Origin of the sequence: Mycobacterium heidelbergense (assembly GCF_010730745.1) — a bacterium.
GTDB lineage: Bacteria > Actinomycetota > Actinomycetes > Mycobacteriales > Mycobacteriaceae > Mycobacterium > Mycobacterium heidelbergense.
The window spans coordinates 2340757-2397863 of the sequence record NZ_AP022615.1; the positions used below are offsets into that span (position 1 = coordinate 2340757).

A 57107-nucleotide genomic window follows, 5' to 3' on the forward strand; every position below is an offset into this window, starting at 1 on the left:
GATGCGGCGGCTCGGCCCGGCGGCCGTGCCCGGAATTCGGCCCTTGCGCAACGACATTGCGACCGTGATCCCGAGCGCCAGGACCAGCGCCAGCACGGCGAAACGCCGGGCGACCGACCCGTCGGGGCTGGCCATGAATAGTCGCTCGTAGCGGAGGTGTTCGTCGAACCAACTCAGGCTGGGCCCGACGGCGCGCTTGAGCGCGGTGGCCTGGGCCTCGCCGGCCAGCGTCTGGTCGCGGAAGATCAGGATGGCGGTGACGGTGACGGCGGCCAGCAGGGGGGCCACCAGTGGCAGCGCACCAAACCGTGTGGATCTGCGGTGCAGGATGGTGCGCAGCGGCCCGATCGCGACCAGCAGTGCACCGATCGAGGCGATCCCCGTCGGCCCGGAGAACAGGGTCAGCGCGCCGACGATGCAGGCGACCGCCACCGGCAGCAGCCGGCTGGTGGCCACCGCCCGTTCCACCGAACACCAGGTCAGCAGGATGCCCAGCGCGATGATGGGCTCGGGTCGCAGGCCGTTGTCCAGCGGCAACCAGACGGCCAGGAACATGCCCGCCGCGGTCCACGCCGCCGCGCGGCTCTTCTTGACGGCGTGACCCAGGCGCGGCATGACTTCGCGGCTGATCACCCACCAGCAGGTCAGCGCCATGGCCAGGGTGGGCAACCGCATCCAGACGCTGGCGGTGCTGACGTGGGCCCACAACGCCAGCAGGTCGTAGTACCAGCCGAACGGCGCCTCGGGCGTGCCGAACCAGCGGTAGTAGTTGGCCATGTAGCCGGCGTGCTCGGACACCCGGGCCATGGTCAGGATGTAGCCGTCGTCGGAGGTGTTGGCGCCGACGAAATGCCACCACACCAGCACGCCGATGACGAGGGCGTCCAGGCCGCCGATCGACCACCAACGCGACGGCAGGAACCGGCGGTGCCGGGTGCCGTCGGCGGTGTCGAGAAAATGAAGGGCGACTAACGCAACGATGGTCAGCGCGACCCCGAGGATCATCGCGGCCAGCTTCAGGGGCGTGGGGCTGGTGCTGTAGCGGGTGTCGATGGTCGCCGAAAAGGTCAGCCCCGGCGGCGCCGGCCCGGTCAGATCCGTGAACACGCCGACGATCTGGGGCCGGAAGTCGTAGCCGCTTTTCTCGCCGCGCAGCGGCGCGCCGGGGTGCTCGGCGTTGGGTCCCTCTGTCAGACCGACGAATTCGGCGGTGACCCGGTCGGCGTGCGCGGTGAACGTCAACCGCTGACACGCCGGGCTGAGCGCCTCGCTCAGCGGGGCGGTGACCACCGCGACGTTGCGCACCACCAACACCAGATAGTCATTGGCGCGCTGGATGAGCAGCCCGCGGTCGACGGCCTTGGGGGCCTGCTTGGGCACCGTCGACAACAGCACCGTCTTGCCGGCGTTCTGCGGTCCGGCCAGCCCGGCGGCGGCCTGACATGGCACGGAGACGTTCAGGTCGGTGGCCACGTAGCCGATCAACGGCGCCTCGACGCTGTTGAACGTGCCGTTCTGCGGCCAGTTCAGTTGGGCGGTGGTCTGGTTGACCGGCAGCACCGGCGTGACGATCGCCAGCAGCGCCCCGAGGAGGCCGGCGACGGTGGCAACCAACCGGGCGATCCGGTGGTTACCTCCCGCGTCGTCCACGGGGGTAGATGGTAGTTCTTCGGCCAAGTCAGCCGAGGTTTCGGTGGCCATCAGCCGCTTGCCGCCGGCTTGCGGATGGCCAGCACGAAGGGGCCGATGGTGTCGACGACGAAACGCGGGTCGGCGAACAGGGCTGCGGGCACATCGACGGTGTACCGGCGGACGTTGGGCTGGTTCGGGTACACGTCCTCGGCCAACCGCAGGGTGTAGTTGCCGTTCGCGCCGCGGCGCATGAGGAACACCGTCGGCGGCGGCCAGGGCGAGGTGTCCAGCGCGTGAATGAGTTCGTCGGGGGTCTTGAGCTTGGACCACTTCTCGATCTGGGCGGCCCGCAGGTCGAACTGCGCCAGCGGGTTGGCGTAGTGCGACGTCAGGCCCTGAAATCCCCAGTAGGGGTAGTAGGACAGGAAGCTGTAGTCGGCGGTCAGCACGACGGTCTGGTCGCGCGGCTTGCCGGTGGTCTTGAGGATGGCGGCGTCGATGTCGGGGTAGAACTTCTCGGAGCTGGGTGGCCGGCGGTCGCCGCGCTGGCCGTGGCCGTCGGTGTCGGTGTAGGCGATGGTCAGATCCGGCCGCAGCACGTCGGGGATGTCCTGGCTGAACGCGATCGCGGCGGCCAGGCCGATGGCGCCGGCCACTGGGACTACGGCGCGGCCGCGTGGGGCGAGGGCCGCGACCAGCTCCACGAAGCCGAACGCCCCCGCGGCGACCAGCAGCACGCTCAGCGTGGGCTGCAGCCGGAACGACAGCAGCGTGACCCGCGCCAGCGTGGCCAGCATCGACAACAGCGACCACAGATACACGGCCAACACCCCGATGGCCAGGCCGCCCGCCCGCACCGACGACCGGGCGCGCACCACCAGCCACAGCGTGCCCAGCATGCACACCGCGCCCAGCAGCGAGAACTGGAGCATCGGGAAGGTCAGCTCGGCGCCATCGGCCGGGAGGTAGTGCGCGGCGCTGCCGCTATTGCTGACCGGGCTGCTGGCCGCGCGCACCAAGAACGGCAGCCACGTCGTCGCCGCGATGGCCGCCGCGATGACGGCGATCACGGCCAGCCGGCGCAGCGGGTCGAGCGCGGTTTTAAAGCCGCTTCGCCGCCAGCGCGCCGCAGCCAGTCCGAGCCCCATCAGCGCGACCGTGAACGCGCTGAACCCGAACAGCAGCGTGTACCAGGTGGCCGTCCAGCCAAGGAATATGCCAGCCCCGACCACCGCGCCCCAGCCCCCCGCCGCCGCGCCGCCACCCGCCGCGTCGCCTTCGGCCGCGCCGACACCTTCTGCCGCCGCGCCGAGCGTCACGCCAGCGTGGCCCTCGGCGTCGGCCGCCACGCTGGCGTGACGCTCGGGGGCCGCCGACGAGCCGGCCCGCAGGCCCGACCACGTCAGCACCAGCACCGGCGGCAACAACACCGTGATCATCGCGGCGTAGGGCTCCGGCGAGCCGTAGGCCAGCGTCACCGCGGCGGTGGCGGTGGTGACGATCAGCGCGTACTCGAAGCGGATCATCCGCCACCACAGCACCAGCGCGACGGCCACCGCGATGGTGATCGACGTGATCGCCCACGGCTTGTACATCTCCCAGGCCGGCGTGCCCGTCAGCGCAGCGACGCGACCGCCGATCCAGAACCAGCCCGGCGGGTAGAACGTCGGCAGCCCGAGGTAGGTCATGTCGTGCAGGGCGGGGCTGTCGGCGAGCCGCGTCAGGTACTCGGTGCGGAACTGCTGGTCAACGGAGATGCCGAACAGGTACAGCTTGGTGGCGCCCAGCGGCATGCCCAGCGTGACCACGGTGAATGCGGACACGAACGCCAGCCCGCCCAGCCGGGCCAGAATCCGGTACCGGCGCCACAGCCAGCCGACGGCGACCAGCCCGGCCAGGCAGCCGACCTGACCGACGGTGGTCAGCGCGTGCAGCTGGTTGGACGACGGAAAGGCCGGCCACTGCACGCCGGCGATGGCGATCAGCGACACCACGGCGATGACGACGGCGACGACCGCCGCCACGGCCATCTGGCCCAGCGTGGCCAGTGCGTTGCGCATGCTCAGATTGGCAGCTTGCGGAAGATGCTCCGCGGGATGTGTCGCAACACCATCATCACATAGCGGAATGCTGCTGGCGCCCAAACCAATTCCTTACCTTTTGCGGACGCGGTCACCGCGAGGTTGGCGACGTACTCCTTGTCGACGGTGAGCGGGGCTTCCTTGATGTGTGCGCTCATCCGGGTGCGCACCTGTCCGGGCCGGATCACCAGGACGCGAACCCCATACTCGCGCAACGCCTCCGACAAGCCCAGGTAGAAGCCGTCCAGGCCGGCCTTGGTGGAGCCGTAGACGAAGTTGGATCGCCGCACCCGCTCACCGGCCACCGTGCTCATCGCGATGATCTGGCCGAAGCCCTGGGCGCGCATCTTCTCACCCAGCAGCACGCCCACGGAAACCGCTGCGGTGTAGTTGATTTCGGCAATCTGCACGGCCTTGCGCTGGTTTTGCCACAGTTCTTCGGCGTCCCCGAGCAGACCGAACGCGACGATGGCCACGTCGACGTCGCCGTCGGCGAAAGCCCGGTCGATCATCTTGGGGTGGATGGTGGTGTCGGTGGCTTCGAAGTCGATCAGCTCCACCGACCGTGCCCCGGCGGCCTTCATCTGTGCCACCGCGTCGTCGCGGCCCGGGTCGTCGGGCATGGCGGCCAACAGGATTCGCGCGTGCGCGTTTTGCAGGTAGCGTCCGCAGATGGCGAGCCCGATCTCGGAGGTGCCTCCGAGCAGCAGGATGGTCTGCGGATTCCCCACGGCGTCAAGCACCATCTACAGCAGCTCCAAGCGTCGGGCCATGTCGGAGGTGAACACCCGCAGGGGATCGACCTTGCGGCGCAAGGCGATCCACTCGTCGATGCGCGGATACATGGCGTGGAAGTTTTCGGCGCTCACCCGCGAATCCTTTGCGGTATAGACCCGGCCGCCGAATTCCAGCACCCGGCGGTCGAGCTCGTTGAGGAACTCGTTGAGTCCCGGCTTGATGGGAAAGTCGACGCACACGTTCCAGCCCGGAATCGGGAAGCTCAACGGCGCCCGGTTGCCCGGGCCGAACAGCTTGAACACGTTGAGAAACGAGTAGTGCCCGGACTTCTGGATGTCGCGGATGATGCCCTTGAACTCCTCGACGGCGGTCGTCGGCACGACGAATTGGTATTGCCCGAAGCCGGCCGGGCCGTAGGCGCGGTTCCACTCACCGAACATGTCCAACGGGTGGTAGAACTGCGTCAGGTTCTGGACCTTGCCGCGATAGGTCCCGGACTTGCGGTACCACAGTTCGCCGATCGGCATGAAGGTGTACTTGCTCATCAGCCCGTTCGGGAAGATGTCGGGCACCGTGAAGAACTGCGGCGCATCGAATTTCAACGGGTGGCGTTGCAGCTTCTTCGGCAGCTGATCCAGCTTGGCCAGCGAGCCCCGCGAAATCGCGGCGCGGCCCAGCTTCGGTGGCGCGCTGATCGCGTCGAACCAGGCGCTCGAGTAGGTATAGGCGGCTTCGCTGCCGTCGCTGTGAAACGCGATGGTCTCGTCGAGCCCGGCGGTCACGTCGCCGTCGGCGATGAAATACGCCGTCTCCGTGGGCGTCATCTCGACGGTGGCCCTCATGATGATCCCGGTCAGGCCGTTGCCTCCGACCGTGGCCCAGAACAGCTCGGAGTCGGCACCGGTGGGAGTGAGATGGCGGATCTGCCCGTCGGCGGTCAACAGGTCCATCGACCGCACATGGTTGCCGAAGCTCCCCGCGCTGTGGTGATTCTTGCCATGAATGTCGCAGGCGATCGCGCCGCCGATCGTGACCTGCCGAGTTCCCGGCAGCACCGGCACCCACAACCCGAACGGCAGCGCCGCCTTCATCAGCTGGTCGAGGTTGACGCCGGCGTCCACGTCGGCGAGCTTGGTGTCGGCGTCGATGGAGTGGATGGTGTGGAGCCGGGTCATGTCGATCACCAGGCCGCCGCCGTTTTGCGCGTTGTCGCCGTAAGACCGGCCCAGCCCGCGCGCGATCACGCCCCGGCCCCCGGCGTCGGCGACCCGCGCCACCGCCTTCGCGATCACCTCGGGATCGGGGGTACGCAGCAGCTGCGCCACGGACGGCGCGGTGCGGCCGAAGCCCGTCAGCCGGGTGGGGGTGGTCGGAAATTCGGTGCTCAACATCGTCAAAGAGGGTACCGCTTGCGTGCGTCGGCTCAACGGATGCGGAAGATTACCGCCCGCTGCACGACGAAGTTGATCACCGTCGCCGTGCCCTGCGCGATCACGAACGCGACGGGTATCGCCCACCCCCGGTAGTGCAAAAGCGCGAGGCAGAGGTGGTTGAGGCCGACCTGCACGGCGAACGTGATGCCGTAGAGGACCATGACCCCGACGAACCGGGCGGTGCTGGGTGCCGCCTGGAACGTCCACCGGCGGTTGATCAGGTAGGCGGTGATGGTGCCGACGACGAAGCTCGTCGCCTTGGACAGGTCGACCTGTAGGCCCACGACTTTGTAGAGGAGCAAGTAGAGGCCGAAGTCGACCACCGCCGACATACCGCCGGTGACGACGAAACGCCACACCTGCGTCGTCAGACTCAGCTGTGGGCGCGGTGGCGCGGCTGGAGGCATGGATGAGTTATTTGGGCAGCTTGACCGCGATCAGCTCGACCTGGTTCTCGCCCTGCGGCGTCGAGTAGGTGACCGTGTCTCCCGCTTTGTGCCCGGCCAGGGCCTGGCCCAACGGGCTGCGCGCGGTCAACGTCTCGGCCTCGCGGCCGACGGGAGTCTCTTCGACGATGGAGATCACGTGCATCGTGACGACCTCGCCGTCGGGGAACCGCAGCGTCACCTCGGTGCCGCCGGGCAACGTTTCCCCGTTGTCCGAGGGTGAAGGCCCGCTCCGCAGTCGCCGGTCCAGCTCGTTGATCCGGTCGGCGAGGATGACGAGCTCGTCCGCGCGTTGGATCGCCTCGGCCGCATCACCGTGGTCGCCGACCATGCCGCGGTCGTTTTTCACCTCGGCCTCGAGGCGATCGCGCCGCTGTTTCAGCCGGTCCAGCTCAGCGGCGAGGTTCTGCCGCGCCGCGTCCGCCGCCGATTGGGCTTTTTTTCTCACGTCTGCCGACCCGATTTCTCTCTGCCGTCGCTGACCTGTAGCGCTACAGTGTTGCACCACCACCGGGCAGCCGCCACCCTACGCGGCGTGCACTGCCCGTTGTTGTTGCACACGTGCATACCCACAAGTGCTCCGGATTTATTCCCGGTGATCACCGAGGCGCCGGCATCGTGCGCCGGAACGGGTTGGCCTGCGCGCTGGCGCGTTGGTGTGAGCCGATGGCTTTGAATGTGCACCCACGGCGTTGGTTGTGAACGTAGGGCGGCATCTGTGGCGATATTTCCGCCCGGGATTCACACCAAAAGCCCAGGATTCACGCCCAAAGCCCAGGTCGGAGCCGCCCGTTTACACCCAGTAGGGGACCCGGGCGCGGTATTGCCGCATCGCGAAGGCCGCCATCACCCAGCCGATGACCGTGAGCGCCAGGACCACCGCCCAGTGCCGCAGCTCCTGATGCGACCCGAGCAGCGGGGCGCGAACGATGTCGAGATAGTGCAGCAGCGGGTTGAGTTCGATGATGCTCGACCAGCGCCCGGCGCCCTGCTGCCGCAACGTGTCGTCGTTCCAGATGATCGGCGTCATGAAGAACAGCAACTGCACCACCGAAAACAGCAGCGGGCCGATGTCGCGGTAACGGGTCGCCAGGATGCCGAAACACAGTGACACCCATATGCAATTGAGGACGATCAACGCCAGCGCCGGAATCACCGAGAGGTCGGCCCACGACCATGGCTTGGGGTAGATGATCGCGATGACGACGTAGATGACGATGTTGTGCGCGAACAGGATCATCTGGCGCCACACCAGCCGGTAGACGTGCACGGAGAGCGGCGTCGGCAATTGCTTGATCAGCCCCTCGTTGGCCACGAACACGTCGGCGCCCTCGAGAATGGCGGCGTTGATCAGGTTCCAGACGATCAGGCCGAGCGTGACGTAGGGCAGGTGCTCCGATAGCTCGAGGTGAAACAGCTTCGAGTACAGGCCGCCCATGGCGACGGCCGTGGTGCCGGTCGCGATGGTGATCCAGAACGGCCCCAGCACCGAGCGGCGGTAGCGCTGCTTGATGTCCTGCCAGCCCAGGTGCAGCCACAGCTCGTGGCGTCGGAAGCCGTCGGCCAGATCGCCCCTGGCGCGGGTAAAAGTCCGCGACTGCGCCGCCGCGTCGACAAACGTCATGTGCGCCGCTCCTCCTCATCGCTCCGCTCTGCATCGTCGCCGGCGCGCGTCATCAAGCTCCTCCTGGCTTCCCGAATCGCTCGCGACGCCCCAGGCGGCGCAACCGGATCCACTCCAACAGTCCCCTGGGATCGCGGCGCGTGACCAGGAAGAACCAGCCGAACCGCACCCACTCCTGCAACAGGAGCCTGCGCAGGCCCGGCTGCGACAACACGTAGCCGCGGTTGCGATAGGTGAAGAACCGCTTGGTCGGGTCGTCGGGATACTGGGTGTGCATGCGGCCGCCGAGAATGGGCTTGAACTCGGCGGATCCGCAGGGATGCAGGTAGACCGCGTCCAAACAGGTTCCGAACGGCAGGCCGGACCGCACCAGCCGGCGGTGCATCTCCACCTCGTCGCCGCGGACGAACAGCCGAAGGTCGGGGACACCGATCGACTCCAGCGTCGACGCCCGGAACAGCGCGCCGTTGAACAGCGACGCTATCCCGCGCAGCAGGTCCTGCCCCGCTTCGGTGCGCAATTCGCTTGCGCGCCTGCGCCATACGAGGCCGCGCCGCAACGGGAACGCCAGCCGCTCCGGGTCGTCCATGTTGCACACCATCGGCGATACCTCGGCCAGGCCGTGCCGCGCGGCGCAGTCCAGTAGCGTCGCCAGCACCTGCGAGTCCCGCGGGCGCCCGTCGTCGTCGGCCAGCCACACCCAGTCGGCGCCTTGCGCCAGCGCGTGCAGCATGCCGAGCGCGAAACCGCCCGCGCCACCGAGGTTTCGGCGCGACCCCAAGTAAGTCGTCGAAATGGGCTGGCCCGCAACCAAATCCCGGACCCGGCCGTCGTCGGGCCCGGGAGAAGCCCCGTTGTCGACCACGATCAGATGGTCGGGCAACCGGGTTTGGGTGCTGAGCACATCCAGCGACTTGGCCAGCTCGTCGGGGCGCCGGTGGGTGACCACGACGGCGAAGACGGTTTCAGTCATCCCCGGATGCTCTTTGCGCCAGCGACCGTTCGGTTGCCGTCTCGGCCAGCACCTCGTGCACGTGCCGGGCCGCGTCCTCACCCTCGTAGGCGCGGACCACGTCTTCGATGCCGCCGGTCATCCGGATGACTCCGTGCTCGATCCACATCGCGGTCTTGCACAGCCGCGCCAGGAATTCGTTGGAATGGCTGGCGAACACCAGGATTCCGGAGCGCTCCACCAGGCCCTGCAGCCGGGACTGGGCCTTCTTCAGGAAGTCGGCGTCCACCGCTCCGATGCCCTCGTCGAGCAGCAGGATCTCGGGGTCGATGCTGGTGACCACGCCCATCGCCAGCCGGACCCGCATGCCGGTGGAGTAGGTGCGCAGCGGCATCGACAGGTAGTCACCCAGCTCGGTGAACTCGGCGATCTCGTCGACCTTGGACAGCATCTGCTTGCGGGTCTGCCCGAGGAACAGCCCGCGGATGATGATGTTCTCGTAGCCGGAGATCTCGGGGTCCATGCCGACACCCAGATCGAAGACCGGCGCGACCCGGCCGGTGACCTTCGCCCAGCCGCGGGTGGGTTCGTAGATGCCCGAAAGGAGCCGCAGCAGAGTCGATTTCCCGGCCCCGTTGTGGCCGACCAGACCGACCCGATCACCCAGCTCGAGCGTCATGGTGATGTCGCGCAACGCCTCGATGACGACGACGTTGGCGTTGTTGCGACCGATGGTCCCGCCCGCCTTGCCGAGGAACGTCTTCTTCAAGGAGCGCGATTTGGCGTCGAAGATGGGAAATTCCACCCACGCGTCGCGCGTCTCGATGTGAGGACCTGAACCGGGCATCGTCGGCAACGGGTGTCCGCTTAGAGGTATTGCCCGGTGCCCGAGCCCGGCCCGTGGGCCGGCCGACTGACCCCCGGGGGCAGCGCGCTGTGGCGCATCTGCTCCAGCTGCGCCCGCGCGGCCATCTGCTGAGCGAACAGGGCGGTCTGGATGCCGTGGAATAGCCCCTCCAGCCAGCCGACCAGTTGTGCCTGGGCGATGCGCAATTCGGCGTCCGACGGCACGGAGTTCTCGTTGAACGGCAGGGTGAGGCGGTCGAGCTCCTCACGCAATTCCGGCGCCAGGCCGTCTTCGAGCTCCCGGATGCTGGTGGCGTGGATCTCGCGCAGCCGGTTGCGGCTGGCCTCGTCCAGGGGCGCGGCGCGCACTTCCTCAAGCAGTTGCTTGATCATGGTGCCGATCCGCATCACCTTGGCGGGCTGCTCGACCAGGTCGGTCAGCGAGCGCCCGTCGGAATCATCGCCCTCGTCCGCGTCGCGGAGCGCCATGATCCGCGGATCGATGCCGCCGATGACCTCCACGCCATCGGCGTCCGGGCCGTCATTGCCGTTACTCAATCCATTCACCATCCTCTTGCGCGTCTACCTGGGGTGGGTCGCCGGGGCACGTCCGCGCCATTCATAAATTTTGGCCCCACCGTTGTCGTAGATCAGCGCCCACGACGTTGATTTCTCCAGCGACACTAGTCCGTCGGGTACCGCGAACCCTCTCACCGTGGGGGTGCTGGTGAGGATGTACCGGATATTGAGCGCCCTGATCGCCTCGACCACCTTTGGATCGGATTCGCCTTTCCGCGCGGAGGTCCAGAAGATGTAGCGGTAGTAGCCCGGGCCGGTCTGCTGCGGAAAGTCGTAGTGGGTCCACAACGGGTGCAGGTCGGCGACGGCATACATCCACGCGGTGCCGTCGGTGTTGGCATTGCCGATCACGGTGTCGCGGGCGCCCGGCAGGGTGGCCAGGTAGGCCATGGCCAGCAGGTCTCGCTGGTCGATCATCACCGAGTCGTATTTGTCGCCGAACAGGACTAGGTGCCGGTAGAAGTAATGCCGGGCAGTCAGCACGGTGGCCACCACCAGCAGGACCGTCGTGGTCGCGATCCAGACGGGGCCCGGCTGGGGGTATTCCCCCGCACGCGGGAGGTGCCCCCGCCCGCTTGCGGGGGACCGGGTGAACCGGTCGGTGGCGCGCCGGGCGCCGGCCACGACGATCATGACGATCGCGAACAGTGCGATGCCGGCCATCGGCTCCAGCAGCAGCGCGATGGCGGCCGAGATCCGGCGCGGGTCTTTGTAGAAGAATTCGCCGAATCCTCCGGCCAGTGCGCCGATTGGGCCACCCAGCGGATTCCCGGCGTCAACGTCGACGACGACCAGCAGCAGCCAGACGACGAGCGGCCACCAGATCTTTTTGACCAGAAAAATGGCCCCGCCGACGGCCGCCACCGCGATCAGCCCGTATTGGACTGGAAAGTCGTTGAGATGGCGGGAGTGCTGAAAAATGGCGTCGAAGACTCCCCGCTCCTTGCTGAGGTGGGTCAGAAAAGAATGTCCGGCGATGATGTCTTCCTGCTGCTGGACGCTGATGAACTGCGGCAACAGGATCAGACCGGCGACCGTCACCACGCCGGCCAGTGCCAGAAAATCGGCGAGCCTGCCGCGCGCCGGATGCCACCACGCGTCCATGAGCCACCAGGCCAACAGGAACAAGAGAACGATGACTCCGCCGGTGATGTGCACCGACATGACGCCCACCAACGCCAGCACGGCCACCGGAATGCGGTCGCGGTGCCGCACCGTCGAGGCGATCAGCACAAACGTCGGGATCGCGACCCCGTAGCCGGCCATGTTGGGCATCGCGGCGACCCCGAACTCGACATAGGGGACCGCGGTGAACGACGCCGAGAGCGCGGCCGCGGTGGCCGCCGCCCCCGCGGCGCGCCATTGGGTGCTGAGGGGGCGCACCAGGAACCAGGTGAGGGTGGCCGCGCTGGACGGGAACAGCCAGACCGCTACGGCCACCGAATTCAACGTGTAGCCGGTGGTCGGTGCCGCGCCGGTGAGCTGACAGAACACCGCCGTCAGGGCGTGGAACACCGACGGGTAGTAGAGCAGCTGGTGGGTCTCGACGTTGCGCAGCTCGCCCATGTGGGTGGACGACGCCTGGCCGGTGTCGAGGATGTAGCGCACCTCGTTGGCGTGCCAGACCGCGTCCCAGGTGCTGGGGATGGACTGCCAATGCGTGAGGCCGCGGTAGCCGGCCCACATGATCAGCAGCGCGCCCAACAGCACACCGGCCGCCACCGTGATCGCCGGCCAGCGACCGATCTCTCGGGTCTCGGTCTCGGTGTCGCGGTAGCGGGCGAGCGCCAGCTGCAAACCCGTCGCCACCACGCACACCGCCGCCAGCGCGGCCAGCGCCGTCCAACCGTTCCAAGGGATTCCGAGCGCACCAAACGGAATGATCGCCAGCGCCACCACGCCGTATGTCAGCGCCGGGCCAACCGCGATAGCGACCGGCCACGTTAGCTGAGTGATGCGTGCGACGATCGTCCCGGGCGTGATCAGTAAGAACAGCGCGATCAGCGTTCCGATCCAGAGGCCCACTGGACTAGTATGGCTGGCCGGGTGACCTGGCTCGCCAAGCCTCCGTCCGGCTGGAACGCTCATGGGGCACCCGCTACCGTCACAATTTTCGCGGAATTGCGGAAGCCTTAAGGTGGCTGGCATGGCTTTCGATGTCGCCCGGGTGCGCGGACTGCATCCGTCGCTGGGTGACGGGTGGGTGCACTTCGACGCGCCGGCCGGCATGCTGATCCCCGATTCCGTTGCGACCACCGTGTCGACCGCGTTCCGCAGGTCCGGCGTCAGCACCGTGGGGGCGCACCCGTCGGCGCGGCGCAGCGCGGCCGTGCTCGACGCGGCGCGCGCGGCGGTGGCGGACCTGTTCAACGCCGACCCGGCGGGCGTCGTGCTGGGCGCCGATCGCGCCATCCTGTTGTCGTCGCTGGCCGAGGCGTCGTCCTCGCGGGCCGGCCTGGGCTACGAGGTGGTCGTCAGCCGCCTCGACGACGAGGCCAACATCGCGCCGTGGCTGCGGGCGGCGCACCGCTACGGCGCCAAGGTGAAGTGGGCCGAGGTCGACATCGAGACCGGTGAGCTGCCGACGTGGCAGTGGGAGAGCCTGATCGGGAAGTCGACCCGGCTGGTTGCCGTCGCGTCCGCGTCGGCGACGCTGGGCACGGTCACCGACCTGCGGGCGGCGACCAAGCTGGTGCACGACGTCGGCGGGTTGGTGGTGGTCGACCATTCGGCGGCCGCGCCGTACCGATTGCTCGACGTCAAAGACACCGACGCCGACGTGGTGGCGGTGAACGCTCTCGCGTGGGGCGGTCCGCCGATCGGGGCGATGGTGTTTCGCGATCCGGGGCTGATCAACACGTTCGGCTCCATCTCGACCGACCCCAACGCCGCCGGCCCGGCGCGGCTGGAGGTTGGGGCGCATCAGTTCGGCCTGCTGGCCGGCATGGTCGCCAGCGTCGAGTACCTCGCGTCGCTCGACGAGTCCGCGCACGGCACCCGACGCGAGCGCCTGTCGGTGTCGATGCAGTCCGCCACCTCGTACCTGAACCGGGTCTTCGACTACCTGATGGTGTCGTTGCGGTCGCTGCCGCTGGTGATGGTGATCGGCCGCCCGGAGGCGCGCATACCGGTGGTCAGCTTCGCCCTGCACGAGGTGCCCGCGGAGCGCGTGGTGCAGCGTCTGGCGGACAACGGAATCCTGGCGATCTCCAACGACCGCTCACGGGCGCTCGACGTACTGGGCGTCAACGACGTGGGCGGCGCCGTCACCGTCGGGCTGGCGCATTACTCGACGACCGCCGAGGTCGACCAGCTGGTCCGCGCGCTGGCCTCGCTGGGCTGACCGTCACGCCCGCGGGCCGGCCACCGTCAGCACGATCTTTCCGGTCACCTTCCCCGCCACCAGTTGCCGGTGCGAGTCACCGGCCTGCTCGATGGGCAGGCGCGCGCCGATGATCGGGCGCACCCGGCCGTCGGCGATCATCGGCCACACCGAGGCCGTGACCGCGTGCGCGATCTCGCTCTTGCTGTTCGGCCCGTTCACCGGGCGGCCGCGCAGCGTGGTGCCGATGACCCGGGCCCGCTTCGCCAGCAGCTTGCCGATGTTCAGCTCGGCCGTCACCCCGCCCTGCATGCCGATGATCACCAGCTGCCCGTCGGTGGCCAGGGCGTCGATATTGCGGTCCAGGTAGGAGGCGCCCATGATGTCGAAGATCACGTCGGCGCCGCCGGTCTCCTCCCGCAGCCGGGCCACGAAGTCCTCGTCGCGATAGTTGATGGTGATCGCGGCGCCCAGTTCGCGACAGAACGCCAGCTTCTCCGCCGACCCCGCCGTGACGGCCACGCGGGCGCCCAACGCCCGTGCCACCTGGATCGCGTGGGTGCCGATGCCGCTGGCCCCGCCGTGCATCAGCAGCAGCTGGCCTGCGCTCAGGTGCGCGGTCAGCACCAGGTTCGACCACACCGTGCACGCCACCTCCGGCAACCCGGCGGCGTCGACGAGGTCCACCCCGTCGGGAACAGGCATCACCTGGCCCGCGGGAACGGCCACATACTCCGCGTATCCGCCGCCGGCCAACAACGCGCAAACCTCTTGTCCGACAGCCCATTCGGTGACGTCGGGGCCCGCTTCGGCGATGACGCCGGACACCTCCATGCCGATGATGTCGCTCGCCCCGGGCGGCGGCGGGTACTTGCCCGCGGCCTGCAGCACGTCGGCGCGGTTGACGCCGGCCGCGGCGACCCGGATCAGCACCTCACCGGGCCCGGCCGTAGCGTCGGGCACTTCCTGCCAGGACAGTCGATCGGGGGATTCGGCGACGATGGCGCGCATGAGGGCCACGCTACTAGGGCATCCCGCCGGGGATGCCCTAGCCCGCTACCCTCATCTAGCCTTGTTCATGGTGGCGTGGCAGAGCGGCCTAATGCACTCGCCTTGAAAGCGAGAGACGGCTAACACCGTCCGGGGGTTCAAATCCCTCCGCCACCGCGGCGCCCCCTCAACCCGCCGGGACCTCGGCGGCGATCCGGTCCATCAGGGCGGTGTAACGGCGGGCTTCGGGATCGCGGCCCGGCTTGCCGCTGCTGACCACGCCGGCGGCCAGGCCGCGCTGCGGGTCGGCCCAGAGGGCGACGTTGGTGAGGCCGAGGTGACCGAACGCTGCCGGCGCGTTGCGCCCGAACGGCCCAAACCGCTTCGTCCCCAGGATGAACCCGGTGCCCCAGCGAGCCGGCTGCAGGCCGATCGCGAAATCCGGTCGCAGACGCCGGCATTCGGCCACCGCACCGCGAAGCGTGTCCGGGCTCATCACCCGCACCCCGTCGAGTTCGCCTTCGTTACACCATATTTCGGCGAAACGGGACATCTCGTCGGCCGTCGACACGGCGTTGGACGACGGGACGATGGTGGTCAGGAACAGCGGACTGTTCGTGTACGGGATGATCTCGTGCACCGTGCCGCCGATGGCCTTGCGGAAGATCTGCGCCACCACCGGCGGCAACGGCCGGCCGGTGGCGTGGCTCGGCGCGACCAGGGGAAGGTCCTTTTTGGCGACGCCGAAGTTCGTCCAGCGGAAGCCCAGCGGGTCGAGGATCTCGGCGGCCAGGATCTCGCGAATCTCTTTACCCGTGGCCGCATAGATGATCTCGCGCATCAGCGGGCCCCAGGTCAGCGCGTGGTACATGTGCACCAGTCCCGGACGGTAGAGCGGCCGCAATTCGCCGAGTTGCTGTTGGACGTATTCGTGGTCGTCGGCTCGGGTGACGTCCGCCTTGGATCCGGTGGCGAAGGGAAGGCCGGCGCTGTGGGTCATCACCTGCCGGATCGTGATTCGGTGCTTGCCGTGACTGGTGAAGGTGGGCAGGTAGTCGCAGACGCGGTCGTCGAGCGAGAAGACGCCGCGCTCGACGAGCATGTGCGCGACGGTCGCGGTGATGCCCTTGGCCGCCGAGTACACACAAAACGGCGTGTCCGTCGTGACGACGACCCGCTCGGCGTCGGGTGGGTCGGTGGGCGCGTTGCCCCACCCGTGGCCGATCGCGCGGTTGAGCACGACGCGTCCGTGGCGACGGATGCACAGCTGAATCGCGGGGTGGAAGCCGGCCCGGTACCAGTGGCGCGCCGCCTGCCAAATCCGTTCGACCGCCGCGGGGTCGACCTCGGAGTGGTCCTCTTGGCCGGTCGTTGTCACGGCGTCCAGGTCGGCCGGGACGCGGATCCTGCCGTCTGGGGTCGTTGCGTTCGCCACCTCCGCGAGGGTACGTGGCGCCGAATTACTCCCCGGTGAACTGCGGCGGACGCTTGGCGAACGTCGCCGAGATGCCTTCGGTCAGGTCCTTGGACGGCAAGAAGGCCGCGTTCCAGGCGGCGACGTAGCGCAGGCTCTCCGAGACCGCCGAGACGCGTTGCTGGTCAAGAACGTCCTTGACGCCGTGCACCGTCAGCGGCGGATTGGCGGCGATCTCGGCGGCGGTTGCGTGGGCGGCGGCCAGGGTGGCCTCGGCGTCCTCGTACACGTCGTTGACCAGGCCGATCTTCTCCGCGCGGGCCGCGTCGATGTCCTTGCCGGTCAGCGCGAGTTCCCGCAGGTGTCCGTCGTTCAAGATCAGCGGCAGGCGGGCCAGGCTGCCGACGTCGGCGACGATCGCCAGTTTGACCTCCCGCACCGAGAACTTGGCGTCGGCGCTGGCGTAGCGGATGTCCACCGCGGAGATCAGGTCGACGCCGCCGCCGATGCACCAGCCGTGCACCGCGGCGATGGTGGGCGTCCGACAGTCGGCTACCGCGGTGATCGCGTTCTGCATGCGCCTGATCTCGGCGTGGAAATCCGCGCGCGGGCGGGCCAGCGCGCTGTCGGCCAGCAGCGGGGCGAACGAACCGCCCATGGCGGGGACGTCCAGGCCGTAGCTGAAGTTCTTGCCGGATCCGGTGATGACGATGGCCCGCACGTCGCGGTCGGCGTCCAGCGCCGCGAACACCTCCGGCATCTCGGACCAGAATGCGGGCCCCATCGCGTTGCCCTTGCCGGGCCCGATCAGCGTCACCTGCGCAACGTGGTCTTTCGTGTCGATGGTGACGGATTCGTATGTTTCGCCCATATCGAGACCGTAGCGTGGCGACATGCCTCGTGATTTGCGACCCGGACCAGATTCCCCGCCCTCCGACGAGCTGCACAGCGCCGAGGACACGCTGGGGGTATTGCAGCGAGTGAGCCTGCGGCTTCCAGTGTGAATTCAGGGCTTCGGGTGTGCGCCCTGGGCGGGATCTTTGCGATTTTCCCGCCCTGAGCTCACACCCAAAGCCGTCACCACACACTCAACGGCGCGGGAGCTACACCCGCTCCAGGTAGAAGTAGTAGTACCGGCCGTCATCCAGGACGCCCTTGCCGTTCATGATGCCCATCACCGCGTCATCGTCGATCTTCTTGAAGTGGTCATGCACCGGTTGACCGTCGTAGACCATGGTGGCGGTGACCTCGCCGCGGAACTCCTCCAGCCACAAGCTCGCCTCGCCCTTGCCCATCGCCACGTTGGAAAACTTGTCCCCGTCGGCGTTCACACAGACCAACGGCTGCACGTCGCCGGCCGACTTGAAGGTCTTGCCGAACCAGCGGGCCTTCTCCAATTGGCCGTTCATCTTGTGGCTGGTAAGGAACTCGCCGCCCTTCCACTCACCGATCATTCCCTCGATGGTCGCGGGCCGCAGGGTCGACCAGAATTCGTCGAGCTCGGCATCGGCGATGCGGCCGCCGCGTTCCTTGAGCTCGGTAAACTTCTTGCGGGCCAGGCTCATTCGTTACTCCTGCGATTCCGTGTGGGCAATCCAGTCGCGGGCAAACCGCAGCAGGGCGTCGTTTTCCTCCGGCGCGCCGATGGTGACCCGCACACCCTCCGGCGCGAACGAGCGCACGACGATGCGCGCGTCGGCGGCCTGCGCCACGAAGTCGTGTGTGCGAGGGCCCAGCGGAAGCCAGACGAAGTTGGCCTGCGACGGCGGCAGGGTGAAGCCGGCGTCGCGCAACCCGGCGCCGACCCGGTCGCGCTCGGCGACCACGGCGTCGGTGCGGGCCAGCAGCTCGTCGGCGGCATTCAATGAGGCGATGGCGGCGGCCTGCGAGACGCTCGTCACTGAGAACGGCACGTAGACCTTGTCCAGCGCGGTGATCAGGTCGGGGTGGCCGACCGCGTAGCCGATGCGTAGCCCCGCCAGCCCGTACGCCTTCGAAAATGTCCGCAACACAATGACATTGGCACGTGAGCGGGCCAGCGCCAGGCTGTCGGGCACCATGCCGTCGCGGATGTATTCGACGTAGGCCTCGTCGATGGCGACGAGGATGTGGGACGGCACCGCCTCGACGAAGCGGGCCAGTGCGTCCGGATCGACGACCGTGGACGTCGGGTTGTTGGGGTTGCAGACGAAAATCAGCCGGGTGCGGTCGGTGATGGCGGCGAGCATCGCGTAGAGGTCGAACGTGTGGTCGGCCAACGGCACTTTGACGGCGACAGCACCGGCGACCTGAACCTGCGGCGGATACAGCTCGAAGCTGTGCCACCCCATCACCACCTCGTCGCCGGCCGAGGCGGTGATCTGAACGAGCTGTTGGCACAAACTGACCGAGCCGCAACCGACCGCGACGTGCTCGGGTGCGAAATCCGAACCGAGGTGCTTCGCCAGCGCCGCCTTGAGCTGCAGGCAGGCGCTGTCGGGGTAACGGTTGATGCTGTCGGTGGCCCGCTCGATGGTCGCGCGAACGCTGGGCAGCGGGCCCAACACGGTCTCGTTGCTGGCCAGCTTGATCGAACCTGGGACCGTTTTGCCGGGGACGTAGACCGGCAGCCCGACCAACTCGGATCGCAGGCGGGCAGTCACTTCGACAGCATATGTCGGGGCTGTGTACGCTATGCCTCCGGCGGTTCCGGGACAGTTGGAAGTGTTCGGGTACCCTCAGGAAGTCCAGATGGAGGCGTGCCAGAGCGGCCGAATGGGGCTCACTGCTAATGAGTTGTCCCCCTTCAAGGGGACCGGAGGTTCAAATCCTCTCGCCTCCGCCACGCAAGACAACTGAAGACAGGCGCCCGTAGCTCAACGGATAGAGCATCTGACTACGGATCAGAAGGTTGGGGGTTCGAATCCCTTCGGGCGCGCCACAGGTCAGAATCACTTTCCGTCATTGTGGGAAGCGGCTCGGTCGGACGTTGACGGCAGTTTGACGAGCCCACAAAACCTTTCCCTAACAAAGCCTTTCACCTTCCAAGGAAGAACATGAAGGTTCGATTCCTGCTTACCGAAATTGTGGACGCCATGCAGCAGTAGGCCTCAATCGTGAAGATCGAAGTAGCAGCCCGATCGAGGTGGCAAATGCTCACGGCCGATGAGGCTATGAGGGCTCGTCTTCGGCGGGGTTGTCGTCTTTGGCCAGGTGGCGCAGGACTCGTTCGTTGAGGGCGGCGAGCATCTCGAGCTCAGCCGGGGTAAGCAGGTCGATGAAGTTCCGGCGGACGTCCTCCACGTGCCCGGGCGCCGCCTTCTCGATGGCGGCGCGGCCGGCCGGCAGCAGGCAGACCATGGTGCTGCGGGCGTCGTCGGGGTTGGGCTCGCGGCAGATCAGCCCGTCCTTCTGCATGCGCCGCACCTGGTGGGAGACGCGGCTCTTCTCCCAGCCCAGTGTGTTGCACAGGTCGCGGGCGGGCATGCGGTCCGCGTCGTGACCCGAGAGCACCGCGAGGATCTCGTAGTCGGCCCCCGATAGGCCCGATTCCTGCAGGCCCCGGTTCAGGTGCACGTCGAGCTGATGATGCGCGTGCTGGAAGGCCCGCCAGGCGCGGTCTTCACGAGGGTTCAGCCAGTTCGGTTCCATCAGCCTCGATATTACCCGATTGGTTGATGCATCAACAAACCAGGCTTAAGGTGGACTAATCAACCTTTTCGATCGTCAGTCACGAGAGGACACCTCATGAGCAGCATCAGCATCATCGGCACCGGAAACATGGCCCGCACCATCGGCGCGCTGGCGGTAGCGGGCGGCAACACTGTCGAGGTCATCGGCCGCGATCGGTCCAAGGCCGCTGACCTGGCCAAGGACCTCGGCGGCGGCACCACGACGGGAGAGTTCGGCGCCGTCCCGGCCGGGGACATCGTCATCGTTTCCCTGTTGTACGCCAACGTCGTTCCGGTCGTCACCCAGTACGGAGACGCCCTCGCGGGCAAGGTCATCGTCGACATCAGCAACCCCTTCAATGCCGCGGCCGACGGGATGGCCATCCCCGATGGCACCTCGATCGCACAGCAAGTTGCCAAGGCCGCCCCGGCCAGTGCCAGCGTGGTGAAGGCCTTCAACACCATCTTCGGTGTCGTCCTGGCTCAGGGCCGCCCGCTCGACGTCTTCCTCGCCGGCGACGACGCGCGCGCCAAGGCGGACCTGGCGGAGTTCATCGCGAGCCTCAAACTGCGCCCGCTGGACGTCGGCGGCTTGAACATGGCGCACTGGCTGGAGGGAACGGGCCTGGTCATGATGGGTCTCGCCCGTCACGGGGTGGGGAATTTCGACTTCGCCCTCGGCGCCACCGTTCCCGCCTGAGCGGCGCCGCCCCAGTCAACAGAGGCGCCCTGCGCGCTGAGAATGGTTGATGGATCACTGAAAGGAATCTCTAATGAAGCTTGGTTTCGCAATTCCGTTTGTCGGACCCGCTGTCAGCAGCGCGGCTGGTCTGAGCGCGTTCTGCCGCGGACTCGAGGACCTTGGCTACGACACGCTGTGGGTCGGCGATCGCCTGGTCACGCCGGTTGACATGCACAGCGTTTATCCGGGCACAGAGCAGCCGTACCCGCCGCAGATGACCCGATACCTCGATCCGGTGCTGCTGTTGACGGTCGCCGCGACGGCGACCAGCCGGGTGCAGCTGAACTCCAGCACGCTCAGCACGTTCTACTACGAGCCGGTGCACCTGGCCCGGCTGCTGACCACCCTCGACGTGCTCAGCGACGGCCGCCTCGGGGTTGGCGTGGGAATCGGGTGGATGAAGGACGAACACGACATCGCCCGCGGCGCGGACTGGAGCCGGCGCGGGCGGATGCTCGATGACCTGCTGGCGTTCCTGCACGAGTGGTGGACGACCACCCCGGTGTCCTGGGACAGCGAGTTCTTCTCGCTGCCGCCGGTCCACGCCGACCTGCGCCCGGTCCGGGCCGGCGGTCCGCCCATCTGGATCGGCGGTGCCAGCGAGGCCGCGATGCGCCGGGTCGGCCGCAGCGGTACCGGCTGGCTCGGGGTCGAGGGGCTGCAGGACGAGGTCACCGACCACTTGTGGTCGATTGCGCGGGATGCGGCGGTGGACGCCGGTCGCGACCCGGACGCGCTGAAGACGGCGATGAGGATCAACCTCGATCCGGGCACGTCCGTCGACGCTGTCACCGACAGGCTCGAAGGCCTCGCCAAGTCCGGTGCTGACGAGGCGATCATCGATGCTTTCGCACTGTTCTCCAGCCTTGACCAGATGCTTGACTTCGCCGGCCAGGTCATCGATCGATGGAGTGGTCATGGGAAAGCTTGATGGGGTGGATCGAGCGGTATGGCGCTGGCCGTTGGGGGACGGTTTGGGCGACCGTGCCGGTCAGCTCTCGTTATCGATAAGCGTGAGCGCCCGCTCGAATAGATGCACCGTGGCCGCGTGGAGCTGGTCGCCGACCGCCTTCTCGGCCTTGCCCGCGCAGGCCCGGGCCAGGGTGCCTTCGATCACGATGCCGAGCTTGAAGCAGGCCAGCACGGTGTACCAGGTGATGTGCGACAGGTCGCGGGTGGTGTTGGCGGCATAGCGCTGGAACAGGTCGTCGGTGCTGGCCAGCCCGTCCTGACCCCCCAGCGCGTGGCTGAACACGGCGGACCCGTCGGGCTGGCGCCACGTGGCCAGCAGCCAGCCCAGATCCAGCAGCGGGTCACCGATCGTGCACATCTCCCAGTCGACGATGGCGACGACGTCGGGCCCGGTGCGGGAAAACATGACGTTGGCGGCGTGGTAGTCGCCGTGCATGATGCCGGGCGTCCACGTCGTCGGCCGGTGGCGCTCCAGCCAGGCCGACACCCACTCGATTCCCGGGATCTCCGGCCCCGGGTAATTCTCGTACTCCCGATAGGACTCCAGCTCGGAAAGCCAGCGCGGCACTTGGCGTTCCAAAAAGCCGGCCGGTTTGCCGAAATCGGCGAGGCCGACGGCGACATGGTCGACGGCGCCCAGCCTGGCCAGCGCGTCGGCCATCGACAGCCCCATCTGAAACCGCAGACCGGGATCGCCCGCGTGCAACGGCGGCAGCCCCTCCCCGGCGTTGAATCCGTCGACCGGCTCCATCAGGTAGAACACCGCATCGCCGAGCACGCTGGGGTCGTCGCAGGTGGCGATCAGGCGCGGGTGCGGCACGTCGGAGCCGGCCAACGCCGCGAGGACCCTGGTCTCCCGCAGGATCACGCTGTTGCTGCGCGGACGCAGGTGCCGCGGCCCGCGCCGCAGCACATAGGGTCGTCCGGCCCGGGTGAAGCGCAGCATGACGTTCTGCGTTCCGCCGGTGACGGTGGACACGTCCTCCAGTGGGCCTTCGCCCAATCCTTGCCGCGACATCCATTCGGCCACGGCTTTCAGGTCCACGGTCGGGTCCGGCTGGTCCACGGGAAAAGCCTAGGTCACCGGCGACGAGCGGCCCTGGCCGTCCGGGGCTGGAAGAATAGTGCGCGGAACTAACTGACTTCGGGCCTGGAAGGAAATGGCGATGCCGCGTACCGACAACGATTCCTGGGACATCACCCAAAGCGTGGGAGCCACCGCACTGGGGGTTGCCGCGGCGCGTGCCGCCGAGACCGAGAGCGAGAACCCGCTCATCAACGACCCGTTCGCGCGCGTGTTCGTCGACGCCGCGGGCGAAGGCATGTGGAGCATCTACGCCGATCCCAGGCTGCTGGCCAAGGCGGTCGAACTGGAGCCCGATGTGCGGAACCGGATACAGCTGATGATCGACTTCATGGCCACGCGGACAGCGTTTTTCGACGAGTTCTTTCTCGGCGCGGCCGACGCCGGAGTTCGGCAGGCGGTGATCCTGGCGGCCGGCCTGGACGCACGCACCTGGCGGCTGCCCTGGCCCGACGGCACGGTCGTCTACGAGCTGGACCAGCCCAAGGTGCTGGAATTCAAATCCAACACCCTGCACGAGCACGGCGCGCAACCGAGGGCGCACCTGGTGAACGTGCCGATCGATCTGCGTCAGGATTGGCCAAAGGCACTGCGGGACGCCGGGTTTGACGCCTCGCGACCGGCGGTCTGGTCGGCCGAGGGGCTTGTCCGTTACCTGCCGGCGCAGGCCCAGGACCTGCTGTTCGAACGCATACATTCGCTCAGCGCGCCGGGCAGCTGGCTGGCCTCCAACGTGCCGGGCGAGGGATTCACCGATCCGGACCTCGTACGGCGGCAGCGCGAGGACATGCAGCGGATGCGGGCGGCGGCCGCCAGGCTGGTCGACGCGGAGATCACCGATTTCGACGACCTCTGGTACCCCGAGGAACGCAGGGCGCTCGACGGCTGGCTGCGCGAACACGGCTGGGATGTGTCGGCGGCGACGTTCGCGGAGCTGATGGCTCGCTACGGCCGCAGCGTTCCGCAGGGCGCCGAGGACGCGATGCCGCCGACCCTGTACGTGTCCGCGCAGCGCCGAGCCGGCTGAGCGGCTGGCTCAGCCCCAATCGCACGGCGTGATCACGATCCGCTGGTCGGTGGCGGTGTCGCCCCACGCCGCCTGGACATCGGCGAGCGGCACGGTGCGGATGTCGAGTTGGTAACCGCCGCCGCCGATTTCGGCGGCGAGGGCGGGCAGCTCCCGCAGGATGTCCCGGGTCGGGACCGACCCCTGCCCGCTTCCCACGATCTGCAGACGGACGGCGCGCAGCACCGCGGAGGGAATCTCGGCCGAAGGTCCGGCGACCGAGCCGATCTCGATCCAGGTAAGCGGCTTGCCGGGATCCGAACGGTTGCGGGCGACGCCGACCATCGCGGCGACGCTGATCGGACCCCAGAGATAGTCGATCACGACGTCGACGTCAGCCGCGGTCCGCGCGAGATCGGTTGCCGCGGTGTCGAGCTGGACGGTGGTGTCGGCCCCGAGGTCGACGAGGGTGGCGAGTCGCTCAGGGTCGCGCCCGGCGCCGATGACGTGACCGGCGCCAAGGCGCTTGGCCACCTGCACGGCCATGCGTCCCGCGCTGCCGGTGGCACCGAGAACGAGAACCGTTTGGCCAGGCCGGAAGTCGATGCGCCGGCGCAGGGCGATCCATGAGGACATGACGGGGTTCATCGCCGCGGCCACCAGGATCGGGTCGGAGCCCTCCGGGAGCACGACGCTGCGGCGTCGGTCGATGACGGTCCGCTCGGCCATCGAGCCCATTGTGGTGTCGGGCAGGACGAAGTAGCGCAGGCTCCCGTCGGGATCGCGCCCCACCCCGTCGATGCCGGGAACCAGGGGCAGCTCACCGGAAGTGGTGTAGTGCGAGCCGTCGGCCTGGGACCGCACCCGCGGGTGCAGGCCGACGGCAAGGACGTCGACCAGGATCTCGTCGGGCGTTTGCGGGCGCGGGCACGGGAACTCCCGGTAGGCCGGCGGCCTGTCGTAAGCGGCGACAACGGCGGCGTGCATCGTGCTTCTCCTCGACGTGACCAACCCCAAATTTAGGTGGCAACACCAACTAGATTAGATCGTGTTACGAACTATCGCAAGGTATAGTCGCTGCCATGGACACGGCCGACGACCTCAGGGACAGCCTGGTGCAGGCATCCTTCGCCGTGATCGCGATGCTGAATCGTGTTGCCGCCGAACATGATCTATCGCTGACTCAGCTGCGTGTGCTGGGGATATTGCGGGATCGGGAGCCGACGATGGCGGAGCTTGCTACCTACCTCGGTCTGGAACGCTCGACCGTCAGCGGCCTGATCGACCGCGCGGTTGACCGCGGACTGGTGCGCAAGACCGCCGATGCCGCCGACGGCCGGTCGGTGCGGGTCAGCCTCACCGCCGGGGCCCGGCGACTCGAGATCCGGGTCATTGCCGACATCGGCGAACTGATGGCGCCGCTGGCCGGGCGGCTCACCCCGGACGAGCGGAAACGACTCACCGCGCTCCTGTCCAAAGCCCTCGACAGCTGAGCCACCGTCAATCCCCTTTCACCGCAACGCCCCTCGCCCCGCCGCAGATCCTGGTGGGCAGCGCCGCCGGCCGTTCTTCACCACAAACCATTTCGACGGGCACCCCTCAGTGTTGGTGCGGGCCAGCCGACTGCCGGAAATCACGACGACGGAATTGGCCGAGCTGATTCAGGACGCGTGGCTGTCGCGGGTGTCGAAGCGGCGCGCCGCGGCGTGGCTCGCGGACCATTCGTAAACGCCGCGATTGGCGAGCATCAACGATGTTTAGACATGAGTCGAATGGGTATCGCTACGCCCACGGGAAGCTTTCTCGAATGCACTGGAGGTCGCCATGCGTGGTCGCGGAGTGATCGGCGCGATTGTCCTGGTGTGGCTCCTCATCGGAGTCTTCGCGGCATATCAGCGCGACTACTTCAAGGGCGGCTCAACGAGTTGTGTCACGGCGGGAAACATCGCGTTGACCGTCATCGCGGGGCCTCTCAACTACGCGGGCGTCAACCCGAAAGTCAAGGACTGCCATGTACCGCAACCCAGTTCAATGCCCAGTGGCCTAGAACCCCTCACGTAAGGAAGTCGTCATGATCATCCTCGGCATCGTCTTGCTTGTTCTCGGATTTATCTTCGGCATCCATCTGTTGTGGGTGCTCGGCATCGTCTTGCTGGTCATCGGCGCGGTGTTGTGGATCATGGGCTCGGTGGGCCGTCCGGTCGCCGGCAGGCGGTACTGGTATTAACCATCCACCGAAACACGGGTTCGCGTGATTGCTCAAGCGGTCACGCGATCTTTTCACAGGACACGCAAAGGATCGGCATAGCATCGACCCAGCCGTGCGCGGATACTGGAAGCTGTGACACAGTCCCGAACCTCAGTAGAGCGGGTTGTCATGTGCCGTGCCGACGGCAACCCGATCAATGTGCTCGTCGTTGACGACGAGCCCGTCTTGGCCGAAATGGTGTCCATGGCACTGCGGTACGAGGGCTGGAGCATCTCCACCGCCAGCGATGGATCGTCGGCGATTGCCACGGCCCGCGCCCGGCGGCCGGACGTGGTCGTTCTGGACGTGATGCTGCCCGACATGAGCGGGCTCGATGTGCTGCACAAACTGCGCGAAGAGAACCCGCAGCTGCCGGTGCTGCTGCTGACGGCCAAGGACGCGGTGGAAGACCGCATCGCCGGGTTGACGGCGGGCGGCGACGACTATGTGACCAAACCGTTCAGCATCGAAGAGGTGGTGCTGCGGTTACGGGCGCTTCTGCGGCGCACCGGGGTGACGACGGTGGACAGCGGGGCACAGCTGGTGGTCGGGGACCTGGTGCTGGACGAGGACAGCCACGAGGTGACGCGCGCCGGCGAGCCAATCTCCTTGACGTCGACCGAGTTTGAGCTGTTGCGGTTCATGATGCGTAACTCCAAGCGGGTGCTGAGCAAGGCCCAGATCCTGGACCGGGTGTGGAGCTACGACTTCGGCGGCCGGTCCAACATCGTCGAGCTCTACATTTCCTACCTGCGCAAGAAGATTGACAACGGTCGCGACCCCATGATCCATACGCTGCGCGGCGCAGGCTATGTCCTCAAGCCGGCTCGCTAGCACACGGCGCGCCTGGTCTCTTCGGCTGCGGCTGCTGGTCGGGCAGGTCGTCGTCCTGGCGGTCGTGTGCGTCGGGATCACCGCGGCAACCGAACTGGCGCTGCTGCGCCACCTGGTGGCGCAGCTCGACGGGCAACTGGCCGGGACCTCGTATCGCTCGGCACTGATGTACCCGGAGCCGAAACGTCCTGGCTGGCACCATGAATCGCACTTCTATCCGCGGCCGGGGCCTGGCCCGCGGTTCCTCGATGCGCCGGGCCAGCCCGCGGGCATGGTCGCCGCGGTGATCAGCGATGGCAAGACGGTTGACGCCGGCTACCTGACCAGCGCCGGTGCCCGGGCCGCGCTGACCGCAACCGCCCAAAGCCAGCTGGAACACATCGCCGGCAGCCGCTCGCCGGTGACGCTGGACCTCGATGACCTCGGTCGATACCGCGTGGTCGCCGCCCCGAGCCGCAGCGGGGGCGACATCATCGTCACCGGCCTGTCGATGGCCAACGTGGACGCCACGATGATCGAGATGCTGGTCATTCTCGGGGTCGTCACCGTGATCGCTCTGGTTGCCGCGACCACCGCCGGCGTCGTCATCATCAGGCGGGCGCTCGCGCCGCTGCGCCGCGTCGCACAGACCGCAAGCGAAGTCGTCGAATTGCCGTTGGACCGCGGCGAGGTCGAACTGCCCGTGCGGGTGGCCGAATCCGACGCCAACCCGTCCACCGAGGTGGGTCAACTCGGGTCGGCGCTGAACCGGATGCTCGACCACATCGCCGCCGCGCTGTCGGCCCGGCAGGCCAGCGAGACCCGGGTTCGTCAGTTCGTCGCCGACGCCAGTCACGAACTGCGCACGCCGCTCGCCGCGATCCGCGGCTACACCGAACTCGCCCAACGCATGGGCCAGGAGGGTGAGGACCGCGAGGCGGTGGCCCACGCGATGAGCCGGGTGGCGTCCGAGACCGAGCGGATCACCCGGCTCGTGGAGGACCTGCTGCTGCTGGCGCGCCTGGACTCGGGGCGGCCGCTGGAACGCGAACCGGTGGATCTGTCGCGCCTGGCCGTTGACGCGGTCAGCGACGCACACGTCGCCGGCCCGGACCACCAGTGGGAGCTGGACCTGCCCGAAGAGCCCGTGGTGGTCACCGGTGATGCGGCGCGCCTGCACCAGGTGCTGACGAACCTGCTCGCCAACGCGCGCGTCCACACCGGCGCCGGCACGGTCGTGACGACGCGGTTGAGCACCGAGCCCGCGCACACCCTGCTGCAGGTCATCGACAACGGTCCCGGCATTCCGGGGGCGCTTCAATCCGAGGTGTTCGAGCGGTTCGCCCGCGGCGATTCCTCGCGCTCCCGCAAGGGCGGCAGCACGGGGCTGGGGCTGGCGATCGTCTCGGCGGTCGTCAAGGCGCACAACGGCACGATCACGGTCAACAGCTCACCCGGTCGTACCGAGTTCACGGTGCGGTTGCCACCCAACGGGTCGCAACCGCCGCCGGCAATCCTTAGGTCAATCGGTTAGGAGCAAGTCACGTCGATTTCGAACGGCTTGTTCACCGGTTGCATCGGGTTGGCCATGTCCACGCCGGTGGCGTTGCCGGTGATCTTGTAGCTGTTGCCGTTCTTGGTGGCCGAGGCGTTGCCCTGGCCGGAACCCTGCGCGTACGCCAGCGTCACGCCGTTGACGTTGCCGAGCCCAACGGACTTCACCTGATTGTCGCCGCCGAGCACGGCTGAGATGCCGGTCGCCGTCCCGCCGATCGCGATGGTGGTGTTGCCGCCCGCCGTGGTGCAGACGACCGAGCCGGTCACGTTCTGGTTCTTCCCGTCGATGATCACCGTCGGCCCTGCGCCGCCGCCTCCGCCGGTCGCAACCGAGGCGGCGCCCGAGGAAGTCCCGGAACCGCTCGTAGTCGACTTGTTGCTCGAACACCCGGAAATACCCGCGACCAGAATTGCCGCTGCCGCTGCAGCGACTGTCAGTCCACGCTTCACCTGTTCTCCTTTACCCGACGTTGCGGTCCTCGGCATTGAGAGCCGTCAACGCAGTATGCGGGTTTGCCTGGCCGCACAAAAGGGGTTGGGCGAAAAATTCTTTTCACGCGCTGAAAGCCACCGGAAAGCTACCGGAAGGCCACCGGAAAGCCACCGCTCGTTCTTTGCCGAACGATGGCTCAAATGTATTCTTCCGGTTCGTTCCGAGGCCGGCGCGTCAATGGCAAGGTATTGCCGGTGGAACACAAACCCCCTACTGCGGTCATCGAGTCGGCCCATCGCGAACACGCGCTGCCCTTCCACGACACGGTGGATTTCGACAATGCCGATCGTGGATTTATAGCGGCCCTGTCCCCGTGCGTCATCAAGGCGGCCGACGGTCGCGTGGTGTGGGACAACGACGCCTACTCGTTTTTAGGCGGCGACGCGCCGGCGTCGGTGCACCCGAGCCTGTGGCGCCAATCGACCCTGGCCGCCAAGCAAGGCCTCTACGAGGTGGTGCCGGGCATTTATCAGGTCCGCGGCCTCGACATCTCCAACATCACCTTCGTCGAGGGCGACACCGGCATCATCGTCATCGACCCGCTGATTTCCACCGAGGTGGCGGCCGCCGCGCTGGACCTGTATCGCGCCCACCGCGGTGGTGACCGCCCCGTCGTCGCGGTGATCTACACCCACAGCCACGTCGACCACTTCGGTGGCGTGCTTGGGGTGACCTCGCAGGCCGAGGTGGACGCCGGCGCGGTGGCCGTGCTGGCGCCGGAAGGTTTTACCGCGCATGCCGTTCAGGAGAACGTCTATGCGGGCCCGGCGATGCTGCGCCGCGCGACATACATGTATGGCTCGATGCTGGCGCGCGGGCCCCTGGGCCATGTCGGCTGCGGGCTTGGCCAGGCCGCGTCCGCCGGCGAGGTGGCGATGATCGTCCCGACCGTCGACGTCCGAACGACCGGGGAGAAGCACACCATCGACGGCGTGGAGATCGAGTTCCAGATGGCGCCGGGCACCGAGGCTCCAGCCGAAATGCACTTCTATTTCCCGCGTTTCCGCGCTTTGTGCATGGCCGAGAACGCCACCCACAATCTGCACAACCTGTTGACCCTGCGGGGCGCGCTGGTGCGTGACCCGCGCGCCTGGTCTGGCTACCTGACCGAGGCCATCGACGCCTTCGCCCGGCGCGCCGACGTGGTGTTCGCCTCTCACCACTGGCCAACCTGGGGACGAGACGCCATCGTGGAATACCTGTCGCTGCAACGCGATATGTACGCCTACCTGCACGACCAGACGCTGCGGCTGCTCAACCGGGGCTACACCGGCGTGGAGATCGCCGAGATGTTCGAGATGCCGCCCGCGTTGGAACGGGCCTGGCACACCCGCGGGTATTACGGGTCGATCAGTCACAACGTCAAGGCGGTCTACCAACGCTACATGGGTTGGTTCGACGGCAACCCGGCTCGCCTGTGGCCCCAACCCCCGGAAGCCCTCGCCCCCCGCTACGTCGACGCGATGGGCGGGATCGACCGGGTCGTCGAACTCGCCCGGGAGGCATTTGCTTCCGGTGACTTCCGTTGGGCCGCGACGCTGCTCGACCACGCGATCTTCACCGACAGCGAGCACGCCGCGGCACGCGCGCTGTACGCGGATACCCTCGAGCAGCTGGCCTACGGTGCCGAGAACGCGACGTGGCGCAACTTCTTCATGAGCGGGGCGGCCGAATTGCGCGACGGCAACTTCGGCACCGCGGGCCAAGTCGCCTCCCCGACAATGCTTTCCCAGCTGACGCCGGAGCAGATCTTCGACAGCCTCGCCATCCGCGTCAACGGGCCCCGCGCCTGGGACCTCGACCTCGCCGTCGACCTCACCTTCGCCGATTCGGCGACCAACTACCGGATCGCCCTGCGCAACGGCGTGCTCGTCCACCGCGAGGCGCCGGCCGACCCCGCGACGGCGACCGTTACGGTGAGGCTGGACAGCAAGTTTCGCCTGCTCGCGGTGGCGACGGGTGACTTCGCCGCGCCAGGGCTGGATATCTTCGGTGACCGGGCGGCGCTGCAGGCCCTGCTCGGTGTGCTCGACGAACCGGACCCGAATTTCAACATCGTCACCCCGTAGTAGGTAGCGCGAGCAGACGCAAAATCGCACGCCAGGTGCCCTGGCGGTGCGATTTTGCGTCTGCTCGCGCTATTAGCGCGCGGGTACTAGGGCGCGACGTCGATGACCACCTTGCCCAGCACCTTGCGTTCGGCCACCTGCCGCAGCGCCGCCGGCGTTTCGGACAAGGGGAAACGCGCGCCGATGTAGGGCCGGACCGTGCCGTCGGCGAACATCCGCGACAGCTCGGCCACGTCGCGCACGGCGTCGTCGGGCCGATCGCTCATGAAGGTACGGATCTCCATGCCCTGGATCGTGATTCCCTTGAGCAGAACCAGATTGAGCGGGATGGACGGGATGGTGCCGGAGGCGTAGCCGAGCGTGACGAAGGTTCCGCCGCGGGCCAGGCCGCGCAGCGCGGGCTCCGCATACGGCCCGCCAACCGGGTCGAGGATCACCCGGGCCGCGTCGCCGGTGAGCTCCCGGATGCGCGACTTCAGGTCCTCCCGGCTGTAGTCGACGGTGGCCTCGGCGCCACGCTGCCGGCACAGCTCAAGCTTTCCCGGACCGGACGCAGCGGCCAGCACCCGAGCCTTCATGGTCACCGCCAGGTCGACGGCGGCCAGACCCACCCCGCCTGCGGCGCCCAGGACGACCACCCAGTCCCCTTGCGCGACTTCGGCGATCGATCGCAGCGCGTGGTAGGCGGTGCGGTAGGTGACGCCGAACGCCGCGGCTGAGGCGAAGTCGACGCCGTCGGGTATGAGCGCCGCCGATCCCGCGTCGAGCAGGGCCCGCTCGGCGAATGCCCCGGTCGGGGTGGTGGCGAAGACCCGTTGGCCCAAACGAAACGGCGCGCCTTCACCGACCGCGACCACCTCACCCGCCAGTTCGCTGCCCGGGGTGAACGGGACCGGAATCTTGACTTGGTACTTGCCGGCGATGAGCAGCACATCGGGGAAGTTGACGGCCGCGGCGTGCACCCGCACCAGCACCTGGCCGGGACCCGGGACGGGCTCGGCAATGTCGTCGATGACCAGGTCCTCCGGCGCACCGTACGAACGGCAGACCACCGCACGCATCAATTGACTCCCAGCCCAGCTAAACAGAACCGCACCACGTGTGCGATGTCGTCGGGGCCGGGCCGGTCGGCCGAACCCACGTATCGCCGCATCGTTGCGGTTGTGCAGCAAAACACCGCCTCGACGTCGCGATCAACATCGGCGCCGCCCAGCGCGGTGACCGGCTCGATCAGCAGGTCCCGCAGCGGCCGCAGCATTTCCCGGTCGGCCGCTCGCCAATTGGCGCCGGCCGACATTTGTCCGGCCGCCGCACGGCTTTTGCTGACCAGGTGCGGATCGGTGACTTGAGCCAGCGTGCCCTCGATCCAGCGCGCGATCTTGCCCCGCGGCGTGGATTCCTTGGCCATCTGATGCTGAAGGTAGGACATGACGATCGCCACCCCACGTTCCATCACCGCCAGGATGAGATCGTCCTTGCCGGCGAAGTATCGGTAGAACGCCTTATTCGACGAGCCGGCCTCGGCGACGATGTCGCTGACGCGAGGAGGTTCGGGCGCGGCCCGTTCCATCACCCGCACCGCGGCGGCCAGGATGCGCTCGACCTCCTCGGTGGCCTCCCGCTGCCGGTCGTCGAGCGCCCGCTCGACGGCCGCGGTGACTCTGCTAGTGGTCAACGGGGTCACCGTATTTGGCGCGAGCGGCCGCGCGGCGAACATCCAGCAATTCGCTGGGCCACTCGGCGTCTTCGGCCTCGTACTCCTTGAGGAGTGTCCGAGCCAGGTTGACCTTGTGCGCTTCGGTCGGCCCGTCGGCCAGACCGAGCGCGATGCCGCCGAGTAGTACGTTGACCAGTGGCAGCTGGTTGGTGAGCCCGAGCGCGCCGTGTACCTGGATCGCGCGTAACGCAATCGATTTGAGTACTTGTGACGCGAGGATCTTGCATGCTGCGATCTCGGCGCGGGCGGCTCGCTCGTCGCCATTGTCGATCAGCCACGCGGCGTGCAGCACGGTCAGCCGAAACGGTGTCAGCTCGGTGTAAGAGTCGGCTACGAACTCTTGCACCAACTGCTTATCGGCCAGCGAACTGCCTTGGGTGAAACGGCTTTTCGCACGGCGCGACATCATCTCGACGGCGCGCTGCGCCATTCCGATGGACCGCATCGCGTGATGCAGCCGACCGCCGGCCAGTCGGGTCTGCAAGATCAGGAAGCCCTGACCGGGTTCGCCGAGCAACGCGTCCGATCCCACCCGCACGTCGTCGTAGTGCACCAGGGAATGCCCGGGTTCGTGCGGATCCGCGCCGACCAGATGGTGAGTGGCTGCCACGATCAGGCCCGGTGTTCCGGCCGGGATCAGGAAGGTCGACGCGCCGCGATGGACGGGCACATCGGGATCGGTGATGGCCACGACGATGAAGAACGACGCGACAGTGGCGTTGGAGGAGAAGTACTTTCGCCCGGTGATGACCCAGTCGTCACCGTCCCGGACCGCGCGGGTGGTGAACACTCGCGGATCGGCGCCGCCTTGCGGTTCCGTCATCGAGAAGCAGGAAAAGATCTCCCCGGACAGCAGGCCGGCCAGGTAACGGTCCTTCTGGTCCTGGGTGCCGAAGCGGGCGATGATCTCCGCATTGCCGGTGTCGGGTGCTTGTGTTCCGAAGGCGATCGGCGCCCACGGGCTGCGGCCCAGGATCTCGTTGATCAATGTCAGCTTGACCGCACCGAAGCCCTGCCCGCCGAGCTCGGGGCCCAGATGCGGTGCCCACAAGCCGTTGTCGCGGACCTGCTGCTTGAGTGGATCGACGATCCGTCGGCGCTCGTCGTTCAGCGGCAGGAATTCGCAGCCCGGGAACAGCACCTCGAGCGGTTCCACTTCCTCGCGCACAAACTCGCGGATCCAGTCCAGCTTCTTCTCGAACTCCGGTTCGGTGGAAAAGTCCCAAGACATCAGGGAATCCCGCCGTCGGCACGCAGGATCGAACCGGTCGTGAAACTGGACGCGTCGGAAGCCAGGAACAGCGCGGCGCCAACAATTTCACGCGGGTCGCCGGCGCGTTGCAACGAAAGGTGGCTGAAATTGTTGCCTCCAGCGTCGGGGTCGAGGTTCCAGGCCTTGCTGACGTCGGTCAGGTAGGGCCCAGCCATCAGCGTGTTTACCCGCACCGTCGGTCCGAACGCCTGTGCCAGCCCCTCGGTCATGGCGTTGAGCCCGGCCTTGGCCGCGGCGTAGGGAATGATGCCGCCGTTGGGACGTAGCGACCCGGTGGAACTCACGTTGATGATGGACCCGCGGCCGGCGACCACCATCCGCTCGCCCACCAACGCCGATAACCGGAAGGGCCCCTTGAGATTCAGGTTGACCACCGCGTCGAACAGCTTCTCGGTGACGTCGGTCAGCTTGTCGTAAAGCGGCGACATGCCCGCGTTGTTGATCAAGGTGTCCACCTTGCCGAACCGCTCGTAGGTGGCATCGACCAATCCGTCCAGCTGATCCCAGCGTCCCACGTGCACCTGATAGGGCATGGCGGAGCGGCTGGTCTCGGTCTCGATTTCCTTGGCGGTGGTCACGCAGTTGTCCATGTTGCGGCTGGCGATCACCAGGTCGGCGCCGCAGTGCGCGGCGGCGAACGCCATTTCGCGTCCCAGGCCGCGGCTGCCGCCGGTGATCAGGATCACCCGATCGGTCAGATCGAAAAGCTCGTCCGCATAACCCATTTCAGTTCCCCTTGCTGGAACGCGCTAGCTCGGCCGCCGTGGCGATCAGCTGCGGAATCATCGCGCCGAAGGCGTCCTTGATCTTGGGGTCGACCTTCCCGGTGCGCACGCCCGTGGCGTAGGTCTTCTCCAGCACGATGCCGAGCTTCCAGTTGGCCAGCACCAGGTAGTAGTCGATGTTCTCGGTGGAGAGCCCGCTGATTTTCTCGTAGTGCTCCAGCAATTCGCTGCGAGTGGGCATGCCGCGCATGTCCAGATAAAACCCGTCGTCGCGGGGATTTTCACCGTCATAGCCCAGCAGCGCCCAGGCGAGATCCAGCAGCGGATCGCCGACCGTCGTCATCTCCCAGTCCACGATCGCGGCCAGCCGGGCCGGCCCACCGTGGGCGAACATCACGTTGGCGAACTGATAGTCGCCGTGCATGATTCCCGGCTTGTAGTGCGCGGGCCGGTTACGGCGCAACCAGTCGGAAGCCTCGTCCAGGCCGGGGAGATCGCGCACCTTGTAGGCGTCCAGAAACGACAGCCAGCGATCGACCTGGCGATCGTGGAATCCGTCGGGGCGGCCGAAGCCGTCGAGTCCTTGGGCGCGCCAATCCACCCGGCCCAGCTTGGCGGCGCCCTCGACGAGCTGAAACGCCAGCTCACGTCGCGCGTCCAGGTCGGTGTTGAAAGGCGCCTGCCAGCCGCCGTCCATCGGGCTCCACCCGTCGATGGCCCGCATCACGTAGAACGGCATGCCCAGCACGGTGCCGGTGTCGTCGGCGGCGATGAGCGCCGCGTGCGGCACATCGGTACCCGACAGGGCCCGTACCAGCCGGATCTCGCGCAGCAGGCCGTCGATGCGGGCCGCGTCGGCGCGAGCGCCGGGCATCCGCAGCACCATGCGCTCCGACCCGCGCGCAATCAGATACAGCGTGTTCTGCGAACCGCCCTTGAGCTGCTCCAGGACCGGCTCTTCGCCGCTTCCCGGGGCGCCGTTCGCGTCCAGCCATCGACCAAGAACACCCTGGTCCAGCTGGGTTTCACCGGCAGTCGTCATTGTCCGCACACCCTACTCTCCGCGCTGAGAATAGCATTCTCTACGGGCGGGGACTAGCCGCCGATTACGCAGGCTTGTGCGCGCTGAGCAGGAATCCCGGCACGATGAAGTGGCCCTCGTCGTCGTATTCGGCGTTCGCCAGTGGACTATCGGCAACCGCATCGGCGTTGCCGTAGACCTTGGCGGGGCGCAGGTCGTCGACCCGCCAGAGCGACGAAACTGCTTCGTGCAGCTCGGTTTCGGTGAAGCCGCGCGGGCCGGGCCGGTCGCCTTCGTTGCCCAGCGCGCCGGCGGCAAAGGCCAGGATGTACAGAGCCGCGCCCGGCGCGGCGGCCAAAAAGATCGACTCCAGGTAGTCGTGGCGTTTCTCCGGCGGCAGTGCGTGGAACAGCCCGCTGTCCAGGATGGTGGCGAAGCGACCGTCGTAGCCGCGGAAGTTGGTGACGTCGGCCGTCGCGAACGTTGCCGTCGTCAGTCCCTGTGCGGCGGCCGACGCGGCCGCGGCCTCGATCGCCGTTGCGCTGGCGTCCAGGCCGACCACCGTGTAGCCGCGGGCCGCGAGCGCCAGCGATAGGGCGGCGTGGCCGCAGCCGGAATCCAGCACATCGCTGCGGACCTTGCCCTGTTCGATGAGAGCTGCGAGTTCGGGCTGCGGCTGGCCGATGCTCCATGGAGGTGGTGCTTCCCGTTGGTATGAGGCGTCCCAATCCATGTTCGGCTGGTTCATCTGTCCCCTCCTTTGAGACCTTCGGCGACGCCATTGTGCGCCCGCCGGGAAAGGTGACGCCAGCGCCCGCGTGCGAGGCTTAGCGCGGCTAACCGATCGCCGAGCCGTCCAACCGAGGGGACACCGCCATGCAAGTGCTTCTGGTCCGGCATGCGTTGCCGCTGCGCAGCCAACACGGCGAGGGCTCCGACCCGGACCTGTCGGAAGAAGGTGTGGCGCAGGTCGAACGGCTGCCCGGCGCACTCGCCAGGTTTCCCGTCTCCCGGGTCGTGAGCAGTCCACAGCGCCGTGCCATCCAAACCGCTGAACCGGTCGCGGCGGCATTCGAGCTAGCTGTCGAGGTCGACGACCGGTTCGCCGAATATGACCGCGACCTTCCGGTGTATATCCCGGTCGAGCAGATCCGTGAGGAAAACCCGCGGGAGTGGGCGCGATTGGCCCAGGGGCAACTGCCCAGTGCGGTCGACGAACATGCTTTCCGGGCACGTGTCCGCGCCGCGGTGGAGGACCTTATCGCTGCCGCCGACCCCGAGGACACGGTTGCGGTGTTCAGCCACGGCGGAGTGATCAACCTGCTACTGCACGAGATTCTGGGGACGGCCCGGTTGTTGTCCTTTCCCGTGGACTACGCGTCGGTGACCCGCCTGCTGTACTCGCGCTCCGGCCAGGCGACAGTGGCGGGGGTCAACGCGGTCGAACACGTGTGGGACCTGTTGCCGCGTAATCAGCGGTGGTGAACATGTCTTGTGACTGCTCGAATCTGACCTTCCAAGTGCGAGCTGGATGACGAGCTGTACGTATCTGAGAAGAACCTGAGTCGGCGGGACTTTCGACAGACATTTGCCGATCACTTCGAGAGCACGAAGCCCAGCAACCTCTGCGAAGTAGATAAATACCTGGCATACGCGGTGTTATTGCGTGTTTCAGCAACCCTGATTCGAGGCTCCGATAGTTCAGTTTGAAAGTACCTGTCGGTAACAAGTGAGACCCGCGCCCGCTCCCCACTCACGATAGCTACGCCCATTGCCATAGGACCATTTGACAAGTCATATAGTGAATTACTTGGTTTGCTGCGGCACGCTTCGGAAGCGTGTCTCCGACACGTCGTGGTCGTCCTCGCCCCTCAACACAAACCTGAGAAAAAGCCGGGATTACCCCAACCTTCGCGATCCCCTGGTTGACGCGACCCAGGTCACCGTGCGGTAGACACCTCGAACAACACCAGTCACCTGGGCCCAGCCCCGTGGTGACATCGCCGTCGATTCCCCCGTCATCCACGCTGCGCCGGCCACCGCGAAGACAAGACATGCGATGCCCACGCCGACCAGTAGGGGATGCCAATAAGCGGGCCGCCGCCCCTCTGGACAACAGGGCAAGAATCCCTAATTACGTTGTGATCGACGACAATCGCCGAGAAGCGTCTTCGTCGACGCCGACGAGATCGGCCCCGCCTCGCTGGCCCGGCTGCACCTGCCTACCAGCCCCTCCAGGTCGCGGCCCCCACCCCGATGGCGACGTTTGCTTCCCGCGTCGCGGGCCCCGGCGGGTGATCGTCGACACGGCCGCACTGCCGTCGGGTCGGCACTCGACGATGCCACCCATCTCGCGAGGACAACGAGGCGGAAATACCACCAGTCCTGGGTGTGGCAGCACCCGCAAGCATTCCAAACAACCAATAATTTTAGGGTTATTTTGAATGAGGTTTTTTGCTGCTAATTTCCTCTCGCCGCAGCTCATTACCCATTTTATTGCACCATTTCCTCAATGTAATTCTCAGGTATGTTCAGCGTGTCGTTATCCACAACACACAGTGAATCCAGAACGAAAACCGTCAGCCCCCAGCTTTAAGTACGGCTCCGACTCGTTTTATCGGTCATGACAGGAAGGCGCGCAGATGAAGCGTAAACAGCACAGCATGAGGCGAAATCGCCGCAACGCGAAGGCCAGCCGTGGCCGTGTCGTCGGCCTCAGCACCGCAGCCGGCGCGTTCCTGACCGCCACCATGGCACCGATGGCCGCCGCGCCGCCCGCCCAGGCCGGGGTGCTGGACATGATCATCAACCCGATCATCCAGCCCGTGATGGGGGCCGTCGGCACCGCCGCCGCCGCGGGCACCACCGCGATCAACGGTATCGGCGCGGGTGCGCTCGCAGGCCTGCATACCGCAGCCCTCGAGGGCATCACCAATAGCCTCAACGCCAGCGCGGCGGCCTTCCAAGGCGTGCATTCGGCCGCCCTGGCCAGCATCACCAACAGCCTCACCGCCAGCGCTGCCGCCTTTAACACCGGCGGCCTGAACGCGGCCCTGGAAGGCCTGCATGCCAGCGCTGCTGCTGCCTTTAGTGGTGGGGGGCTTAGCGCGGCCGCGGCTAATTCTGCGGGGAATGTGCAGCTGAACAACCTCGTGTATGGCGGTTTCAGCAACGTCTACAACATGATCTACACGGCCGGGCAGTCGTGGCTTGTCAGCCCGACCGGTCAGCAAGTGGACGGGATACTCAACGCACCGTTCCTCGCCCTGTTCGGGCGCGACCTGATCGGCAACGGCGTCAACAACTTCACCGGGCCCAACACCTCACTGCTCGGCCAAACCAACCTCTTCGGCAACCTCAGCGACGGCGGATTCCTCTTCGGCAACGGCGGAACCGGCGCGGCCGGAACCGCCACTAATCCTGTCGGTCTGGTCGGTGGGGCCGCCGGATTGTTCGGCAACGGCGGCAACGGCGGTGCCACGTTTAACGGCAGCAGTTTGGCGGGCGGCTCCCTCACTGGCGCGGCGGGCGGTCCCGGCGGGATCCTGATGGGCAACGGCGGCACCGGTGCTATCGGTGGCAACACAACCGGCCTTGTTGGCGGCACTGGCGGTGCGGGCGGCGCGGGCGGCTTCCTGTTCGGCAACGGCGGCGCTGGCGGCGCCAGCGGCATCGGCGCTGATGCTCCCGGTAGCGGCGGTAACGGCGGTAACGGTGCCTGGCTGGTCGGAAACGGGGGCAGCGGTGGCTTCGGCGAGACAACAGCCGGCATCACCGGGCACGGTGGTTTCGCCGGTTTGGGCGGGATGCTCGCCGGCAACGGCGGCACCGGCGGTGGGGCCGGCAAGGCCGCCGACGTCCGTCCCGGCGGCCTCGCCGGGCTTCTCGGCCAAAACGGCTCCCCGGGCAGCGTGACCCCCTAGCTCGGATAGACCCCACCGCCTCTAGACGCCGCAGCGCAGAGGCTACGGACACCCAGATCACCCACAGCAAAGGAAGTAAACGCACATGAAACAGCTAGCAGGCCCCCGGCCCCTCATCACCGCGGCTGCCGCGACAATATCCGCGGGCATGATCGCCCTCACCCCGACGGTCTCCAACGATCTGGCCGCCGACATCCAACACAGCATGACCGATCTGCAGCAACGCGCGGTCGAACTCACCGACTACGTCGCCAACCCCATCCAAGACTGGATCACCACATTCCAGGCCGCGGGCGTCAACCTCTCGTCGCTGTACGCACAATTTCAGCAATTCCCCTTCGTACTGTCACAGCAGCTGGCCGCCAACTTTTTGCATTACGCATCCAGCTATGTGTCGCCGTACCAAACGGCCGGAAACGACGCGGTCGGCTACCTTCTCGGGACTTCCACTACAGGTACCTTGAGCTTCGTACCGCAAGTTGTGAAGGGGCTGGCTGATCTTCAGGCGGGAAACTTCGCGGCTGGGATTCCCGCGCTCACGTCAACGATATGGTCGGGTCTTGCCGTAAACGTCTTTCAATCGCTCGAGGCCATTCCCACAATCCTTAATCCGATCACGCAGAACCTCGCGAACGCGACCGACTACATGACAACAACGTGGTTGGGCAATGTCCCTGGATATTTTGCCGACCACTTTATGGGCACGGTTTTCACTCCGCTCGGTGTGGGCGTCCAGAATGTTTACAATTCACTCACCGCGGGGGATCCGCTCGGCGCTGTGATCAACACGATCGATATTCCCGCCCTGGTGACAAACTCGGTGCTCAACGGAACCCCCAACGCAAAAACCGGGCTCTACAGCCAAGGCTTGATCGCTGATGGGTCTGCTGGTCTTCTCAAATACCTCATCACCGTGACCCCGCAAGGGCTTGCCAACGTCATGGTCGCCCCCAACACCCAGAACATCTTGGGTGGCGGCAGCCTCGCGTTTCAGGCCGGGTACCTCGGGAACGTCCTGGCCACCGGCTTCCCCACCCCGCAGATCGTCTTCGACAACCTGCTCAACGTCATCCGAACCTATGCGGGCATCCCTAGTGCGGCGGCCGCCGCGGCTGCGAACGGAAGTGGCTTCGCGGCCCTGGCCCCGGCAGCTAGTGCCTTGCCTGGTTTGTCGGCTGGTGTGTTGAAGGCGTTTGATCCGGCGGCGGTGACCAATATTGCGGGGTCGTTGGGTCCGTCGTTGGCGGCGGAGGTGGCGGGGTCGTTGGGGGCGAATCTGGCGGGGTCGTTGGCTACAACGCTGTCGGTGGATCTGTCCAAGATGGCGCTGCACATCCTGTCGGCGCTGTAAGCCCTTCCTGTTGTTGTGGCTGTGGTGTATGCCGGCGACCCGATCAACGGTCGCCGGCATACACCCGGGTGTGGGAGGTATCACGATGACCGGGATCCGGTGGGCGACGCCGACATGGTGGTGTGGCGCTAATCCCTCACTGCCAGCGGGCGTGACCGCGCGTGGCGTGGCCTGAAATTCGGGTGGGTGGTCATAGATGTCTGTGGGCTGGCGAGAGTGGGATGACGAAGACACCACCGATACCGATGAGGTGTTGGGTGCTACCGGTATTTGGCTGATCCCACGAACACGCCCGGTGCTCGTGGAGCCGAGACGTCGGATCGTCACCACCAACACCGGTCGGGAGGCGCACGCGGGAACCGCGCTAGCCGCAGAGCATCGGGAGGTGTTGGAGTGGGCGCAAGCACGCATTGATGAGTTGATCGGTTTGGCCGAGGCTAAAGAACACTTCACGATGTGGCGCACCGCCCTACAAAACAACCACCACCACCATGATGTTGAGCATGGTGGCGTGGTGACGTCTTGTAGGGAAAACCATATGGTGTTGCTCGGCGCGGCGGGCACCGCGAAGAAAACGTTCGCCCGAGTGATCGCTGAAGTGTTGTTCGGACTCGGTGTAATCACGCGCCCGGAGGTCACCGAGATCACCGCCCACGACATCGTGGCGGGCGATCCTTCACACAGCGCGGCCAGGATGAAAACTGTGTGCGACGACGCGCGTGGTGGGGTGTTGTTCCTCGACGAGGCCCACCAACTGGCCCCCGACACTGAAAGCCGCCCTTTTGGTGGGGACGTGATCGCCGCCCTGCAGACCCATGTCGCGCACTACCCCGGCGAGCTGGTCGTCATTCTCGCCGGCCACCCCACCCCCATGCAGAACTTCCTCACCACCCATGCCGGGCTGGCCGGCCGCTTCCCCCACACCGTGGCTTTCACTAGCCCTACCCCCGACGACATCGTGGCTCTCGGGCACCGCCTCGCCGGCAAAGAAAACCTGATCGTCGAAGACACGGCATGGGAACTACTGCGCACCGAAGCGGCCCGACTGCGGTCCATCCCCTACGGCCACGGCACACTGCTCGATGTCGCCGGTAACGCCCACTACGCCCACGACGTCATCCACACCTGCCAGCGCGCACGACTCCGCCGACTCCACAAACTCGCACCCCACCGCCGCGACCTCGAACACCTCCTCCACACCAACCCCGGTGTCCTCCACGTCAACACCACCGACATGCAACGCGCCCTCACCGCAACACACCCAGCCGTGACGGCCTAACCGACATACCGACACCCGCCGGCATCGCTATGGACCATTGCGGACGGACTGGGGGTCATCGTCACAGCCTGGTATGCCGTCACAGCGGCCATGAGGTGCCGGCTGCTGGTAGCTGCTCGCCATCCCCGCGATGCTTCTGGTGTGTTGAGAGGGCCAGCCAGATCCAAAAAGGCTGCTGGGCAACCACTTCAGGGCAGGTGACAACGAAGCGATTCGCTGAGAGAGAGCCGGGTTGGGTGGTTCACGGTGAAGGCCGGTCCTTACCGGGCTAGCGAACTGTACGTACCTAAGAAGAACCTGAGCCCACAGGGTTTTCGACAGACATTTGCCGATCACTTCGGAAACACACCGTCCAGCAATCTTCGAAAAGTCGCGAAAACACTGGTAAGCATGCTGTTGCCGCGTATGTCAGCAACAGCTCTCCGGCACTGTAATAGTTCAGTTTGAAAGTACCTGCCGGTAACAAGCCCGACCCGTACCCGCCTCCCACTCACGATAGCTGCACCCATTACCATTAGGCTATTTGGCACGGAATACAGCGAATAACTGAGTTTGCTGTTGCTGGCTTCGCCAGCATGCATCCGACACATCGTCCTAACCCGATGCCACCAGGAGCCAACCTTACTTTTTCTCAGGATCACCCTCAGCCGTCGCGATTCCTCTGCTCGACGCGACCCCATGTCACCGTCTAGGTAGACACCTCCAACAACACCCGCCACCCCGGCCAGCCCGCGGTGACCATCACCGTCGATTCCCGCGTCAAACATGCTGCGCCGGCCCACACAAAGACAAGACACCCACTACCCCGCGCCGGCCAGTGGGGGACGCCGGGAAGCGGCAGCCACTCACCTGGGCACCAGGGCAAGAACCCTCAATTACGCTGTCCTCAACGACGATCGCCGAATCCCAGCAGATGATCGCCGAGAAACGTCTTCATCCACACCGACGAAATCGCCACACATCGCTGGCCCGGCCGCACCTGCCAACCGGGCCGTCAGGTCGCGGCTTGCACCCCCGATAGCGACGTTTGCTTCCCGCGTCACGAGCCTCGGCGGGTGACCGTCAACACGGCCGCACTTGCTCTCGGATCGATACTCGACGATGCCCCCCATCTCGTGAGGGCAACGAGGTGGGTGGCACCCAGTCGTGGGGGTGGCGGCGGCGGTAAGCATTTTCGAAAGGCCAATAATTCCGGGGCTATTTACGCAGGATTTTTGCTGCCAATTTCGTCTCACCACAACCAATTACCGAGTGTATTGCACCATTTTCTCGACGTAATTCTTAGGTATGTTCACCTCTGTTACCAGCCAGAAACACACGGTGAACCAGATCAACAACGGCAGTACCTGGCTTTTTTCTCAAGTACGGGCCCGCACACCTCGTTTTATCGGTCATGACAGGAAGGCGCGCAGATGAAGCGTAAACAGCACAGCATGAGGCGGAATCGCCGCAACACCAAGGCGAACCGTGGCCGTGTGGTCGGCCTGGGTACCGCCGCGGGTGCGTTGCTGACCGCCACCATGGCCCCGGTGGTTGCCGCACCGCCCGCGCAGGCGGGGGTGCTGGACCTGATCATCAACCCGATCATCCAGCCCGTGATGGGCGCCGCCAGCACGGCCGCCGCCGCGGGCACCACCGCGATCAACGGTATCGGCGCGGGAGCGCTCGCGGGCCTGCAAACGGGCGCCCTCCAGGGCATCACGAATAGCCTCAACGCGAGTGCGGCGGCTTTCCAGGGTGTGCATTCGGCCGCCCTGGCCAGCATCACCAACAGCCTTAACGCCAGCGCTGCTGCCTTTAACACCGGCGGCTTGAACGCGGCCCTGGAAGGCCTGCATGCCAGTGCGGCGGCGGCCTTTAGTGGTGGCGGGCTAGACGCGGCGGTCGCTGCGGCGAACTCGCCTAAGGCCGCGCTGAACAACCTGGTGTACGGGGCGTTCAGCAACGTCTACACCATGGTCTATACCGCCGGGCAAACCTGGATCGCCAGCCCCACCGGCCAGCAAGTCGACGGAGTCATCAATGGCCCGTTCGTCGCCGTGTTCGGGCGTGACCTGATCGGCAACGGTGTCAACGGCTTCACCGGCGCCAACACCTCACCGATCGGCGGTATCGGGGCTAATGGCAGCCTCGCCGATGGCGGGTTCTTGTTCGGCAACGGCGGGACCGGGGCGGCCGGCACCGCCGCTCACCACACCGGTTTCGCGGGCGGGGCTGCCGGGCTGATCGGCAACGGCGGGGTCGGTGGTGCCGGCTTCAGCAATGCCAGCGGTGTAGGCGGCACCGGTGGTATCGGTGGTGTCGGCGGCATCTTGATGGGTAATGGGGGTGCCGGTGGTGTCGGTGGCTTCGGTTACACCAGCAGTGCAGCCGGTAACGGTGTCGGTGGCGCTGGCGGTGCCGCCGGCATCCTGTTCGGTAACGGCGGTGCCGGCGGTGCCGGCGGCAATGCCGGCCCTGGCGGTTGGTACACCGGTAAGGGCGGTGCCGGCGGGAACGGGGCCTGGCTGGTCGGTAATGGCGGGGCTGGCGGCAACGCCCCCAATGCCCCTAGCGGCGGCGGTGCTTACGGGGGCGGTGGTGCCGGTGGTGCCGGCGGTTTCAGCGGGCTCCTGGCCGGCAATGGCGGTGTTGGCGGCAACGGCGGTAGCGCCACTCCCGGCTACGGCTACAAGGGCGGTGCGGGGGGACTCGGTGGTCTCGCCGGGATCCTCGGCCAGATCGGTGCGGCCGGCACAAATGGGACCCACGGCTAATACCCCTGTGAATGTAGTGGGCCTCTGCACGCCCACGACTACCTAGACCACACACAGCAAAGGAACAACACCCATGCACCAGCGAACAGTCCTTCGACCCCTCATCACCGCGGGCGCCGCGGCATTAGGCGCCAGCCTGATCGCCCTCACCCCCGCGGTCTCCAACGACGCGGCCTCCGACCTCCAACGCAGTGTCACCACCGCCCAGTACCGCGCGGTCGAGCTGCTAAGCAGCGACCCCGGGGTCGTCAACCCCATCCAAACCTGGATCAACGTCTTCCAACAAGCGGGCGCCAACCTGCAAACGATTGGAAGCAACATGAGCACCGGGGGCAAGATTTTCTTCCCACTGGCCCAGCAGCTGGCCGCGAACTGGATCACCTACGCAAGCATCTACGTCGGCTCGGGAAATGCGTACCAAGGCGCCGTCAACGGCGCCTACAACTTCTTCACTAATGCGAATGGAGCAGGGCAGGGTATTTCATTTTTCAACAACCTCACCTATGCGATCACTGCCATTCAGCAAGGTAACTTCATCAACGCCTTCGGCCCCCAGGGCCTTTACGGGTTCTGGTACGGGCCGGCTTCGCAGATATTCCAACCGATGGAAACGATCCCGACGATCCTCGCCTACATGTCGACCAACTTCGCGGCTCTGGGAAACGTGGCTTTTAACGAACCTGGCCTTCTCAGTCAATCGATCGTGTCAATGCTGGGTGCCTTTTTTGCCGTAGGTGTGAGTAACAGCATCTTCACTGCCCTTGGCGCCGGTTTTCAGAATGCTTACGATGGGTTCGCCGCTGGTGATCTGCCGGCGGGGGTGAGCAATTTGCTCAATATGCCGGGGCTACTCGCAGGAGCAATCCTCAACGGATACGGTAACAGCGGGATCGGCAACACCGGTATCCTCAGTCCCACCAGCACTCTGACACAACCTGGCCTGTTGAACACGTTGGCGGTCTGGATTCCCCAGACGCTCGCGTCGAAGATTGTTGTTAACAATCAGGTGAAAGGCACGATACTCACCCCCAACATTCTGGGCGGTGGCAGTCTGGCTAATGCGTTCTCGCAATTAACGAGTCAGGTAACCACCGGTTGGCCGACCCCGAACATGTGGTTCGATGGTTTGCTGAATGCGTACCAGAGCTTCCTCGGGTTCTTAGGTGGCCAGGTCGGCTTGGGGGGTGCGGCGTTCGCTGCTCCGGCCGGGGTGGTGGGGATTGCCCCGTCGCTCGCGGCCAACCTCGGTGGCATTGCTCCGTCGATTGCGGCCGATTTCTCGGGGATTGCTCCGTCGCTCGCGGCTGAGATCGGTGGTATGGCTCCGTCGCTGGCGACGAACCTTGCCGGGACGTTGGCGCCCCAGCTGGGGACATTGGCGGCTCATCTCCTTACGTCGCTGTTCTGAGTTGCAGTGCGGGTCTGCTCGCCCAGCACCGGTGGCAACCACGCCGGTGCTGGGCGGGTGGGCCCGCCCCCGGGTAGTGCTGTGCGCAAGCGAGGGCTGTGGCGTCGGCGACGACCACCGATATGCCTGATGACCTGTTGGGCGAGATGTTGCGCGCGCCGGGGTGGGTGTCGTGGGGGCAGGCCCGCTGTGTGTGAGACCCGGTAGCGAGGTACCGATGAGCAATGTCAACAGTACGGCGGCGGCCCTGGCACTGGCAGAAGACTGGTGCCTGGGCGAATCGGGTGCAGATGAAGCCGCCGCCGCGGCGTTGGGCGGTCGCGACGCGTACGCGGGTACCGCGCTGGCCGCCGAGCGTCGGGAGGTGCTCGACTGGGCGCAAGCACGTATCGGCGAATTGATCGGTTTACAAAGCGCTAAAGACCGTTTCGCGGTGTGGCTCGGCCAGCACGATGCCCCACACCACCGGGGTGTCGTGGCCTCGTGTTCTGAACACCACATGGTGTTCCTGGGTGCGCCGGGCACGGCGAAAACAACGTTCGCCCGGGTGGTCGCTGAAGTGCTGTTCGGGTTAGGCACGATCACGCGCCCGGACCTCACCAAGGTCAGCGCCCACGACATCGTGGCGGGCAGCCCCTCGCACAGCGCGGCCAGAATGAAGAACGTGTGCGGCCGGGCGCGCGGTGGGGTGCTGTTCCTCGACGAGGCTTACCGGCTGGCCCCCGACACCGAAGACCACTGTGGGGGTGTGGAGGCCATCTACACGCTATTGACATGTATGGCGGCCTACCGCGACGAGCTCGTGGTCATCCTGGCCGGTCACGCCCGCCCGATGCAGGACTTCCTGGCCGTCCATGCCGGGCTGGGCGTGCAGTTCCCGTTCACCGCGACGTTCACCAGCTACACCCCCGAGGACATCGTCGCCATTGGGCGCCACCTAGCCGGCAGGGAGCAACTTCTTGTCGAGGACGCGGCATGGGAACTGCTGCACGCCGAAGCGGCCCGACTACGATCCATCCCCCACGGCCACGGCACACTGCTCGATGTCGCCGGCAACGCCCACTACGCCCACGACGTCATCCACACCTGCCAACGCGCACGACTACGCCGACTCCACAAACTCGCACCCCACCGCCGCGACCTCGAACACCTCCTCCACACCAACCCCGGTGTCCTCCACGCCAACACCACCGACATGCAACGCGCCCTCACCGCAACACACCCACCCGTGACCACCTAACCAACGACTGCCTGCAGCCATAGAGGACCCCAACCGTCCGCTGGCATTGCTGTGGATCATTGCGGCCGGGCTGGGGTCATCGCCCTGTCTGTTATGCCGTCACAGCGGCCATGAGAGTGTGCCGGTCTTTACCGGTCGGCGAGCTGGACGTATCTATGAAGAACCTGAGTCTGCAGGGTTTTCGATGCACATTTGCCGATCACTTCGGAAACACGCAGTCCAGCAATCTTCGAAAAGTTGTAAAAACACTGTTAGTGTCGCTGTTGCTGCATACATCAGCAACATCTCTCCAGTGCTGCGATAGTTCAGTGTGAAAGTACCTACCGGTAACAAGCCCGGCCCGTACTCGCTCCTCACTCACGATAGCTGCAATCCTTGCCATTAGACTGTTTGGCACGGAGTACAGCGCATTACTGAGTTTGCTGTGACACACTTCGCAAGCATGCATCCCACACACCGTCATGACCCCCCTGCCACCGGGAGCCAATCTTACTTTTTCTCAGGATTACCCTCAGCCGTCGCGATCCTCTGCCCGACCCGACCCGTGTTGTCGTTCAGGTAGACACCTCGAACAACACCCGTCACCCCGGCCAGCCCGCGGTGGCCATCGCAATCGATTTCCGCGTCATCCACACTGCGCCGGCCCACACGAAGACAAAGCACCCAGCACCCGCGCCGGCCAGTAGGGGGCGCCGAGAAGCGGGCCGCCCACTCACCTAGGCACCAGGGCAAGAACCCTTAATTACGCTGCCCTCAAAGACGATCGCCGAATCCCAGCAGGTGATCGCTAAGAAACGTCTTCATCCACACCGACGAAATCGCCACACCTGGCCGGCCCGCCGGCCCGCCGGCACCTGCCTACCAGACCCGCCCGATCGCGGCCCCCACCCCGATAGCGACGTTCCCTTTCCACGCCACGAGCCTCGGCATGTAACCCTCAACACGGCCACACTGCCCCCGGATCGACACTCGACGATGCCACCCCCATCTCGTGAGGGCAACGAGCAGAAATACCACCAAGTCTGAGGCATGCCAGCGGCCGCAAGCATTTTCGAAAGGCCAATAATTCCGGGGCTATTTTGAGCGGATTCTTTTGCTGCCAATTTCCTCTCACCACAACCAATTACCCAGTGTATTGCACCATTTCCTCGACGTAATTCATAGGTATGTTCACCTCTGTTACCAGCCAGAAATACACGGTGAACCAGATCAACAACGGCCAGCACCTGGCTTTTCCTTAAGTACGGCCCGGACACATCGTTTTATCGGTCATGACAGGAAGGCGCCCAGATGAAGCGTAAACAGCACAACATGAGGCGAGACCGCCGTAACGCGAAGGCGAACCGTGGCCGTGTCGTCGGCCTGGGTACCGCCGCGGGTGCGTTGCTGACCGCCACCATGACACCGATAGCCGCCGCACCGCCCGCCCAGGCGGGGGTGCTGGACATGATCATCAACCCGATCATCCAACCCATCATGGGAGCCGTCGGCACGGCCGCCGCCGCGGGCACCACCGCGATCAACGGCATCGGCGCGGGCGCGCTTGCGGGCCTGCAAACCGGTGCCCTCCAAGGTATTACGAATAGCCTCAATGCGAGTGCGGCGGCCTTCCAGGGTGTGCATTCGGCTGCCCTGGCCAGCATCACCAACAGCCTCACCGCCAGCGCCGCCGCCTTCAACACCGGCGGCCTGAACGCGGCCCTAGAAGGCATGCACGCCAGCGCGGCCGCGGCCCTTAGTGGCGGCGGGCTAGACGCGGCGGTCGCTGCGGCGAACTCACCTAAGGCCGCGCTGAACAACCTGGTGTACGGGGCGTTCAGCAACGTCTACACCACGGTCTACACCGCCGGCCAAACCTGGATCACCAGCCCCACCGGCCAACAAATCGACGGAGCCATCAACGCCCCCTTCCTCTACCTGTTCGGACGCGACCTCATCGGCAACGGCGTCAACGGATTCACCGGCGCCAACACCTCACCGATCGGCGGCATCGGCGCCAACGGCAGCCTCGCCGACGGCGGCTTCCTATTCGGCAACGGCGGGACTGGGGCGGCCGGGAGCGCCGCGAGCCCCAATGGTCTTGTCGGCGGTTCTGCGGGGCTGATCGGCAACGGCGGTGCCGGTGGTGTCGGATTCAGTCCTGCCGGTGTCCACCTTGCCGGCGGTAACGGCGGTGCCGGCGGTGCCGGCGGGTTGCTGATGGGCAACGGCGGCGTCGGCGGTGCCGGTGGTGTCAACGCTGCCTTTAATAGCGGCCGCGGTGGTGCCGGGGGTAATGCCGGCATCCTGTTCGGTAACGGCGGTGCCGGCGGCGCCGGCGGCGCCAGCAACCCCAACGGCGGTTACGGCGGCCGCGGTGGTGCCGGCGGTAACAGCGCCTGGCTGGTCGGCAACGGCGGCCAAGGTGGTTCTGCCCCCAACAACATCTACGGTTCCGGAGATTACAACATTGGTAACTCCGGTGGTGCCGGCGGTTTCAGCGGGTTACTGGCCGGCAACGGCGGTGTTGGCGGCAATGGCGGTAACGCTACTCCCGGCTATGGCTACGCCGGCGGCAAGGGGGGACTTGGCGGTCTCGCCGGATTCCTCGGCCAGATCGGTGCGGCCGGCATACCCGGAACCAGCGGCTAACACGTCCCTTGGACGCGATGGCTTCATGTACGCCCACGACTACCCAGACCACAGACAGCAAAGGAACTAAGCGCATGCACCAGCTCACAGCCCTTCGACCTCTCGTCACTGCGGGCGCCGCGGCAGTCGGTGCCAGTCTGATCGCCCTCACACCCGCAGTCTCCAACGACGCGGCATCCGCCCTCCAGCACAGCGTTGCCGCCGCTCAGCAGCGCGCGGTCGAGCTGCTGAGCGCCGACACGGGCGACCCGGGGGTGGTGAACCCGATCCAAACCTGGATCAACGTCTTCCAGCAAGCGGGGATGAACCTGCAGGAAATTGGGAGCAACATGAGTCACGGGGGCGCGATCCCGTTCCCACTCGCCCAGCAGCTGGCCGCGGACTGGGTCACCTACGCGAGCATCTACGTCGGCGGCGTCAGCAATGCGTACAAGGGCGCCGTCAACGGCGCGTACGCGTACTTCACTAATACGGGCCAATTCACTGAGTCGGTTTACTTTTGGCTTACCTCCGCGATCAGTAGCTTTCAGCAAGCTGACTTCATCAACGGTTTCGAGGACCTGTACCAGATGCTCTGGTTCGCGCCGGCCTATGCCATATTCCAACCGATGGAATCGATCCCGACGATCCTCGCCTACATGTCGACCAACTTCGCGGCCCTCGGAAACGTCGCTTTTAACGAGCCTTTCCAAACCAGTACATCGATCGTGTCAATGCTGGGGGCCTTTTTTGCCGTAGGTGTGGGCCAAAGCGTCGCCAGTGCCCTTGGCGTCGGTGTTCAGAATGTTTACGACGGGTTCGCCGCTGGTGACCTGCCAGCCGGGGTGAGCAATTTGCTCAATATGCCGGGGATGCTCGCGGGGGCAGTCATCAATGGATACAATCCCCAGGGTGCCTTGGGCGGCACCGGTATCCTTAGCCCCACCAGCTCGTTGCTAAGCCCTGGCCTGCTGAACACGTTGGTGGCCTGGATTCCCCAGACACTCGCGTCGAACATTGTTGTTAACAACCAGGTGTTCGGCACGATCACCACTCCCAACATTCTGGAGGGTGGCAGTCTGGCTAATGCGTTCTCGCAATTAGCGAGTCAGGTGACCACGGGTTGGCCGACCCCGAACATGTGGGTCAATGGGTTGCTGAATGCGTACCAGAGCTTCCTCGGGTTCTTAGGTGGCCAGGTCGGCTTGGGGGGTGCGGCGTTCACCGCTCCGGCCGGTGTCGCCAGCATTGCTCCGTCGCTCGCGGCCAACCTCGGCGGCATTGCTCCGTCGATCGCGGCTGATTTCTCGGGGATTGCTCCGTCGCTCGCGGCGGATCTCTCCGGTCTGGCTCCGTCGCTGGCGACGAACCTTGCCGGGACGCTGGCGCCCAAGCTCGGGACACTGGCGGCTCACATCCTCACGTCGCTGTTCTGAGTTCTGGTGCGGGCCAACCCCGCCCAGCGCAGGTGGAAGACCACGCCAGTGCTGGGCGGGATGGCCCGATCTGCGTGGGACCTGGTAGCGGAGGTGCCGATGAGCAATGTCAACAGTACGGCGGCGGCCCTGGCACTGGCAGAAGACTGGTGCCGACCGGGTGCATATGCGGGTACCGCCCTGGCCTGCGAGCGTCGGGAGGTTCTTGATTGGGCCCAAGCACGGATCGATGAATTAATCGGTTTAGCCGAGGCTAAAGAACACTTCAGGGTCTGGCGCACCGCACTGGAGGCCGGCCGGTACGGTGTCGAACCCGGCGGCGCGGTCAGGGAAAACCACCTGGTGTTCCTTGGTGCGCCGGGCACGGCGAAAAAGACGTTCGCCCGGGTGATGGGTGAGGTGTTGTTCGGGTGGGGCATGATCACGCGCCCGGAGGTCACCGTGGTCAGCGCAGCCGACATCGCCGTGGACGGCCCCTCGGGCAGCGCGTCCAGCAGGATGCAGCAGGTCTGCGCCCGCGCACGCGGCGGGGTGCTGTTTATCGATGAGGCCTACCAGCTGGCCCCCGACACCGACGACGACCCCTGTGGGGGGATAGAAGCGATCTACGCCCTGTTGACGTGTATGGCGGCCTACCGCGACGAGCTGGTGGTCATCCTGGCCGGCTATGCCCGCCCGATGCGGGACTTCTTGACGGTCCATGCCGGGCTGGCCGCTCGGTTCCCCTTTACCGTGACCTTCGCCAGCTACACCCCGGCCGACATGGTGGGTATCGGGCGCCGCTTCGCCGCTAAGGAACGCCTCGTGGTACACGATGCGGCGTGGGACCTGTTGGGTGAGGAAGTGATTCGATTGCAGTCAATCCCCCACGGCAATGGCACGTTGCTCGATGCCGCCGGCAATGCCCACTATGTCCATGAGGTGATCGGGGCGTGCCAGCGTGCGCGAGTCCGCAGGCTGCATCGGCGTGCACCGAACCGCCGCGACCTCAGACAACTCGTGCGTACCGATCCTCGTGTTCTTCAGGTCAACGCCACCGACATGGGGCGCGCGATCACCGCATCACGCCCAGCCACCGCAATATCAGCCTACCAACGCCTATTCCCCAACACCCAAACCCAGGAAACACCAACACCTTCGGAAACCGGATAACGTTAATCCACAACACCCGCATGAGAAGCTTCCGTCCTCACACTGGTAAGGCTGGGCGTTTCTCGACAGCTGTTGTCTTTCCCCATTGGGACCTGCTGCCAAGGAATCAGCGATGGTAAACATGTCCGGTGACTTCAGCTGACCGACTCGAAGGGCTCGACCTGGCCTCATTGGATCGGTACCTGCGTTCGCTGGGTATTGAGCGCATCGGCGAGTTACGGGCGGACTTCATCTCGGGTGGCCGCTCTAATCTGACGTTCCGCGTCTATGACGATGCGACCGACTGGCTGGTGCGGCGCCCGCCGCTGCACGGGCTGACGCCGTCGGCGCACGATATGGCCCGCGAGTACCGGGTGGTTGCCGCCCTGCAGGACACGGCTGTTCCGGTGGCACGCGCGATCGCCCTGTGCGAGGACGACTCGGTGCTCGGAGCGCCGTTCCAGATTGTCGAATTCGTTGCCGGGCAGGTGGTGCGCCGACGCGCCCAACTTGAAGCCTTCAGTCACACCGTCATCGACGGATGTGTTGATGCGTTGATCCGGGTGCTCGTCGACCTGCACGGCGTGGATCCAAACGCCGTGGGGCTGGCCGATTTTGGCAAGCCCAGCGGTTATCTGGAACGCCAGGTGCGACGCTGGGGGTCGCAGTGGGAGCTGGTGCGGCTGCCCGACGACCACCGTGACGCCGATGTCGAGCGGCTGCATTCCGGTCTGCGCCAAACCATTCCGCGGCAGAGCCGGACCTCGATCGTGCACGGTGACTTCCGGATCGACAACACCATCCTGGACGCTGACGACCCGACGCGCGTTCGGGCCGTCGTGGACTGGGAGCTCTCGACCCTGGGTGACCCGCTCAGCGACACGGCCCTGATGTGCGTATACCGCGATCCCGCGCTGGACCTGATCGTCAACGCGCAAGCCGCCTGGACGTCGCCGCTATTGCCGACCGCCGACGAGCTGGCGGACCGCTACTCGCTGGTATCGGGGCTGCCGCTGGCGCATTGGGAGTTCTATATGGCGCTGGCCTATTTCAAGCTTGCCATCATCGCCGCCGGCATCGATTTCCGCAGACGGATGTCGGACCTGGCCAGCGGAAAAGACTCCGAGCATATGCCCGAGGTCGTGGCGCCGCTGATCTCCCGCGGACTGGCGGAGCTCGCGAAGCTGCCCGGTTAAGAGTGCACTGCGGGCTTCCGGTGTGAGCCGGCGGCGGGAATTCGGCCGGTTTTTCCGCCCGGGGCACACACTCGAAGCCCTGGATTCACACTCGAGCCGAGGGTCCGAGCTGGGGACTCGAGCTAGGGGACTCGAGCTAAGGGCCCGAGCTAGGCCGGCCGAGTAGCCGCGTGGTGCTTCTTGGCCGCGCGGCGCAGCTGAACGATCCGCGCCGTGCCGACCGCCACGGTGAGCAGCCCGCCGCCCACCGCGGCGAGCAAGATCGCCACGCCCAGCGGCAGGCTCCAGTGCCAGCCGAAGAACGTGAACGGGGTCGTCGCCGTGTTCTGAGCTATGAAGATCAACAACAGGATCAGGATCAGGAAGCCCATGATCAGCGACGTCCACAGGGCGGCGGCGCGCGTGAACTTGACGGGCGGTTCCGCGGGTCTCGCGCGTGAGGCTGGAGAAGGCGAGGGTGGCGGGGCAGGCGATGCAGAAGATTGGCCGCTCATAGTCCCATCTTTGTCCCATCTCGCGCAGATTGAAACAAGTCCAGGCAAAACCACCCGCATGACCTGCCCTGCGGTTGGCGGCGGCTCAACGGTTGTGCCGTTACTGTCGGCGGTATGAGGATGCCGCCGCGCCTGCATCGCGCGACCGTCCACGCGGCGGTGTGGCTCGCGACGGTGTGCCTGGTCGCGGCCTGCAGCAATCCCGATCCGCTGGGGGCCGAGATCCGCAGCCCGAAGTCCATCGTCGTGGGGTCCGGCGACTTCCCGGAATCGGAGATCGTCGCCGAAATTTATGCGCAAGCGTTGCAGGCCAACGGCTTCGAGGTTGGCCGGCGGATGGGAATCGGCAGCAGGGAGACCTACATCCCCGCGCTCAAGGATCATTCCGTCGACCTGGTGCCGGAATACATCGGCAACCTGCTGTTGTACTTTGCGCCCGACTCCACGGCGACCATGCTCGACGCAGTCGAGCTGGAGCTCTACAAGAGGCTGCCCGGTGACCTGTCGATCCTGACGCCGTCGCCGGCGTCCGACACGGATACGGTCACCGTCACCAGTGGGACCGCCGGGGACTGGAACCTGAAGACAATCGCCGACTTGGCCCAGCACTCGCCCGACGTGAGGTTCGGAGCGCCCTCGGCGTTCGAGAACCGGCCGTCCGGGCTGCCGGGCCTGCGGCAGAGGTACGGACTCAACATCAGCCCGGGCAACTTCGTCGCCATCAACGACGGCGGCGGCGCGGTGACGGTGCGCGCGTTGATGGGGGGAAGGGTGAACGCCGCCAACGTCTTCAGCACCTCACCCGCCATCCCGCAAAACCACCTGGTGGCGCTCGAGGATCCCCAGCACAATTTTTTGGCCGGCAACATTGTGCCGCTGGTGAATTCGCAAAAGAAGTCGGATCTACTCAAAGACGTGCTGGACGCGGTGTCGGCGAAGCTGACCACCTCCGGCCTGGCCGGGCTCAACGCCGCGGTGTCGGGCAACTCCGGCATCGATCCGGACCAGGCGGCACGAAACTGGGTGCGGGACAATGGCTTCAACCATCCGATCGGGCGGCGGCGTTGATCGTCTTCGACAAGGTCAGCAAGGTATTCGCCGACGGGACCACCGCGGTCGACCGGCTGAGCCTGGTGGTACCCAATGGCAGATTGACGGTCTTTGTCGGTTCCTCGGGCAGCGGCAAGACCACGGCGCTGCGGATGATCAACCGGATGATCGAGCCGACCTCCGGCACCATCACCGTCGACGGGAAAGACGTGGCGGGCGTCGATCCCGTGCGCCTGCGCCTCGGAATCGGTTACGTCATCCAGCATGCCGGGCTGATGCCCCATCAACGGGTGATCGACAACGTCGCGACGGTTCCGGTGCTGAAGGGCCAATCCCGCCGGGCGGCCCGCAAAGCCGCCTACGAGGTGCTCGAACGTGTCGGGCTGGACCCCCGGCTCGCCACCCGCTACCCCGCGCAGCTCTCCGGCGGTGAACAGCAGCGCATCGGCGTGGCACGCGCGCTCGCCGCCGATCCGCCCATCCTGTTGATGGACGAGCCGTTCTCCGCCGTCGACCCGGTGGTTCGTCACGAGCTGCAGAACGAAATACTGCGCCTGCAAAGCGAACTGCACAAGACGATCGTCTTCGTCACGCACGACATCGACGAGGCGCTCAAGCTCGCCGACCGGGTGGCGGTCTTCGGCCGGGGCGGCAAGCTGCAGCAGTATGACGAACCCGCGCAACTGCTTTCGCGACCGGCGAACGAATTCGTGGCCAGGTTCATCGGCCTCGGCCGCGGCTATCGATGGTTGCAGCTCATGGACGCGACCGGATTGCCGCTACACGACATCGACCGGGTCGCGGTGGACGGCCTCGCCGATGCCGGCCCTCCCCGCGGGTGGGCGGTGGTGGTCGACGACGCGGGCGCGCCGATGGGCTGGATCGACGCCGAGGGCCTGCACCGGCGCCGCGCCGGCGCGTCGTGGTCGGACGCCATGAGCGGCGCCGGTTCGCTGTTCCGCCCGGGCGGCAATCTCAGCCAGGCGCTCGACGCGGCGCTGTCGTCGCCGTCGGGGGTGGGCGTCGCCGTCGACGAAGGCGGCAAGGTCATCGGCGGCGTGCTGGCCGCCGACGTGCTGGCCGCGGTGGAAGCCCGGCGGCGGGGCACAGAGGGGCCGAGGGGGAGTTAGCCGATGCGCTACCTGCTCACCCACCTCGACGACGCCTGGGCGCTGACCGTAATCCATCTGCGGCTGTCGCTGGTGCCGGTGCTGATCGGGTTGGCCATCGCGGTGCCGCTGGGCGTGCTGGTGCGGCGCGCGCCGATTGCCCGGCGGCTGACGACGGCAACCGCCGCCGTCGTGTTCACCATCCCGTCGCTGGCGCTGTTCGTGGTGTTGCCGATGATCATCGGAACCCGGATCCTCGACGAGGCCAACGTCATCGTGGCGCTGACGGCCTACACCGCCGCGCTGCTGGTGCGTGCGGTGCTCGAGGCGCTGGACGCGGTGCCCGCCCAGGTGTGCGACGCCGCCACCGCAATCGGCTATCCGGCGATCAAACGGATGCTGAAAGTCGAACTACCGCTGTCCATCCCGGTGCTGGTCGCCGGGTTGCGGGTGGTGGTGGTGACCAACATCGCGATGGTCTCGGTGGGCTCGGTGATCGGCATCGGCGGTCTGGGCAGCTGGTTCACCGAGGGGTACCAGACCGACAAGAGCGACCAGATCGTCGGCGGCATCGTCGCCCTGTTCGTCCTGGCGATCGGCATCGACGTGCTCATCGTGTTGGCCGGCCGGCTGGCCACCCCCTGGGAACGCGCCGGGCGCACCGTCCGTCGCCGGCCGGTGGTGGCCCCGGTGGTGG

At 66.3% G+C, this 57107-nt stretch carries 50 protein-coding genes, 3 tRNA genes and 2 pseudogenes (2 of these 55 only partly in view); 28 read left to right on the forward strand and 27 right to left on the reverse strand.

Annotated features, from left to right (window positions below; genetic code table 11):
* The 11 genes from G6N25_RS10900 to G6N25_RS10950 all read right to left on the reverse strand — a co-directional run.
* A protein-coding gene (locus tag G6N25_RS10900; protein WP_083075951.1) for an arabinosyltransferase domain-containing protein crosses the window boundary here: on the reverse strand, positions 1–1701 show its 5' portion. It extends 1563 nt beyond the left edge of the window; the window shows 1701 of its 3264 coding nt (coding positions 1–1701); the start codon lies at positions 1699–1701; the stop codon falls past the left edge of the window.
* Positions 1701–3692, reverse strand: a complete 1992-nt coding sequence (locus G6N25_RS10905) for a galactan 5-O-arabinofuranosyltransferase (protein WP_163672427.1) — start codon at positions 3690–3692, stop codon at positions 1701–1703. The genes G6N25_RS10900 and G6N25_RS10905 overlap by 1 nt, the downstream gene beginning before the upstream one ends.
* A 2-nt stretch (positions 3693–3694) precedes the next feature.
* Complete coding sequence (locus G6N25_RS10910) at positions 3695–4459, reverse strand: decaprenylphospho-beta-D-erythro-pentofuranosid-2-ulose 2-reductase (RefSeq protein ID WP_083076137.1); 765 nt, start codon at positions 4457–4459, stop codon at positions 3695–3697.
* On the reverse strand, positions 4460–5842 hold the full coding sequence (locus tag G6N25_RS10915) for an FAD-binding oxidoreductase (protein WP_083076139.1): 1383 nt from the start codon (positions 5840–5842) through the stop codon (positions 4460–4462).
* Between the two features lie 32 nt (positions 5843–5874).
* Complete coding sequence (locus G6N25_RS10920; protein WP_083076141.1) at positions 5875–6291, reverse strand: GtrA family protein; 417 nt, start codon at positions 6289–6291, stop codon at positions 5875–5877.
* Between the two features lie 7 nt (positions 6292–6298).
* A complete protein-coding gene (locus G6N25_RS10925) occupies positions 6299–6778 on the reverse strand; it encodes a GreA/GreB family elongation factor (RefSeq protein WP_083076143.1) in 480 nt (159 codons plus the stop codon).
* A 345-nt stretch (positions 6779–7123) separates the two neighbouring features.
* Positions 7124–7954 (reverse strand): galactan export ABC transporter permease subunit Wzm/RfbD, encoded by an 831-nt coding sequence (wzm, locus tag G6N25_RS10930; RefSeq protein ID WP_083076145.1) that lies wholly within the window; start codon positions 7952–7954, stop codon positions 7124–7126.
* A gap of 52 nt (positions 7955–8006) precedes the next feature.
* Positions 8007–8927, reverse strand: a complete 921-nt coding sequence (glfT1, locus tag G6N25_RS10935; protein WP_083076147.1) for a galactofuranosyltransferase GlfT1 — start codon at positions 8925–8927, stop codon at positions 8007–8009.
* Positions 8920–9753 carry a galactan export ABC transporter ATP-binding subunit Wzt/RfbE gene (gene wzt / locus G6N25_RS10940; protein ID WP_083076149.1) on the reverse strand — a complete coding sequence of 278 codons (834 nt, stop codon included), beginning with the start codon at positions 9751–9753 and terminating at the stop codon, positions 8920–8922. Before wzt ends, glfT1 begins: the two co-directional genes overlap by 8 nt.
* Before the next feature lie 20 nt (positions 9754–9773).
* The gene (locus tag G6N25_RS10945) at positions 9774–10322 is read right to left on the reverse strand and encodes a bacterial proteasome activator family protein (RefSeq protein ID WP_142272813.1); all 549 of its coding nucleotides are present in this window, start codon (positions 10320–10322) and stop codon (positions 9774–9776) included.
* A 12-nt stretch (positions 10323–10334) separates the two neighbouring features.
* Positions 10335–12356 carry a DUF6541 family protein gene (locus G6N25_RS10950; RefSeq protein ID WP_083076151.1) on the reverse strand — a complete coding sequence of 674 codons (2022 nt, stop codon included), beginning with the start codon at positions 12354–12356 and terminating at the stop codon, positions 10335–10337.
* Between the two features lie 121 nt (positions 12357–12477).
* Here G6N25_RS10950 and G6N25_RS10955 point away from each other — a divergent pair, with 121 nt between their 5' ends.
* Positions 12478–13674: a cysteine desulfurase-like protein gene (locus G6N25_RS10955; RefSeq protein ID WP_083076153.1), complete on the forward strand. Its 1197-nt coding sequence runs from the start codon at positions 12478–12480 to the stop codon at positions 13672–13674.
* Between the two features lie 3 nt (positions 13675–13677).
* On the opposite strand, the gene G6N25_RS10960 is transcribed toward G6N25_RS10955, so the two are convergent.
* A complete protein-coding gene (locus G6N25_RS10960; protein WP_083076201.1) occupies positions 13678–14664 on the reverse strand; it encodes an NAD(P)H-quinone oxidoreductase in 987 nt (328 codons plus the stop codon).
* Between the two features lie 69 nt (positions 14665–14733).
* Between G6N25_RS10960 and G6N25_RS10965 the strand changes: the two genes are divergently transcribed.
* A tRNA-Ser gene (locus G6N25_RS10965) sits at positions 14734–14820 on the forward strand.
* 10 nt (positions 14821–14830) lie between these two features.
* On the opposite strand, the gene lipE is transcribed toward G6N25_RS10965, so the two are convergent.
* Together lipE and G6N25_RS10975 are read right to left on the reverse strand one after the other, a co-directional pair.
* A complete protein-coding gene (lipE, locus tag G6N25_RS10970; RefSeq protein WP_083076154.1) occupies positions 14831–16078 on the reverse strand; it encodes a lipase LipE in 1248 nt (415 codons plus the stop codon).
* A gap of 25 nt (positions 16079–16103) precedes the next feature.
* Positions 16104–16928: a crotonase/enoyl-CoA hydratase family protein gene (locus G6N25_RS10975; RefSeq protein ID WP_083076156.1), complete on the reverse strand. Its 825-nt coding sequence runs from the start codon at positions 16926–16928 to the stop codon at positions 16104–16106.
* Positions 16929–16950: 22 nt separating this feature from the next.
* On the opposite strand from G6N25_RS10975, the pseudogene G6N25_RS23830 reads away from it, so the two are divergent.
* A pseudogene (locus G6N25_RS23830) lies at positions 16951–17040 on the forward strand (TIGR03086 family metal-binding protein); the annotation flags it as partial.
* Between the two features lie 120 nt (positions 17041–17160).
* Here G6N25_RS23830 and G6N25_RS10985 read toward each other — a convergent pair.
* Positions 17161–17622, reverse strand: a complete 462-nt coding sequence (locus tag G6N25_RS10985) for a DUF4334 domain-containing protein (RefSeq protein ID WP_083076158.1) — start codon at positions 17620–17622, stop codon at positions 17161–17163.
* Positions 17623–17625: 3 nt separating this feature from the next.
* Entirely contained in the window at positions 17626–18699 is a 1074-nt protein-coding gene (locus G6N25_RS10990; RefSeq protein WP_083076160.1) for a pyridoxal phosphate-dependent aminotransferase, read from the reverse strand.
* 90 nt (positions 18700–18789) lie between these two features.
* Here G6N25_RS10990 and G6N25_RS10995 point away from each other — a divergent pair.
* Together G6N25_RS10995 and G6N25_RS11000 are read left to right on the forward strand one after the other, a co-directional pair.
* Positions 18790–18881 (forward strand) — tRNA-Ser (locus tag G6N25_RS10995).
* 20 nt (positions 18882–18901) lie between these two features.
* Positions 18902–18977 (forward strand) — tRNA-Arg (locus G6N25_RS11000).
* 230 nt (positions 18978–19207) lie between these two features.
* Here the strand turns inward: G6N25_RS11000 and G6N25_RS11005 are convergent.
* Positions 19208–19687 carry a MarR family winged helix-turn-helix transcriptional regulator gene (locus tag G6N25_RS11005; RefSeq protein WP_083076162.1) on the reverse strand — a complete coding sequence of 160 codons (480 nt, stop codon included), beginning with the start codon at positions 19685–19687 and terminating at the stop codon, positions 19208–19210.
* Between the two features lie 96 nt (positions 19688–19783).
* Between G6N25_RS11005 and G6N25_RS11010 the strand changes: the two genes are divergently transcribed.
* Both G6N25_RS11010 and G6N25_RS11015 read left to right on the forward strand, forming a co-directional pair.
* The gene (locus tag G6N25_RS11010; protein ID WP_083076164.1) at positions 19784–20407 is read left to right on the forward strand and encodes an NADPH-dependent F420 reductase; all 624 of its coding nucleotides are present in this window, start codon (positions 19784–19786) and stop codon (positions 20405–20407) included.
* Positions 20408–20480: 73 nt separating this feature from the next.
* Positions 20481–21380, forward strand: a complete 900-nt coding sequence (locus G6N25_RS11015) for a TIGR03619 family F420-dependent LLM class oxidoreductase (protein WP_083076168.1) — start codon at positions 20481–20483, stop codon at positions 21378–21380.
* A gap of 60 nt (positions 21381–21440) precedes the next feature.
* Here G6N25_RS11015 and G6N25_RS11020 read toward each other — a convergent pair whose 3' ends face one another.
* A complete protein-coding gene (locus G6N25_RS11020; RefSeq protein WP_083076203.1) occupies positions 21441–22439 on the reverse strand; it encodes a phosphotransferase family protein in 999 nt (332 codons plus the stop codon).
* 148 nt (positions 22440–22587) lie between these two features.
* On the opposite strand from G6N25_RS11020, the gene G6N25_RS11025 reads away from it, so the two are divergent.
* A complete protein-coding gene (locus G6N25_RS11025; RefSeq protein ID WP_083076205.1) occupies positions 22588–23532 on the forward strand; it encodes a class I SAM-dependent methyltransferase in 945 nt (314 codons plus the stop codon).
* A gap of 9 nt (positions 23533–23541) precedes the next feature.
* On the opposite strand, the gene G6N25_RS11030 is transcribed toward G6N25_RS11025, so the two are convergent.
* Entirely contained in the window at positions 23542–24498 is a 957-nt protein-coding gene (locus G6N25_RS11030) for a quinone oxidoreductase family protein (protein WP_083076170.1), read from the reverse strand.
* A 95-nt stretch (positions 24499–24593) separates the two neighbouring features.
* Here G6N25_RS11030 and G6N25_RS11035 point away from each other — a divergent pair, with 95 nt between their 5' ends.
* From G6N25_RS11035 to G6N25_RS11050, 5 genes are all read left to right on the forward strand, one after another.
* Positions 24594–25004 (forward strand): MarR family winged helix-turn-helix transcriptional regulator, encoded by a 411-nt coding sequence (locus G6N25_RS11035; protein ID WP_083076172.1) that lies wholly within the window; start codon positions 24594–24596, stop codon positions 25002–25004.
* Positions 25005–25323: 319 nt separating this feature from the next.
* Positions 25324–25572: a hypothetical protein gene (locus G6N25_RS11040; protein WP_179961718.1), complete on the forward strand. Its 249-nt coding sequence runs from the start codon at positions 25324–25326 to the stop codon at positions 25570–25572.
* Positions 25573–25582: 10 nt separating this feature from the next.
* Positions 25583–25738 carry a DUF6131 family protein gene (locus G6N25_RS23515; protein WP_169718119.1) on the forward strand — a complete coding sequence of 52 codons (156 nt, stop codon included), beginning with the start codon at positions 25583–25585 and terminating at the stop codon, positions 25736–25738.
* Positions 25739–25888: 150 nt separating this feature from the next.
* Positions 25889–26593 carry a response regulator transcription factor gene (locus G6N25_RS11045; RefSeq protein ID WP_083076176.1) on the forward strand — a complete coding sequence of 235 codons (705 nt, stop codon included), beginning with the start codon at positions 25889–25891 and terminating at the stop codon, positions 26591–26593.
* Complete coding sequence (locus tag G6N25_RS11050) at positions 26571–28106, forward strand: sensor histidine kinase (RefSeq protein WP_083076178.1); 1536 nt, start codon at positions 26571–26573, stop codon at positions 28104–28106. The genes G6N25_RS11045 and G6N25_RS11050 overlap by 23 nt, the downstream gene beginning before the upstream one ends.
* On the opposite strand, the gene G6N25_RS11055 is transcribed toward G6N25_RS11050, so the two are convergent.
* Positions 28103–28579 (reverse strand): lipoprotein LpqH, encoded by a 477-nt coding sequence (locus G6N25_RS11055; RefSeq protein ID WP_083076180.1) that lies wholly within the window; start codon positions 28577–28579, stop codon positions 28103–28105. The genes G6N25_RS11050 and G6N25_RS11055 overlap by 4 nt on opposite strands.
* A 231-nt stretch (positions 28580–28810) precedes the next feature.
* On the opposite strand from G6N25_RS11055, the gene G6N25_RS11060 reads away from it, so the two are divergent.
* The gene (locus tag G6N25_RS11060; RefSeq protein WP_142272814.1) at positions 28811–30691 is read left to right on the forward strand and encodes an alkyl/aryl-sulfatase; all 1881 of its coding nucleotides are present in this window, start codon (positions 28811–28813) and stop codon (positions 30689–30691) included.
* Positions 30692–30777: 86 nt separating this feature from the next.
* On the opposite strand, the gene G6N25_RS11065 is transcribed toward G6N25_RS11060, so the two are convergent.
* The 6 genes from G6N25_RS11065 to G6N25_RS11090 form a co-directional block, all read right to left on the reverse strand.
* On the reverse strand, positions 30778–31752 hold the full coding sequence (locus tag G6N25_RS11065; protein WP_083076184.1) for an NADPH:quinone oxidoreductase family protein: 975 nt from the start codon (positions 31750–31752) through the stop codon (positions 30778–30780).
* Positions 31752–32408, reverse strand: a complete 657-nt coding sequence (locus G6N25_RS11070) for a TetR/AcrR family transcriptional regulator (RefSeq protein ID WP_276005224.1) — start codon at positions 32406–32408, stop codon at positions 31752–31754. Before G6N25_RS11070 ends, G6N25_RS11065 begins: the two co-directional genes overlap by 1 nt.
* The gene (locus tag G6N25_RS11075) at positions 32356–33639 is read right to left on the reverse strand and encodes an acyl-CoA dehydrogenase family protein (RefSeq protein WP_083076188.1); all 1284 of its coding nucleotides are present in this window, start codon (positions 33637–33639) and stop codon (positions 32356–32358) included. The genes G6N25_RS11070 and G6N25_RS11075 overlap by 53 nt, the downstream gene beginning before the upstream one ends.
* Positions 33639–34406: an SDR family NAD(P)-dependent oxidoreductase gene (locus G6N25_RS11080; protein ID WP_083076190.1), complete on the reverse strand. Its 768-nt coding sequence runs from the start codon at positions 34404–34406 to the stop codon at positions 33639–33641. Before G6N25_RS11080 ends, G6N25_RS11075 begins: the two co-directional genes overlap by 1 nt.
* Position 34407: 1 nt before the next feature.
* Entirely contained in the window at positions 34408–35448 is a 1041-nt protein-coding gene (locus G6N25_RS11085) for a phosphotransferase family protein (RefSeq protein ID WP_083076192.1), read from the reverse strand.
* 64 nt (positions 35449–35512) lie between these two features.
* A complete protein-coding gene (locus G6N25_RS11090) occupies positions 35513–36175 on the reverse strand; it encodes a class I SAM-dependent methyltransferase (RefSeq protein WP_083076194.1) in 663 nt (220 codons plus the stop codon).
* A gap of 128 nt (positions 36176–36303) precedes the next feature.
* Here G6N25_RS11090 and G6N25_RS11095 point away from each other — a divergent pair, with 128 nt between their 5' ends.
* The 11 genes and pseudogenes from G6N25_RS11095 (at position 36304) to G6N25_RS11145 (ending at position 53757) form a co-directional block, all read left to right on the forward strand.
* On the forward strand, positions 36304–36912 hold the full coding sequence (locus G6N25_RS11095) for a histidine phosphatase family protein (protein ID WP_083076196.1): 609 nt from the start codon (positions 36304–36306) through the stop codon (positions 36910–36912).
* A gap of 1157 nt (positions 36913–38069) precedes the next feature.
* On the forward strand, positions 38070–39350 hold the full coding sequence (locus G6N25_RS24180; protein WP_158084920.1) for a hypothetical protein: 1281 nt from the start codon (positions 38070–38072) through the stop codon (positions 39348–39350).
* 148 nt (positions 39351–39498) lie between these two features.
* Complete coding sequence (locus G6N25_RS11105; RefSeq protein WP_158084921.1) at positions 39499–40701, forward strand: hypothetical protein; 1203 nt, start codon at positions 39499–39501, stop codon at positions 40699–40701.
* A gap of 196 nt (positions 40702–40897) precedes the next feature.
* Positions 40898–41980 (forward strand): AAA family ATPase, encoded by a 1083-nt coding sequence (locus tag G6N25_RS11110; protein WP_083076198.1) that lies wholly within the window; start codon positions 40898–40900, stop codon positions 41978–41980.
* Positions 41981–43935: 1955 nt separating this feature from the next.
* Positions 43936–44724, forward strand: a pseudogene (locus tag G6N25_RS24580) (PGRS repeat-containing protein); the annotation flags it as partial.
* 85 nt (positions 44725–44809) lie between these two features.
* On the forward strand, positions 44810–46144 hold the full coding sequence (locus G6N25_RS11120; protein ID WP_083074232.1) for a hypothetical protein: 1335 nt from the start codon (positions 44810–44812) through the stop codon (positions 46142–46144).
* Between the two features lie 217 nt (positions 46145–46361).
* Positions 46362–47384 carry an AAA family ATPase gene (locus tag G6N25_RS11125; protein WP_163672433.1) on the forward strand — a complete coding sequence of 341 codons (1023 nt, stop codon included), beginning with the start codon at positions 46362–46364 and terminating at the stop codon, positions 47382–47384.
* 1290 nt (positions 47385–48674) lie between these two features.
* Complete coding sequence (locus G6N25_RS11130) at positions 48675–50015, forward strand: hypothetical protein (protein ID WP_158084943.1); 1341 nt, start codon at positions 48675–48677, stop codon at positions 50013–50015.
* A 74-nt stretch (positions 50016–50089) separates the two neighbouring features.
* On the forward strand, positions 50090–51430 hold the full coding sequence (locus G6N25_RS11135; RefSeq protein WP_083077470.1) for a hypothetical protein: 1341 nt from the start codon (positions 50090–50092) through the stop codon (positions 51428–51430).
* Between the two features lie 99 nt (positions 51431–51529).
* A complete protein-coding gene (locus tag G6N25_RS11140; RefSeq protein WP_158084942.1) occupies positions 51530–52582 on the forward strand; it encodes an AAA family ATPase in 1053 nt (350 codons plus the stop codon).
* A gap of 128 nt (positions 52583–52710) precedes the next feature.
* On the forward strand, positions 52711–53757 hold the full coding sequence (locus G6N25_RS11145; RefSeq protein ID WP_083077468.1) for a phosphotransferase family protein: 1047 nt from the start codon (positions 52711–52713) through the stop codon (positions 53755–53757).
* Positions 53758–53906: 149 nt separating this feature from the next.
* Here the strand turns inward: G6N25_RS11145 and G6N25_RS11150 are convergent, their stop codons facing one another.
* Complete coding sequence (locus tag G6N25_RS11150; RefSeq protein ID WP_083077467.1) at positions 53907–54251, reverse strand: LapA family protein; 345 nt, start codon at positions 54249–54251, stop codon at positions 53907–53909.
* 114 nt (positions 54252–54365) lie between these two features.
* Between G6N25_RS11150 and G6N25_RS11155 the strand changes: the two genes are divergently transcribed.
* The 3 genes in view from G6N25_RS11155 to G6N25_RS11165 are tightly spaced (at most 3 nt apart) and all read left to right on the forward strand, a layout consistent with a single transcriptional unit that may run on beyond the window.
* The gene (locus tag G6N25_RS11155) at positions 54366–55319 is read left to right on the forward strand and encodes an ABC transporter substrate-binding protein (RefSeq protein WP_083077465.1); all 954 of its coding nucleotides are present in this window, start codon (positions 54366–54368) and stop codon (positions 55317–55319) included.
* Entirely contained in the window at positions 55316–56431 is a 1116-nt protein-coding gene (locus G6N25_RS11160; RefSeq protein ID WP_083077464.1) for an ABC transporter ATP-binding protein, read from the forward strand. Before G6N25_RS11155 ends, G6N25_RS11160 begins: the two co-directional genes overlap by 4 nt.
* 3 nt (positions 56432–56434) lie before the next feature.
* Positions 56435–57107, forward strand: the 5' portion of a protein-coding gene (locus G6N25_RS11165; protein ID WP_083077463.1) for an ABC transporter permease. The gene runs 14 nt beyond the window's last position; 673 of the gene's 687 nt are visible here — the first part of the coding sequence; the start codon lies at positions 56435–56437; its stop codon lies beyond the right edge, outside the window.

What these genes read in the sequence shown, in the direction of transcription:
- G6N25_RS11125 (WP_163672433.1), top strand. Translation starts at nt 46,362, where the DNA reads ATGAGCAATGTCAACAGTACGGCGGCGGCCCTGGCACTGGCAGAAGAC.
- G6N25_RS10920 (WP_083076141.1), bottom strand. Translation starts at nt 6,291, where the DNA reads ATGCCTCCAGCCGCGCCACCGCGCCCACAGCTGAGTCTGACGACGCAG.
- G6N25_RS11150 (WP_083077467.1), bottom strand. Translation starts at nt 54,251, where the DNA reads ATGAGCGGCCAATCTTCTGCATCGCCTGCCCCGCCACCCTCGCCTTCT.
- G6N25_RS10985 (WP_083076158.1), bottom strand. Translation starts at nt 17,622, where the DNA reads ATGAGCCTGGCCCGCAAGAAGTTTACCGAGCTCAAGGAACGCGGCGGC.
- wzt (WP_083076149.1), bottom strand. Translation starts at nt 9,753, where the DNA reads ATGCCCGGTTCAGGTCCTCACATCGAGACGCGCGACGCGTGGGTGGAA.
- G6N25_RS11085 (WP_083076192.1), bottom strand. Translation starts at nt 35,448, where the DNA reads ATGACGACTGCCGGTGAAACCCAGCTGGACCAGGGTGTTCTTGGTCGA.
- G6N25_RS11155 (WP_083077465.1), top strand. Translation starts at nt 54,366, where the DNA reads ATGAGGATGCCGCCGCGCCTGCATCGCGCGACCGTCCACGCGGCGGTG.
- G6N25_RS10905 (WP_163672427.1), bottom strand. Translation starts at nt 3,692, where the DNA reads ATGCGCAACGCACTGGCCACGCTGGGCCAGATGGCCGTGGCGGCGGTC.
- G6N25_RS10910 (WP_083076137.1), bottom strand. Translation starts at nt 4,459, where the DNA reads ATGGTGCTTGACGCCGTGGGGAATCCGCAGACCATCCTGCTGCTCGGA.
- G6N25_RS11075 (WP_083076188.1), bottom strand. Translation starts at nt 33,639, where the DNA reads ATGTCTTGGGACTTTTCCACCGAACCGGAGTTCGAGAAGAAGCTGGAC.
- G6N25_RS11135 (WP_083077470.1), top strand. Translation starts at nt 50,090, where the DNA reads ATGCACCAGCTCACAGCCCTTCGACCTCTCGTCACTGCGGGCGCCGCG.
- G6N25_RS23515 (WP_169718119.1), top strand. Translation starts at nt 25,583, where the DNA reads ATGATCATCCTCGGCATCGTCTTGCTTGTTCTCGGATTTATCTTCGGC.
- G6N25_RS11080 (WP_083076190.1), bottom strand. Translation starts at nt 34,406, where the DNA reads ATGGGTTATGCGGACGAGCTTTTCGATCTGACCGATCGGGTGATCCTG.
- G6N25_RS11025 (WP_083076205.1), top strand. Translation starts at nt 22,588, where the DNA reads ATGCCGCGTACCGACAACGATTCCTGGGACATCACCCAAAGCGTGGGA.
- G6N25_RS11095 (WP_083076196.1), top strand. Translation starts at nt 36,304, where the DNA reads ATGCAAGTGCTTCTGGTCCGGCATGCGTTGCCGCTGCGCAGCCAACAC.
- glfT1 (WP_083076147.1), bottom strand. Translation starts at nt 8,927, where the DNA reads ATGACTGAAACCGTCTTCGCCGTCGTGGTCACCCACCGGCGCCCCGAC.
- G6N25_RS11020 (WP_083076203.1), bottom strand. Translation starts at nt 22,439, where the DNA reads ATGTCGCGGCAAGGATTGGGCGAAGGCCCACTGGAGGACGTGTCCACC.
- G6N25_RS10915 (WP_083076139.1), bottom strand. Translation starts at nt 5,842, where the DNA reads ATGTTGAGCACCGAATTTCCGACCACCCCCACCCGGCTGACGGGCTTC.
- G6N25_RS10975 (WP_083076156.1), bottom strand. Translation starts at nt 16,928, where the DNA reads ATGGGCGAAACATACGAATCCGTCACCATCGACACGAAAGACCACGTT.
- G6N25_RS11010 (WP_083076164.1), top strand. Translation starts at nt 19,784, where the DNA reads ATGAGCAGCATCAGCATCATCGGCACCGGAAACATGGCCCGCACCATC.
- G6N25_RS11120 (WP_083074232.1), top strand. Translation starts at nt 44,810, where the DNA reads ATGCACCAGCGAACAGTCCTTCGACCCCTCATCACCGCGGGCGCCGCG.
- G6N25_RS11110 (WP_083076198.1), top strand. Translation starts at nt 40,898, where the DNA reads ATGTCTGTGGGCTGGCGAGAGTGGGATGACGAAGACACCACCGATACC.
- G6N25_RS11005 (WP_083076162.1), bottom strand. Translation starts at nt 19,687, where the DNA reads ATGGAACCGAACTGGCTGAACCCTCGTGAAGACCGCGCCTGGCGGGCC.
- G6N25_RS11045 (WP_083076176.1), top strand. Translation starts at nt 25,889, where the DNA reads ATGTGCCGTGCCGACGGCAACCCGATCAATGTGCTCGTCGTTGACGAC.
- G6N25_RS11140 (WP_158084942.1), top strand. Translation starts at nt 51,530, where the DNA reads ATGAGCAATGTCAACAGTACGGCGGCGGCCCTGGCACTGGCAGAAGAC.
- G6N25_RS11065 (WP_083076184.1), bottom strand. Translation starts at nt 31,752, where the DNA reads ATGCGTGCGGTGGTCTGCCGTTCGTACGGTGCGCCGGAGGACCTGGTC.
- wzm (WP_083076145.1), bottom strand. Translation starts at nt 7,954, where the DNA reads ATGACGTTTGTCGACGCGGCGGCGCAGTCGCGGACTTTTACCCGCGCC.
- G6N25_RS11070 (WP_276005224.1), bottom strand. Translation starts at nt 32,408, where the DNA reads ATGTTCGCCGCGCGGCCGCTCGCGCCAAATACGGTGACCCCGTTGACC.
- G6N25_RS11090 (WP_083076194.1), bottom strand. Translation starts at nt 36,175, where the DNA reads ATGAACCAGCCGAACATGGATTGGGACGCCTCATACCAACGGGAAGCA.
- G6N25_RS11130 (WP_158084943.1), top strand. Translation starts at nt 48,675, where the DNA reads ATGAAGCGTAAACAGCACAACATGAGGCGAGACCGCCGTAACGCGAAG.
- G6N25_RS11015 (WP_083076168.1), top strand. Translation starts at nt 20,481, where the DNA reads ATGAAGCTTGGTTTCGCAATTCCGTTTGTCGGACCCGCTGTCAGCAGC.
- G6N25_RS10960 (WP_083076201.1), bottom strand. Translation starts at nt 14,664, where the DNA reads ATGCGCGCCATCGTCGCCGAATCCCCCGATCGACTGTCCTGGCAGGAA.
- G6N25_RS11050 (WP_083076178.1), top strand. Translation starts at nt 26,571, where the DNA reads ATGTCCTCAAGCCGGCTCGCTAGCACACGGCGCGCCTGGTCTCTTCGG.
- G6N25_RS24180 (WP_158084920.1), top strand. Translation starts at nt 38,070, where the DNA reads ATGAAGCGTAAACAGCACAGCATGAGGCGAAATCGCCGCAACGCGAAG.
- G6N25_RS11030 (WP_083076170.1), bottom strand. Translation starts at nt 24,498, where the DNA reads ATGCACGCCGCCGTTGTCGCCGCTTACGACAGGCCGCCGGCCTACCGG.
- G6N25_RS10945 (WP_142272813.1), bottom strand. Translation starts at nt 10,322, where the DNA reads ATGGTGAATGGATTGAGTAACGGCAATGACGGCCCGGACGCCGATGGC.
- G6N25_RS11035 (WP_083076172.1), top strand. Translation starts at nt 24,594, where the DNA reads ATGGACACGGCCGACGACCTCAGGGACAGCCTGGTGCAGGCATCCTTC.
- G6N25_RS11105 (WP_158084921.1), top strand. Translation starts at nt 39,499, where the DNA reads ATGATCGCCCTCACCCCGACGGTCTCCAACGATCTGGCCGCCGACATC.
- G6N25_RS10955 (WP_083076153.1), top strand. Translation starts at nt 12,478, where the DNA reads ATGGCTTTCGATGTCGCCCGGGTGCGCGGACTGCATCCGTCGCTGGGT.